Source organism: Streptomyces sp. NPDC048290 (assembly GCF_040652095.1).
Classification (GTDB): Bacteria; Actinomycetota; Actinomycetes; order Streptomycetales; family Streptomycetaceae; genus Streptomyces.
Map to the genome: position 1 here is coordinate 1 of NZ_JBEZLM010000027.1, position 57,671 is coordinate 57,671.

Genomic DNA, 57,671 nt, shown 5'->3' on the forward strand with positions numbered 1-57,671 from the left:
ACGCTGGTGCTGGCGTTCTTCAACCCGTTGGCCGCGCTGGTCCGTCAGACGTTTCTGAAGGCGTTGTACCAGGCGATTCTGTCGAGTCTGAAGTATCGGGTGCTGTTCGCGATCGTGGTGCAGCAGGTGATCAATGTCCCGATGGGGGTGATCCTGGACAAGCTGGTGCAGTGGCGGCTGGCGCAGGAGGGGAAGTTCACGACGCAGGGCTCGATGTACACCTCGCAGGCGGCTGGTTTCGGTGCGGTGCAGGGTCTGGTGGCGGTGCCGATGCAGTTCGCTGCGGGGTGGCTGGCCGGGCATGTGTCGAAGTGGATCAACAAGGGTGTGCGGGGGTCGTTGTTCGACGACCTGGTGAGTGCTTTCCGGGGGCGTCCGGGGTCGGGTCCTGATGTGCCGCCGGGGGGTGGCAGGCCGGGCGGGCGTCCGGCCGCGCGTCCGGACGCGGATGAGGAGCTGGGTGGTTCGGGTCCGGGTGTGCCGCGTCCGGGGCCCGCGCAGACGCTGGGGCAGGGGCCCGGTGGGGGATTGCCGGGGGATCTGCCGAAGGGGTGGCGTGGGGGTCCTGACGAGGTGTTCGCGCGGGGTTTCTCGGACCGGGTGGATCAGGTGCTGAAGGGTCTTTCGCGTCCTGGTGGTCTGGACGGGGCGGGCGGGGACACCTTCGTGACGAGTATGGGGAATCTGTTCGCGCGCCGGTTCGGTGAGGACATGGGTGTGGGGGCGGCGCGGGGTTTGGGGCGGGAGTGGGCTGACGCGTTTGTGAGGGGCGCGGGCCGGGAGGGTCTTGGGGGCGCGCTGGACGATGTGCTGGCGCGGGGACTGCCGGTGGGGATCGGGGACGATGTGCGGCGGGCGATGTCGTACGGGGTGGCGCGGCACATGGGGCCGGATTCCTGGGCGGGGAAGTTCGGTGCGTTCCTGGTGCAGGGGGTGGGTGAGGGCGCGACGGGTGTGGGCGCGGAGATGGCCTACAACGCGATGGCGTTCAGGACGTTCAGTGTGGGGGCGGCCGGGTTCTATTCGGCGTTCGCGAGTGAGCGGCTGAACGCGGTCCTGGAGACGAACGCCGATTACATGGGTGCGGGGTTGCGCGGGCGTTTCGATGATCTGACGTCGAAGATCGCCGCGTTCACGGATTTCTCGGGGATCAGGAATCTGTTCAACGGGTCCGACGTCCCGTCGACCGTGGCTCCGGATACCGCCGGATCGGATACGAATACGTCGAACGGGACATCCGGCGGGGCGGGTTCGCCGAGTACCGACGGGGTCGGCGCGAACGGCACGAACGGCACGAACGGATCGGGTGGCGGGGGGACGACGACACCGGTCACGGTGGGCGGCGGCAACGGCGTCACCAACATCGACGGCGGGATCAACGGCGGTATCGACAGCGGTGTCGGCGGGTTCGACGGTGTGGGCGGGGACGGGGTGCGGTTGCCGTCGGTGACGACGGTGACGGGCGGCCTGGACTCGGACGCGGTGTCGGTGTCCGTGCCGGGGCTGACGAATGGACCGGCGGACGAGGATCAGCCGGTCGGTCGGTCGGGCAACGATGTCCTGGCGGGGGGCGAGCCGACGTCCACGGCGCCGCCCGAATCGACATCAATGCCGACGCCTGCGTCGACGTCGACATCAATGCCAACGCCTGAGTCGACGTCGACATCAACGCCGACACCGACGCCGATACCGACGGCCACGCCCATATCCACCTCCACGCCGACACCCACGCCGACCCCTGTCATGCCGGTGTCGGGTGGTCAGGTGCCGGCGAACCCGGTGAGTACGCCGGGCTCCGACAACGGGGCCGCCCCCAGGCCGGGTGCGGACACCACCCGTCCGACGGGAGACCCGACCCGGCCGAACCAGCCCACCGCCAACCCGGCCGCCCCTACGCCCGGCAACCCGGCTGGTGTGCGGACGAGTACGAGTGACACGGCATTCCAGGTGCTGTCCGCCGTCACCGACCCGGTGACCTCCACGACGGACACGCCCTCCCCCCTTCCCCCCACGACCGGCAGCGACGTCCCGACCGTCACCACGACGGCTACCGACACCGCCACGGCCGACACGCCCACGCGCACGACGGACAGCCCCACCCCCACACCGGACACCCCGACCCCCGCGACGCCCACCCCCGCCACGGCTCCCGAGTCCGTCCCCTCCGAAGGGACCGCCTCCCCGGAGCGGGACACGACCGGGTCCCCTCTCCCGCCCCCGGTGTCCCGTTCGGCCCCGCACATCGTCGTCCCCGACAGCCAGGGCCTGCGGGACGCGGTCACCCGTGCCGCCGTGGCCGCCCTGCGCGAGGATGGGGCGACGCGGACGGGCGACCCCGATCCGGCGCACCAGGACCCCAACCCCCTCACCCGGATCAACGGCGTGACCCTCCTGGAGCACCTGGCCCGCCACCTCTACCCGGGCAACAGCCTCCACCTCCCCGGCTCCCCGAACACCCCCACCGAGCCCGGCGGTACGGGCGCCCGGCCCGCCGTGACCCTCGACGACACCGACCGGCGGCTGGTGGACGGACCCGGCTGGCGGACGGTCACCTCCTGGAACACCGTCCAGCAGGCCCTGGACGGGGCGGACCCCGGCTCCAGCGCCCTGATCCTCAGCGGAAGCCCCACCGGCGACGGACACGCCTTCGCCGCGTTCCGGACGACCACCGACGTCAACTGGGTCGAGATACAGGCCGACGACGGACCACTGATCGGCTCGGAACAGCCCGGGAACCTCCCCCCGGACACCCGGGCCGTGATCGTCGGCCCCGACGGCACCTTCCGCCCCGACGCGCTCCCCGAGCAGCCGCCCTCCACCGCCGCCCAGCACGCCGGTGTGGGCGTCGAACCGGAGGCGCTGTTCGTCCTGAAGGCCGACCAGGAACTGCCGCCCGCGGCGGAACTGGCCGTCCACTCGACGGGGACGAGACTCGTCGTGGAGTGGCGCACGGTCTTCCACGGCGCCGACGGCCGGCTCTACCCGTCCCGTGCGGCGGCGGTCCGGGGGACCGGACTGGAGCCCACGCCCGAGTACGGCATGACCGTCGAGATCGTCACCCGACCGCCGGCGGTGCTTCCGGGCGAGGCCAACACGTCCGCGGGGGAAGGGCTGCGCACGCTGTGGAACGCGCACCGGCTCCTCGACGGCGCCAACGAGGCGGGCGTGGCGGTGTCGCTGAGCAGCCTCCTGGAGTCGGACCCCGAGTGGACGGTCAAGGTGCCGTCCGTCCAGGTCCTGCCGTCGCCCGAGCAGGGTGGTCCCGGCACGTACAGCCAGTCGAGGGACTCCCTGGAGGTCGCCCTCCGTTCGCTGGACAGCCCGGCGACCACCCCCAGCATCCAGCAGGCGCCCGCCGCCCTCAGCCCCACCGTGGTCACAGCCGCCGACCCGGGCTTCGACGTCGAGCAGAGCGCGGTCGTCGAGGGCGACGACACCGCGGGCCCCTCCGGCTCCGGTGACGCGTACGACATGGGCCACCTGTTCGCCGACAGCGGCTTCGACTCGGACACCGACTCCGACACCGGTACCGACGCCGGTACGGACGACGGCTCCGACTCCGGTACGGATCCCGGTACCGACGCGGACTCCGACGCCGACTCCGACTCCGACGACATCCGGGCCCTGCGCGCCGCCGAGGTGCTCCTCCGCCTGGGCCTTCTCTTCCTGAGCGTCGAGAACCTGACCGTCGGCGACGGCGACGCCCCCCGCCCGATGCTCGCCGCCGCCGACCGGGAGCTGCTGTCCCATCAGGCCGCCCTCCTCGCCAACGGGCTCGACACCTCCGCCGCCCTGCTGGCCCAGCTCACGGACCTGCGCACCACCCTCGACGACGCCCTCACGGCGGTGTTCCACCAGGACGCGGACACGGACTTCGCCCAGCGGCCCATCAGCCCGCGGAGCGAACCCGCCTCACCCGACGGCGGCTCCGGCACCGCGACGCCGGACGGGACGGTCACGGCCGCCACGACACCGCCCACCACCGTCCCGGAGTTCCTCGCCGGCCGCCGCGGCGACCTCCTGAACGCGCTGGGCGCCGTGATCGCGACCATCCGGGCCGTGGAAGGCTGGCGGGGCGATCCGGAGGTGCGGGAGACCGGCGTCGCCCGCACGGTCGGGCTCCCGCGGCCCGGCTCCCCGCTCCCCCTGCCCGGCGCGGCCGAACTGCGCCGGTCCATCGCCGAGTTCGGCATCGACACCGACGAACTGACCGCCGACGCCCGCCGGTCGGGGGCGGACGGGCAGACCCTCGTGCGGACCGTGCACGCCGAGGTGGACACCCGGACGCGGCAGCTCGCCGCCCACGACAGCCGGATGCCGGGGCTGCTGAGCCGTGCGGCGCTGCTGTCCGGGGCGTACGAGGAGGGCTCCCCGGCCCGCCGCCCGTCCGCCCTGCCCGAGGAGACCCTCGGCGACGCCAGGGCCGCGCTGAGCATCCTGCGGGATCTGGCGGAGGGCGACTGGCACCGGACGGCGGCCCCGACGGCCGACAGCATCGCGACCCTGCTCGACGCCGGGGCGGTCGGCACGCTGGGCGCCGTGGGGGCGCTGCGTCCGGCGGACGGTCCGGACGCCGTGGCCGGGCTGACCGCGCGGCTGCTCGCGGCGGGCGGCGGGGCCCGTGCCCTGGTCGTCCCCGGACGGGACGGCTACGAAGGCCGGGCCTGGCTCGCGGAGCACGACACCGACACCGGCACCGTCCGCTGGAGCGGCGGCGGCACCGGGCCCGGACGCGAACCGTCGGCCCGGGTGCCGGACGAGGTCGCCGACGGCCCGTTCCGGTCGCTGGAGACCGACCAGGACGGGGCCCTGCTCGACCCGCCGCGCGATCCGGTCACCGCCGGGGACGACACCTGGCGGTTCCCCGCGCTGACCCGGGCCGCGACCCCGGACGACTTCTTCACCTCCACCCTCCTCACCGACCCGCCCCGGAACACCGACGCCGACGCCTATTCCGACATCGAAGACTTGTACGCCTCCGATGACGACACCCCGGGCCCCTCGCAGCGCCGCCCCGACGACGGGCCGTCCATCGAGGAGGTGCCGGTCGCCCCGCCCGACCGCCACAGCCCGCCCCCCGCCTCCCCCGCCGACGAGGACCCGCTCCCCGCCGACCAGCCCCCCACCCCCGACCCCACCCCCGACCCGGCACCGGGACCGGGCCGCCCAGCCCCCCGCGGTCTCGGCGCCCCCGTCGACGTCCCCCCGGCCGCCCGCACGATCGGCATCCCCCGGGCCGGACTGCCCCATCTGCCCGCCGTGCTCGCCCAGTTGCGGACCGTCCTGGACGGCGCCGGGGTGACCGTCTCCGAGGACACCCTCGGCGCGCTGCCGCAGCGGCTGCTGAGCAACTACCGCTATCTCGTGCCGCGCGCCGCGGACCTCGGCGACGGCGGTCTCATGGTGCCCCTGGGCCGCGGCGCCGAACTGCTGATCACGCTGAACCCGACGGACCCCCGCGAGAACCTCGACCCGGAGTCGTCGTACGACCGCCCGGCGGTGCACGACGTCACCGCCCCGTACGACGGCCCGGCGGCCACGGACGCCCCGGCGACCGTCTCCGCGCTCGCCCTCCCCGCCCACCGGCTCGCCACCGCCTGGAAGCCGGCCCTGGACACCGTCTCCGAGCAGGGGGAGCCGGACCCGCGGCCCGGCGCGGTGCCGAACGTCACGTCGACCGTGTCCGCCCGCGCCGCCCGGCGGGCGGTGTTCGAGAGCGGCGAAGGCATCAACGGTGTGTTCCACATCGGCGCGCACAGCGTCAGCCACAGCGGGCCGACCGGCGCGCTGCGCGCCAATATGGCCTTCTCGGTGGGTGTCGGCCTGGGCGTGGGACCGCTGAACGCGCTCCGGGTCGGCACCGGGATCTCCGGGACGGCCAATGCCTCGTCCCGGTCCACCCAGCAGATCGGCGACGCCGAGGCCGGTCATGTGGAGGACACCCGGGCCCCGTCCCGGCTGGTGTCGTTCGCCGCGGACTGGTCGCTGCGGGTGCGCACCGACCCCGGGCAGCGCTGGAGCGCCGTCACCTCGGTGGACGTGGACACCACCGGGTCGCCGGAGCGGCTCCAGCTGTGGGTGCCCGAGCACTATCTCGGCACCGCGCCCGACCAGGTCAGGGCCACCGGGCCCATCCTCGGCGCGCGGTTGCCGGCGTACTACTACGCCTCCGGGCTCACCGGGCTGCCCGCGCTGTTCGACGCGGTGGTGCGGGAGCTGGGCCGGCAGGGCGTCACCCTGGAGATCGGCAGCACCGGCCGCAACGAGCTGCTCCAGAAGCTGTGGAACCTTGACGCCCGGCTCGACAAGGCCGTCAACGACGGCGGGTACGTCTTCAGCATCACCGAGGACCGGGGCCATGTCGCCGCCGTGATCCGGCTGACCGCCGTGCGGATGCCGGGGGACGCCCGGGTCGGCGAGACCTCCGACACGGCGCACATCGAGAATGTGCGGACCGCGATCGACGGCACCGGCGGCAGCCACACCGTCTCCCACTCCAGCTCGCTCACCCTCGCCAGTGTCACCGCCGACCTGGTGCCGCTGCCCTTCACCCAGCCGCTGCTGCACGCCTTCGCCGGGGCCTCGCTCGGCATGTCCTGGTCGAACTCCGACACGGTCAGCGCGAGCCGGGCCGGGCTGTGGGTGGACGTACCGCGCTACACCGGGCCCACCAGCGGGCACGACATGCGGTTCTGGCTGGTCGCGGACGTGCTCGTGCCGGGCAGGCCGATGGCCACCACCGCGGGGACACTGAGCCGCGGGCTGGTCCGGGTGCCGCAGCACGCGGCCCTGCTGACCGGGCTCCAGGTCGACGCCGACGCGCTCAAGGACCCCACCGCCGTCCAGCCCGCCCCGCCCGGCACCGGCACCGCCGGGACCGTCCCGTACCGGTCCGGTCTGCTGCTGACCTCCGACGAGCGGGACCCGGACTCGCCGCACGCCCATCTGCCCCCGCATGTGGCGGACGGCCGGGGCATCGGCATGGGCCTGGTCGACGTGGACGAGGGCACGGTCCACTATCTGCACACCCGGACCGCCGTGGAGCTGGCCCGGTACGGCTTCGTCCCGCCGGTGGAGCGGGCCCCGGCGGGACGACCGCTGCCCGGCACCCCCTGGTACGGCAACCGCACCACCCTGGACCGGCAGATCCAGAACGCCGAGATCGTCGCCAAGTACTTCTCCCTGCAAGGGCTGGAGTCGCACTACGACCAGATCCGGCAGTCCGGGCTGGTGTTCACCCTCACCAAGCCGCGCGGGATGTTCGGGGTGAACCTGGACGTCGACGCGGTCCGGGTCACCATCAGGGCCGAGCGCGCCACGGGCCCCTCGCTCTACCTGGGCAGCACCGACGACTACCACGCCGTCAACCTGGCCATGGGCATGGGCTCGGCCGGGCACTCCAGCGGCGGCGGCACCCGTATGTCGCTGGGGCTGCGGCTCAGCTTCGGCATCCGGCAGCTGCTCGGCGGCGGCTTCGGCGTGGAGGCGTTCCGGCAGACCGGCGCCGGACAGGGCGCCTCCCACCTCCAGAACCGGCCCGAACTCCTGGAGTACCCGGGCGTCCTGCACAAGCACCAGTTGCTCGACGACTACACGGTGACCCTGGAGTTCCAGCACAGCGGCCTCCAGGGCCAGGTCAGGCCCGGCGTCCGCGACCCCGAGCCGATCCGGATGCACCAGCAGCCGTCGACGGTCTACCTGCCGCCGCTGGGCAGCGCCGACGACCCCGGCACGAGCCTCGGCGGCCCCGTCCCGCCCACCGTCCTCGACCAAGCCGTCATCTACTACCTGGACGCCTCCGGGGTGCGCGAGGCGGCCACCCGCGTCCTCGCCCCGCTGACCGGGCCCCAGGGCAACGCCGACGCGGAGCTGTCCACGTTCACCGGCACCACCATGCTCCGCGCCTTCCTCACCGAGATCGCCCACCACGCCTATACGTCCGACCAGTTCTTCGACCCCGGGTTCGTCCGCGACACCCTCGCCGGGGTCGACGTCCGGGCCGCGCTGGGCCCCGCCCGGTTCGCGGGCGCCACCCCCGACAAGTTCGTCGTCGGCAAGATCAACCTCAGCCTCGATCAGACGAACACCTCCGCCTCCACCTCCCACGGCGTGCGGATCGCGCCCTTCGACGTCACCGCGGGCGGTGCCACCGACGGCGCCGCCGTGGGCCATATCCAGGGCGGCGCCGACGCGGGCCGCACCCTTGCCTGGAACACCTCCACCGGCAACGGCCGTACCGGCGGCAAGGAGCTGATCCAGCTCGACTTCAACCGGGCCTACGCCTTCGAGACCACCGTCGACTTCACCGTGCACAGCAGGCTGGAGGAGCGCTCCCGGTTCCTGCCCGACTCCCACCGCGCCGACGAACAGCGGGTCGCCCCGCGCCGGATGCTGTTCCTGCTGCCCGAACCGGTCGCGCTGGAGGAGTACGGCAAGGGCCATGTGCCGCTGCCCGACACGCAGCTCGCCGACGTCATGAACCGCTGGCTGGCCGGGGACCTCCAGCTCACCGGCACCACCGTCGCCGCCGTCCTCAACCGCTGGAGCGCCGACACCACCGACGCCGGACAGGCACGGGACCGCCGCGCCATGGAGCGGCTCCTCGCCGGGCTGCACCGGGTCGGCGCGCTGCCCGTCCTCGACCCGGCGACCCGGGAGGCGTTCGCCGACCGCACCGGCCGCGCCCTGCGCGACCCCGGCACCGACGCCGTCCCCGTCAGCCTCCCCGAGTACCTCACCCGCGACGACCCCGGCGGCCGGATGCTCGGCCACAGCGGCATCACCCGGGTCACCTACGACGGCCCCAGCACCACGTACGACATGGTCCGGGAACTCGTCGACCGGGCCGCCCCCGGGCTGCTCTCGCGCGAACCGGACATCTGGACCGGCGACGGCGAGCGGGTCGTCGGACGGCTCCAGGGCGGGGTCAACGCCCTCCAGGCGCTGTTCGCCCCGGGCCGGGACATCGCGTTCTGGGAGAACTTCCTGTCCACCAACGGCCAGACGTTCTACCTGGTGAACCCGATGGAGTGGGGGCTCACCGACATCGTGGAGATCCGGCTCAGCGATGTGCTGCGGGGCGCCCCCGAGGTGCTGGGCTTCCGCCCGGACACCGGCACCGAGGACTACAGCCACGGCTACATCGGCCGGTCCGTCACCGAGTCCGCCGATGTCACCAACTCCGTCACCGCCCGCGTCGGCGGCGGCATCGCCCAGAACCACGACCAGCTCAACCTCTCCACCGGCGAGGGACGCCACCGCGCGGTCACCCACTCCGAGAACGCTGTCACCGAGATGACCGCCTACGCCTGGGACGGCCGCTACGACGTCCGCTTCCAGCACGAGATGACGGTCCAGGTGCGCCGCCTCGACATGGGCGGACGGCCGCTGAACAACCTGCTGCTCGGCTGGTACCGCAACCTCGACGCCGACCGGTCCGCCACCCACACCCTGACCGGCACCGGGCACCTCGACCTCCAGATCCCGCGCGGCATCGCCGAGTTCAAGCACTGGCAGGGCCCCCGGCTGCCGTTCTCCCGCGATCTGCGCGAGGTCCCGGCCCTGCCCGGCGACACCTATGTCACCGGCGTCGTCATGGACGAGGCGCTGCCGGTCGCCCGCCGCTTCATGAACGAGCTGTTCGGCCCCGGCGCCGACGGCTCCGAGATCCGCAACAGCCCCGTCTTCGAGCAGTTGTTCACCCGCGGCCAGCTCACCAACCACCTCCTGGAGGCGTCCGCGGGCAAGACCTATGTGATGGCGGACAACCTGCACATCTCCGGCCGGGAGAGCGCCCTCGCCACCGTCACCCTGACCGGTCGGCTGACCGGCCTCGATGTGCTCGGCGCCGTCGAGGGCAGCGGCATCGGCCGCTACGCCAAGCACCAGAGCGGTACGTCCCACAGCGCGAGCACCGACCGCTGGCGGCCCGGCGCCTCCTTCAGCGCCAACGGCTCCGGCACCCTCGCCGCCCACGACCCCGCCACCACCGGCGACGGCCGGGCCATCGCGCCCTACTCCGCGACCGGCGACACCAGCCAGTCCCGCGCCACCGGCAGCAACCTCGGGGCGTCCGCCCCCGAGAACTACCGCCGCGAACAGCACGCCAAGCAGGTCGGCGAGATCCTCCTGGTCCGCCTCACCGGCCAGTACCACCTGGACGGCCAGCGCTCCGACACCCCGGCCCCGGGCGGCGCCCACCGCAGCGACCGCTTCACCGGTGATGTCTACGTCCATCTCTTCGAGGGCGAGGTCGCCGAACTCCGGGCCCGCATGGACGTCCAGCAGCGGACCGTGCCGCACACCGAGTGGGGGGCCCTGCGCCGCGCCCCCTCGTTCGACCTGCCGGGCCTCCTCGCCCAGTACGCCGCCACCCCGGGCGTCACCCCCGGCCAGGCCGCCCGGGGCGTCGCCCAGGCCATCCGCGCCCAGGCCGACGCACGGGTCGAGGCGGCCGTACTGCGCTTCGATCCCCGGCAGGTGGTCCGCGCCCAGGCCGGATGGGCGCTCGGCACCCTCCGCGAGACCCTCCGGGAGCAGGGCGAGTCCACCCCCGCCACCTTCCGCGCGGTGCACCGCCAGATCCGCGGCTACGAGGGGCTCCTGCGGGCACCGGAAGAACTGCTCGCCCGCCCCGGCAGCCTCGACCAGCGGCTCGACACGCTCGCCGACGAGGTCCGCGCGACCCACGCGCTGCTCACCGACGACGACCCCGCCGCCCGCCCCGTCACCCCGCCGTCCCGGTTCCTCACCCTCTCCCCGTACGGGTTGGTCCGGGAGATCGCCCATGAACTCGGCGTCCCCGTCCGCCTGGACGTCACCCTCCCCGACGGCGGAGCCCACCGGCAGTGGGCCCAGGGCGACGGATATGTGTACGCCACCGACCCGGACCCCCGCCTGGACCCGCTCCCCATGACCACCCCGGACGGCGTCCGGCAGCACTGGCCCCTGCCGTCCGAACTGCGCCAGTACGCGCGGGAGACCGGTGTGGACGACGGGCAGCTCCACACCTGGTACCACACCGCCTGGCAGCACGGACAGACCTTCGAACAGGCGGTACGGGCCGAGGTCGAAGCCCGGATCGCGGCCGAGGACCGGGCGCGGGCCGACACCGACGCGCTGCTCGCCGCAGTGCACCCGGACCTGCCCCACCTCGTCCACCAGGCCGACTTCCTGGCCGGCGGTTCCGCCCGCGGCGACGCCCTCCCCGACCCGGACACCGTGCCGCGGCAGGCCGTGGCGGACGCCCGGCAGGCGCTGGACCTGGTGCGGCAGTTGATGTCCGGCGACGAACTGGCGGACGGCGACCTGGCCGGGGCCGTGGACGAGGTGCGGGCGCTGATCGACACCGGGGCGCTGGGCTCGCTGCTCGCCCAGCGCGCCGCCCGGGTCGCCGAGGGCCCCGACGCCGTGCCCGCGCTCGTCGACCGGCTCACCCGGGCCGGTGACCGCGCCCGCGCCGCCGTCGTCACCGATGAACCGGACCAGCCCCTGGTGTGGGTCGAGCACCGCGGCGGCGAGGTGCGCTGGAGCGACCCCGACGGGAACCGGCTTCCGGATTCGTTCGCGTGGTTCCTGAACTCGATCCGCAGCCTGGAGACGGACGGACGGGGCGGGCTGCTCCACCCGCCGCTGGCGCTGCGCGGCCTGGAGGCCGAGGTCCAGCAGTTCGCCGACCTCGCCTTCGGCCCAGGACGGGACGCCCTGTGGGGCCCGATCCTCGGCCGGGACGCCCAGGACACCGGGGATACCGGGGACGCGAGGGACACTGGTGACGCCCAGGACACCGGGGACGCCGGTGACACCGGTGACGTCAGGGGCGCCGGTGACGCCGGAATCGCCGGGGACCCGGCCCGTACCCGCACGGACGCCCCCGCCCCGCAGCCGGTCCCCGCCCCCTCCCAGCTCCCGCCCGCCCAGGACACCGCGCAGAACACCGCCCACGACACCGCGCAGAACACCGCTGTCCCCGCCCCCCAGCCCGCCCCCGCTCCCCAGCCCGTCCCGCACACCGTCCTCGGCGCCCCCGTCGCCCTGCACCCCGCCGCCCGTCCCATCGGCGTCCCCCGCGCCGGGCTGCCGCACATGACCGAGGTGATGGCGGAGATCCGGACCCTGCTGGACGGCGCCGGGGTGACCGTCTCCGAGGACACCCTCGGCGCGCTGCCGCAGCGGCTGCTGAGCAACTACCGCTATCTGCTCGCCGGTCACGGCGTCTTCAGCGACGGGGGACTGCTGGTCCCGCTCGGCGAGGGGGCCGAACTCCTGGTCTCGCTCGACCCGTCCGACCCCTACCTCCTGTCGGACCCGGAAGGCTCCTACGACCGCCCCTCCGGCGCCGGAGCCCGGGGCTTCGTGCCGAGGCTGGACGCCATCCCCGAGGACACCGAACTCACCACCTTCACCCCGGCCCGCCCCGATACCGGCGACGGCGACGGCACCGGACCGAAGCCCCTCACCGACCCCCGTGACCCGGCCCGCGCCCGGTTCCACTCCAACGAGACCATCCAAGGCGCCTTCGGCATCGGCGCCGAGAACCGCAGCCACAGCGGCCCGACCAGCGCCCTGCGCGGCAACGCGGCCGTGTCCTTCGGCATCGGTATGGGCGTCGGCCCGCTCAACGCGCTCCGGGTGGGCACCGGGATCTCCGGCACCGCGAACGCCTCCGGCCGCTCCACCAACCGCATCGGGGACGCCGAGGCGGGTCATGTCGAGGACACCCGCGCCGAGTCCCGACTACTCGCCTTCGAGCCGAACTGGTCGCTGCGGCTGCGCACCGACGGCGCCCGGCCCTGGAGCGCGGTCGCCCCGGTCGTGCCGGACACCAGCCGGTCCGCCGAACGGCTGCTGCTGTGGGTGCCCGAGCACTATCTCGCCACCGCGCCCGCCCAGGTCAGGGCCACCGGCACCGGGGTGCGCGCGGACGGGCTCCCGGCGTACTTCTTCGCCTCCGGGCTGTCCGGGCTGCCCGTCCTGTTCGACGCGGTGCTCGGCGCGCTGCGGCGGCAGGGCGTCGACCTGCCGATCGGCAGCCCCGGCCGGGACGAACTCCTCCAGAAGCTGTGGACCCTGGACGCCCAGCTCGACAAGGCGGTCAACGACGACGACGGCCATGTCTTCAGCGTCAAGGGCGGCGATCTGCACGCGGGCGCGGTGATCCGGGTGCACGCCGACCGGCTCGCGGGGGACGTCCGGGTCGGCGAGACCTCCGACCAGGCGCATGTGGAGAACGTCCGGACGGCCATCGACGGCACCGGCGGCAGCCACACCCTGTCCCAGTCCAGCGCCGTCACCGTCGCCGCCGTCACCGCCGATCTGCTGCCGCTGCCGGTGCCCGACTCCCTGCTCCATCTGAACCTGTCCGCGTCCGCCGCCGTGAGCTGGTCCAGCTCGCACACGCTCAGCGCGAGCCGCGCCGGGCTCTGGGTGGACGTACCGCGCTACACGGGCCGGACCAGTGGGCATCAGATCGACTTCCGGCTGACCGCGGACGTCCTGGTGCCCGGTCGGCGGGCGATCGTCACCGAGGCGGTGACCAGCCGCGCCCTGGTGCGGGTGCCGGAGAAGGACGCGGCCGGGTTCGGGCTGCTGGTGGACGAGAGCGCGCTGGAGGACCCCACCGCCGTCGTCCCCGACCCCCTCGGCGGCGGGCGCCCCGGGACCGTCCCGCACGGCCCCGGTCTGCTCCAGACCGCCGACGTCCTCGACCCGAACTCCCCGTTCCGGGTGCCGCCGCCGCATGTGCTGGACGGCCGGGGCATCGGCATGGGGCTGGTCGACGTGGACCAGGACACCGTCCGCACCCTGCGCGGGCAGGTCGTCGGACAGCTCGTCGCCCAGGGCTTCCTGGCCCCGCCGCCCGGCGCCGACGCCACCGGCCACCGGATGGCCCCGACGCCCTGGAACGCCAACCGGGACACCCTGGACCAGCAGGTCGCCAACGCCGAGATCGTCGCCAAGTACTTCTCGATGCAGGGCTTCGAGTCGTTCTACGACCAGATCCGCCAGTCCGGCATGGTCTTCACGCTCTCCAAGCCGCAGGGCCTGCTGGGCGTGAACCTGGACACCGACACCGTACGGATCACCGTCCGCGCCGAGCGCACCCGGCAGGCGCCGGGCTACGAGGGCAGCACCGACGACTACCACGCCGTCAACCTGGCCATGGGCATGGGCTCGGCCGGGAACAGCAGCAGCGGCTCCACCCGGGCCACCCTCGGACTGAACTGGAGCTTCAGTTTCCAGCGGCTGGTCGGCGGCGGCGGGGGGATCAGTGCCTTCCGCCAGATCGGCGCGAGCCAGAGCGCCTCCCATCTGCACAACCGGCCCGAACTCCTGGAGTACCCCGGCACCCTGCACACCTACCGGCTGACCGACGACTACACGGTCACCCTGGAGTTCCAGCACAGCGGGGTGCAGGGCCTGGTCCGGCCCGGCGCCCGCGACCCGCAGCCCATCCAGCTGGCCGACCAGCCGTCACGGGTGTACCTGCCGCCGCTCGGCTACACCGACGACCCCGGCCGCCCGAACGGACGCGCCCTGCCGCCGGCGGTCCTGGACCGGGCGGTCATCCACTACCTGGACGCCACCGGCCTGCGGGACGCCGCCACCCGCGTCCTCGGTCCGCTCACCGGCCCGCAGGGCACCGCGGACGCCGAACTGTCCACGTTCACCGGCACCATCATGGTCCGCTCCTTCCTCACGGAGATGGCGCACGGCGGCTACACCTCCGACCAGTTCTTCGACCCCGGCTTCTTCCGGGACACCCTGGCCGGGGTCGGTATCCGCGCGGTGCCGGGCGTGGCCCGGTTCGCCGGGGCCACCGCCGACAAGTTCGTCATCGGCAAGATCAATCTGACCCTGGACCAGACGAACACCTCGGACAACAACTCCCGGGGTGTGCGCCTCACCCCGTTCGACGTCACCGCGGGCGGACCCGCCGACGACGCCGGGTTCAGCCATCTCCAGGGCGGTCTGGACGCGGGCCGCACCCTCCAGCGCAACACCACCACGGGCGACGGCCGCACCGGCGGCCTGGAACGCATCCAGCTCGACTTCAACCGGGCCTACGCCTTCGAGACCACCGTCGACTTCACCGTGCACAGCAGGCTGGAGCGGCAGGGCAAGTTCCTGCCCGACGCGCACGCCCACGACCGCCGTGCCGTCACCGGCCGCAAGATGGTGTTCCTGCTGCCCGAACCGCTCGCCCTGGAGGAGTACGGCCGGGGCAACGTACCGGTCTCCGACACCCAGCTCGTCGATGTCATGAACCGCTGGGCGGCCGGCGAGGTCCGGCTCAGCGGCGACATCGTGGCCGCCGTCCTGACCCGCTGGAGCCAGGATGTCACCGACGCCGGACTCGCCGACCTGACCGCTCAACTCGACTACAGCCGCGCCGAGTTGGCCGACCAGCTCGCGCAACTGCACGGCGCTGGCGCGCTGACCGTCCTCGACCCGGACATCCGGCAGGCCCTCGCGGACGGCTTCGGACTGACCCTCCCCGCCCCCGGCGCGAAGGTCACCACCCTCAGCCTCCCGGACTACCTCACCAGCGACGACCCCGGCGGCAAGATCCTCGGCCACAGCGGCATCACCCGCGTCACCTACGACCAGGGCCGCACCACCTACGACCTGGTCCGCGAACAGGTCGAGGCCGCCGCGCCCGGACTGCTGGCGCGCGACCCCGAGCTGTGGGCGGGCGACGGCCGCCGCATCGGCCGTCTCCAGGGCGGGGTCAACGCCCTCCAGGCGCTGTTCGCACCCGGCCGGGACATCGCCTTCTGGGACAACTTCCTCGCCACCCACGGGCAGACCTTCTACCTGGTCAACCCGGTGGGCTGGGCGCTCGCCGACATCGTGGAGATCCGGCTGTCCGACGTCCTGCACGGCGCGCCCACGCTGCTCGCCTTCCGCCCCGACACCGGCATCGAGGACTACAGCCACAACTACACCGGCCGCTCCACCGGCCGGTCCGCCGACAGCGGCCAGTCCTTCACCGCCAAGCTCGGCGGCGGCATCCCCAACAACCACGACCAGACCAACCTGACCGTCAGCGAGGGACGGCACCGGGGGATCACCCGCTCCGAGAACGCCGTCACCGAGATGACCACCTACGCCTGGGACGGCCACTACGAGGTCGAGTACCGGCACACCATGACCGTCACCGCCCGCCGCCTCGACATGGCCGGACGGCCCCTGAACAACCTGCTGATGGGCTGGTACCGCAACCTCGACGCCCCGCACCGGGTCACCCCGCAGACCGGCACCGCCACCGGCCGTATCGAGGTGCAGATCCCGCGCGGACTGGGCGAGTTCCGGCCCGACGAGACCGCCCGGCCGAACGTGCCCGATCTGCGCGAGGTGCCCGCACTGCCCGGCGACGCCTATGTGGCCGGGGTGGTCATGGACGAGGCGCTGACCGCCGCCCGGCGGTTCTACAACGGACTGTTCCGGCCCGGCGCCGACGGCACCCGGGTCCACAACGGCCCCGTCTTCGAGCAGCTCTTCAGCCGCAACCAGCTCGCCAACCACCTCCTGGAGGCATCGGCCGGCCAGAGCTATGTCATGGCCCGCGACCTCCATGTCTCCGGCCGCTCCGGCAACCGCGCCACCGTCTCCATGGCCGGACGCCTCACCGCCCTCAAGATCCTCGGCACCATGGACGGCAGCGGCACCGGCCGCTACGCCAAACACCAGAGCGGTACGTCCCACAGCGCCAGCACCGACGCCTGGCGGGCCGGTGCCTCGCTCGGCGTGAGCGGCTCCGGCGTGCTGGCCCCCCACGACCCGGCCACCACTCCCGGCGGACGGCCCGTCCCCGCCTACTCGGGCTCCGGCGACACCGGCCAGTCCCGGGGCACCGGCAGCAACACCGGCGCCACCGGCACCGAGAACTACCGGCGCGAGCAGCACGCCAAACAGCAGGGCGAGATCCAGCTCGTGGAGCTGACCGGCCAATACCAGCTGACCGGCGAACGCACCAGGCACCGCATCTACAGCCTCTTCCCCCGGGAGGCCGGGCAGCACCTCAGCGAGCGCTTCACGGGACGGGTCTACGTCCATATGTTCAGCGACCAGGTCGCCGAACTCCAGGCCCGCATGGCGAGCGACGGCCGCCCCGTCCTGCCCGGCGCCGACTGGCGGGCCCTGGACAGCGCCCGCACCTTCCCGGTGTCCCGGCTGGTCGCCGAGTACGCGGCCACGCCGGGCGCGTCCGTGGAGCGGGTCGCCGAGAGCGTCGCGCGGGCCGTCCGCGCCCAGGGCGACGGCACCCCGCTGCGGGCGGCGGTCCTGCGGTTCGACACCGCCGACATCGAGGCGGCGGCCGTCCGCGCCGCCCTGCGCTGGGCGCTGCGCGCCACGGGCACCGACCTCCTCCAGGCCCGTGCCACCCGGGCCGACGAGGACGAACCGACCCAGCGGGACGCCCAGCGCTTCCTGAACCGCGTCGCCCGGTTCGTCCGGGACCCGTCCCCGCTGACCGGCGGCTTCGACCGGGTCGCGACGGCCGTCGAGGAACTCCACGACCGTGTCTCCGCGTTCCGTACCGCCCTCACCGGCGACCCCACCCCCATCGACCCGCCGGACTTCCCGGAGCCCCTCACCCTGCCGCCGGACGACCTCGCCCGTGGCCTCGCCCACCATCTCGGCGTCCCGGTCCGCATGGACGTCACCCTGTCGAACGGCACCACGGACCGGCACTGGGCCGAGTCCGACGGCTATGTCTACGCCTCCGACCCCCTCGACGCGGGCTCGGTGCCGGTGCTGACCCCCGACGGCGTCCAGCGGATCTGGACCATGCCGCCCGCCCTGCACCAGCTCGCGGGCGACCTGGACCTCGGCCCCGACCTGATCGAGGGCGTCCGCCGCAGCGCCTGGCGGCACGGGCTGACCTTCGAGGACGGCGTGCGCACCGAGATCGACGGTGAGCTGGCGGCCATCCACCCGGACCTGCCCGAGCTGTTCGCCCAGGCGGTCTTCGTCTCCGGCGTCCAGCAGCAGGGCGACCCTGCCTGGGGCCGCGCCGGGCTCCCTGCCCGGACGGTCTCCGACGCCATGGAGGCCCTCGACCTGATCCGGGCCCTCGCCCGGGGCGAGAACCCCGGCGGCGACCTGAGCGAGACCGTCCTCGACATCGAGGACCTCATCGATCCCGGCGCGATCCCCCGGCTGGTCGCCGCCCACGCCGTACAGCCCTCCGAGGGCCCGCCGCGGCGCGCGCTGATCGAGCTGGTCAACCGGCTCACCGACGCCGGTCCCGGCGCCCGCGCCCTGGTCCTCACCGGCCACCGGGGCTACGACGGACGCCCGCTGTTCGCCGAGAACACCGGCAACGGCATCCGCTGGACCGATGTCGCCGGGACCCGGGAACACGCGTCCACGGTCCGCCGCATGGGCCCGTTCCGCACCATGGAGGTCGACGCCGCCGGTGTCCTCCTCGACCCGTCGGACGATCTGCGGCTGCTCGGCGACAGCGGTCTGCGCTTCCCCGAACTGACCGCCGGGGGCCGCCACGGCAACTTCCTGGACCTGGCGATCGGCCCGGACCGCACCCACCTCGACCCGCTGCCCCCGGCGCCCACGCCCACCCCGCGCCCTGCGCTCATGACCGTCCCGGACACCGGCCGCGACGACGGCGACGACGGCGACGGCGACGACGGTGACGGTGGCTACGGGGACAGCCGTGACCCCGGCCCCAGCACGGACCGCCGCGGGCGGGGCCGCGGCGACGACGGCGGTGACGGCGGTGACGGCGGCGGCCACGACCCCGGACCCGGCACGGCCGACCACGCCCAGGACCCCGGCGCCCACGACACCCCTGACGACCCCGCGCAGGACGCCCACGACCAGGACGCCGACGACCAGGACGCCGACGACGAAGGCGACGACGCCCTGTACGCCGATGACCAAGACGCGTACGACCAAGGCGACGACGCCCAGTACGCCGCCGCCCAAGACGCCGCCGCCCAAGACGCCGCCCAAGGCGACGACGACGAGGACCCCGCCCCCACTCCCGCCCCCGCCCCCCGTCCCCGCCCCGTCCCCGGTCTCGGCGCTCCCGTCGACGCCCACCCCGCCGTCCGCTCCATCGGTATCCCCCGCGCCGGTCTGCCGGGCGTCCAGGACGTCGTGGCGCGCGTGCGGGCCATGGCCACCCATGAGGGAGTGACCGTCCCGGAGCGGAACTGGGCGCTGCTGGAACAGCGGCTGCTGAGCAACTACCGGTATCTGGTGGCCGGTCACGGCGCTCGGGCCGACGGCGGTCTGCTGGTCCCGCTCGGCCCGATCGAGGTCCTCGTCGCGCTCGACCCCGCCGACCCGCGCGAGGTGCGGGACCCGGAGGGCTCGTACGACCGTCCCTCGGCGCGGGGCCGGGGCACGCTGGCGACCATCCCCGAGGACGACGAGACCGGCGACGGCACGGCACCGGCCCCCCGGAACGCCCCCGGTCCCCGTCCGACCACCGACCCCCGCCCCGCCGGGCGGGCCCCGTACCTCAACAACCAGAACACCACCGGGGTGTTCGCGATCGGCGCCGAGAACCGCTCCCACAGCGGCCCGACCGGCGCGCTGCGGGCCAACGCGTCCCTGTCGTACGGCGTCGGGCTCGGTGTCGGACCGCTGAACGTGCTGCGGGTGGGCGCCGGGATCTCCGGCACGGCCAACGCCTCCAGCCGCTCCACCAACCGCATCGGGGACGCCGAGCGGGGCCATGTAGAGGACAACCGCACCGAGGGGCGGCTGCTCTCCTACGAGCCCCGCTGGACCCTGAAGGCCCGTACCGACCCCGACCGGCGGTGGGCGGACATCCCGCCGGTCCCGCTGCCCTCCACCGCGCCGGAGCGGCTGATGCTGTGGGTGCCCGAGCACTATCTCGGCACCGCGCCCGAACAGGTCGTGGCGACCGGCCCGCGGGTGCGTGCCGACCGGCTGCCGGCGTCGTACTTCGCCTCCGGGCTGACCGGGCTGCCCGCGCTGTTCGACTCGGTGGTCGCGACCCTGGGCAGCCAGGGCTTCCCGCAGGGGATCGGCAGCGCCTCCCGCGATGAACTGCTCCAGAAGCTGTGGACCACCGACGCCCAGCTCGACCGGGCCGTCGACGGCGGCTACACCTTCTCCCTCAAGGACGCCGACGGTCACACGGGCGCGGTGATCCGGGTGCACGCGGTGCGCGGGCCGGGGGACGTCCGGGTCGGCGAGACCTCCGACAAGGCGCACATCGAGAACGTCCGGACCGCGATCGACGGCACCGGCGGCAGTCACACCGTCGCCCACTCCAGCTCCGTCACCTTCGCCTCGGTCAGCGCCGGTCTGCTGCCGTCGCCGCTCGGGGAACCCGCCCTGAGCGTCAACGCGAGCGCCTCGCTGGCGATGACCTGGTCCCACAGCGACACCGTGAGCGCCTCCCGGGCCGGGCTGTGGGTGAGCGTGCCCCGGTTCGCGGGCCGTACCACGGGCCATGAGGCGGAGTTCGCGCTCGCGGCGGAGGTGTGGGTCCCCGGGCGGGCCCCGGCCGTCACCGGCTGGCTGCCGAGCCGGGGCCTGCTGCGGCTGGCCGAGGAGGACGCCCTCGCCGCCGGTTACCCGGTGGACCGGGACGCGCTGAACGACCCGGTGACCGGCGTCGTGCCGGACCCGGTGGACGCCACGGCACCTCACCAGGTCGCCTACCAGGACGGGCTGCTGATCACCACCGACACCTACGACCCCGCCTCCCCGGGCAGTGAACTGCCCCCGCACCTCAGGGAGGGCAAGGGCATCGGCATGGGTCTGGTCCGGGTCGGCGAGGCCACCGTCCAGGAGATGAAGGACCGGGTCACCGAGGTGCTCACCGAGCACGGGTTCCTCGTCCCGCAGCCCGGACAGCCCGGCCACGACCCGCGGCTGCCGCTGCCCGGCGTCCGCTGGTTCGCCCACCGGTCGGGCCTGGACAGCCAGGTCACCAACGCCGAACTCGTCGACAAGTACCTCTCCGCGCAGGGCCTGGAGTCCTTCCACGACCAGATCCGGCAGTCCGGGATGGTCTTCACCCTGACCCGGCCGCGCGGCGCCCTCGGTGTCCATCTGGACGTCGACGCCGTACGGATCACCGTCAAGGCCGTCCGCTCCCACCTGCCGTCCCGGTACGAGGGCAGCACCGACCAGTACCACGCGGTCAACCTCGCCATGGGCATGGGCGCCGCCGGACAGTCCAGCGGCGGCGGGCGGCGGATCTCGTTCTCCGCCCGGATCAGCGCCTCCTTCCGGCAGCTCCTCGGCGGCGGCTTCGGCCTCGACGTGTTCCGCCAGACCGGCGCCGGACAGACCGTCTCCCACCTGCACAACCGGCCCGAACTCCTGGAGTACCCGGGCGTCCTGCACAAGCACCGGGTCTTCGACCACTACACGGTCACCATGGAGTTCGAGCACAGCGGACTCCAGGGGTCCGTCCGCCCCGGCGCCCGCGACCCCGAGCCGATCCGCCTCCAGGACCAGCCGTCCACCCAGTACGTGCTGCCGCTCGGCGACCTCCGCGAACCCGGTGTGCCGGTCGCCGCCCCGCCGGTGTCCGTGCTGAACCAGGCCGGGATCTACTACCTCGACAGCGGCGGCCTGGAGAGCGCCGCCCGCGCGCTGCGCCCCCTCACCGGGGTGCAGGGGAACGCGGACGCCGAACTGTCCACGTTCACCGGCACCACCATGGTCCGCGCCCACTTCAAGGAGATCGCCCGCGGCGCCTACACCTCCGACCAGTTCTTCGAGAGCGGCCTGCTGCGGGACACCTTCGGCGGCCTCGACATCCGCGCCGACCTCGGCCGGACCGTGTTCGCCGGGGCCACCGACGACAAGTACGTCCTCGGCACCATCCAGCTCACCCTGGACCAGACGTCGACCTCCGACTCCACCTCCCGGGGCGTACGGTTCGCGCAGTACGACGTCACCGCGGGCGGCCCCCTGGACGGCGCGGGCGTGGGCAGCGCCTCCGGGTCCACCGACGCCGGACGCACCCTCCAGAGCAACGACTCCCGCGGCCATGGCCTGACCGGCGGCAAGGAGCTGATCCAGCTCGACTTCAACCGGGCGTACGCCTTCCGTACCGAGGTCGGCTTCGAGGTCACCAGCCGGCTGGAGAAACACGCCAAGCTGTTCCCGCACGCGCACGCCGAGGAGACCCGCCGGGTCGACGGCCGCACCATGCTGTTCGTGCTGTCCGAACCGCAGGCGCTGGACGAGTACGCGCAGGGTCATGTCCCGGTCTCCGACCGGCAGTTGGTGGATGTGACGACCCGCTGGGCGGCCGGGGACACCCGGCTCGGCGGCGATCTGGTGGCCGGGCTGCTGACCCGCTGGAAGCAGGACGCCACCGACGACGACCTCGCCGACACCCTCGCCCTGCTCGGCGTCACCCCCGTCCACAGCCGCCAGGAACTCGCCGAACTGCTCGCCGCGGCCCATGAGTCCGGCGCGCTGCCCGTGCTCAACCAGCAGACCAGGGCGGATCTCGCCGTCGCCTACGGCCTGGACGCCCTCAGCGACCCCGACGCCGACGCCACCACCCTCAGCCTGCCCGAGTACCTCACCCGCGACGACCCCGGCGGCCGGGTCCTCGGCCACAGCGGTATCTATGAGGCGGGCTACGACGACGGCCGCACCACCTACGACATGGTCCGTGAACTCGTCGACCGGGTCGCGCCCGGACTGCTCGCCGAGGGACGCGCCGACGGCGTCCAGCTCTGGGCGGGCGACGGACAGCGCCTCGGCCGTCTCCAGGGCGGTGTCAACACCCTCCAGGGGCTGCTGGCGCCCGGCCGTGACCTCGCGTTCTGGGAGAACTTCCTGTCCACCCACGGACAGACCTTCTACCTGGTCAACCCGGTGGGCTGGGGACTCACCGACATCGTGGAGATCCGACTTGCCGACGTCCTGCGGGGGGCGCCCGAAGTCCTCGGCTTCCGCCCCGACACCGGCATCGAGAACTACAAGCAGAGCTACACCGCCACCTCCACGTCCCACTCCGTCGACTCCACCCAGTCCTTCGGCGCCCGCTTCGGCGCCGGGGTCGCCAACAACCGCGAGACCCTCGGCGTGAGCGTCGGCGAAGGCCGCCACCGGGGGGTCAGCCGCTCCGAGAACGCCGTCTCCGAGGAGACCGCCTACGCCTGGGACGGCCACTACAAGGCCCGCTTCCAGCACACCATGACCGTCGAGGTGCGCCGTCTCGACATGGGCGGACGCCCCCTGAACAACCTGCTCCTCGGCCTGTACCGCAATCTCGACGCCACCCGCTCCACCCCGCAGACCCTCACCGCCTCCGGCCACCTCGACCTCCAGATCCCGCGCGGCCTCGGCGAGTTCCGACCCATGCAGGGCCCCCGCCCCGCCGCCCCCGACCTGCGCACCCTGCCCCCGCTGCCCCGCGACTCCTTCGTCGCCGGAGTGGTCATGGACGAGGGTCTGCGCGCCGCGTACCGGCTGGCCACCCGCATGTTCGGGCCGGCCGCCGACGGCGCTTCGGTGCGCACCAGCGCCGTCCTGCGGGAGCTGTTCGACCGCAGCATCCTCGCCGACCGGATGTGGGACCTGTCCTCCACCGGCCGGGTCACCCTGGCCGAGAACCTGTTCGTGCCCGGCCGCTCCAGCCGCCGCTCCGACCTCGCGCTGTCCGGCGCCTTCACCCGGCTCGACGTGCTCGGCGCCGTCGACGGCGCGGGCACCGGCCGCTACGCCAAGCACCAGTCCGGCACCACCCACACCGGCAGCGTCGACCGCTGGCGGACCGGCGGCAGCCTCGGCGCCTCCGGCTCCGGCGCGGTGAACGGGGCGACCACCGCCGCCGACGGCCGCGTCCAGCCCGGCGACTCCGCGTCCGGCGACACCGGCCAGTCCCGTGTCACCGGCAGCAACCTCGCCGCCTCCGCCACCGAGAACTACCGCCGCGAGTCCCATGTCAAGCAGCAGGGACCGGTCATGCTGGTCCGGCTCACCGGCCGTTTCACCCTGGACGCCCAGCTCCGCGACCACCATCTGTTCAGCAACCCCACCGACCGCGGCACCTTCCGCGGCGACCCCTTCACCGGGGACGTGTACGTCCATCTCTTCGCCGCCGAGGTGGACGAACTGCGGTCCCGGCTGGAACGGACCCCGCCGACCCCGGCCGCCACCGACTGGGACGCCCTCACCGGCGCCGCCGCCCACGACGCCCCGGCGCTGCTCGCCGCCTACGCCACCACACCGGGCGCCACCCCCGAACGCGCCCCCAGGGCCGTCGCCGAGGCCGTCCGGGCGCAGACCAGCGGTTCCGTGGACGCCGCGGTGCTCCGGTTCGACGCCGCCGGGCAGCACGCCCGTATGGTCCGCCACCACGTCCAGTGGGCGCTGACCGCCGTGCGGGACACCCTGGACCAGGAGGGCGTCCCCGGCAGCGGGGCCGACCGGGACGCCCGGCGCTTCCTCGACCACCACCGCGACTCCCTCCAGGACCCGGCCCGGCTCCTGGCGGGCGGACGCACCCCGGCCGAGGCGCTCGGCACGCTCACCGACGAGGTGGCCGCCCTGCACACCCGGCTCACCGGCGACCCCACCCTCCCGCCACCGCCCGTGCCCGACCTCCCGCCGCTCCTGACCCTGTCCCCCGAGGACCTGGTGCGGGGCGTCGCCCATGAACTCGGCTCGCCCGTCCGTATCGACGTCACCCTGCCCGACGGCACGACCTACCGGCGCTGGGCCGCCCCGGACGGCTCCGTGCACGCGGACCGCCCGACGGCGCCGGGCACCACCCCGCTGATCGACCCGGCCGGAGCCCACCGGTCCTGGCCGCTGCCCGACGCGCTACGCGACAGCGCCCGCGACCTGGGCATCGACGACGGCGCCCTGAGCACCCTGCTCCGGGACGCCTGGCGCGACGGACAGACCTTCGAGGACGCCGTACGCGGCGAGATCCAGACCCGCACGGACCGGCTGCACGGCCTGGACCCGCGCCTGCCCGACCTCCTCCTGCGGACGACGTTCGTGGTGGACACCGAGCAGGCGGGCGGCCCGGTCTGGGCACGCGTCCAACTGGACCCGGCGGACACGGCCGCCGCCCACCAGGCCCGGCACACCATCCTCGGACTCCTCGCGGCGCCCGGCGACGACCCCCAGGCGACCATCGACGCGCTGATCGCGGACGAGCCGCACTGGCTCCCGCGGCCCCTGGTACGGAGCCTGGCCGTGGCCCACGCCACCGACGAGGTCACCGGACCCCTCGCCGACGTGGCACGCCGGATCGCCGCGGCGGGCAACGGCGCTCAGGCGGTCGTCCTGCCGCGCGGCATCGACGGTGTGCCGGACCGGTACATGCTGGCCGTCAACGTCCGGGGCGGCGTCCGGTGGGCGGACCTCGTGACCGGCATCCTGCTGACCCCGCCCGCCGACGCCACGGGCCGCCATCTCGTCCTGGAACTGAGCCGCGACGGCCGACTGCTGAGGGTGCCGCCGCAGTGGAGCACGCTGGGCGACACGTGGTGGACCTTCCCGGAGTTCGCGCTGGGCGCCCAGGAGCATGGCGTGCTGGGCCTGTTCGGCGAGGCGACGGCACCTGCCACGGGCGCGTGACCTTGGAACGACGGAGCCCCGCCCGGCATCACGCGACCGGACGGGGCGCTACGGGAAGCGGTAGCCCGATCCGGCCATCGCCGGCAACGATCCACCGCGGATCGGGGGCGACTTATTCGAGGGCCGACGCTCGTTCGTCCAGTTCTTCGACTCCAGGTACGTCCCGCAGCCGGTACAGGCGGGTGCGCATGTCATGGACGGCGTCCTGGACCTTGATGGAGCGGATGCCGTCCGCACAGTCGAGGAAGTCGTTCCAGGAGGCGAGGGCGCCGTCCACGTCGTCCTGGCGGAGCCGGACGGTTCCGAGGTCGGCGAGGACGATGGCGCGGGTACGTCGGCGGTCGAGGCCGTGGACATCGAGCGCGTGGTGAAGGTGGTCCTGCGCGCTCGCGTAGTCGCCGAGCCGGGCCAGGATCATGCCGGCTTCGTGTGCCCACCGGCCGATGCTGTAGTGCGAGGCCCAGGAGTCGCTGGGGGCGCCGGTGGCGCGTTCGATGGACATCTGGGAGGACGCGAGGGAGCGGGTGGCGGTGGGTCGGTCACCGTCCAGGGCTGCGGCGTTGGCCAGGGTGGCCTGGTAGTAGGCCACCGCGCGGAGGTCGTCCAGGTTCTTGGCCTGGCTGACGCAGTCCTCGGCTATCCGGACGGCAGTCGCGCGGAAGCCGAGGTCGATGGCCTGGACGGCAAGTCCGCGCAAGGCTGTGGCGGCGAGTTCGGCGTCGCCGGCCTCGGAGGCCAGCCGGAAGGAGTGCGCGTAGTACTGCTGGGCGGCGCCCTGGCTGCCCTCGTCCTGGGCCATCCAGCCGGCCAGATGCACGAGTTGGGCGGTCGCGGCGAACAGCTCGCGGCCGATGGCCTCGGTCCAGGCGCCGTCCAGCCACGTGGAGACGTCCTCGTGGAGGTAGTGGACGGCGAGGTGCCGGGCATGTCCGCCGCCGAGTTCGGCCGCCGCGTCGCCGAGGGACTTGGTCATCTGGCGGACGGCTGCGACTTCGCCCCGACCGACCCGGACCTTCCCTCCGGCCTTCAGACGGACACGGCGGAGAAGGCTGTCCGGATCGGGCAGCCCCAGGGCAGCGAGCGCGTACGCGCTGGAGGCGGCCACGAATCCCCGGCGATCCACCACGTCCCTCCGGCTCAACTCGATGACGGAATCCACGGTATCGCCCGACAGCGGATCTTCCGGACCGGTCGGCGAACTGTCGCCTGCCTCTGGTAGCCGCAGCTCCAGGACCTTAATCAGGTACGGCAGCCAGTACGTGGGGACACGTCCACCGAGTTCCCAGCGCGACACCTGATCACGCCCCGGACCGGCGGCTCCCTTGCCCTCGGCGATGCCGAGTTCGCGGCCGAGGCGAGGCTGTGACATGCCTCTTTGCTTCCTGGCGGCTCTGATCAGCGTCCCGATCGGTGCGGTATCCGCTGACACGGCATCCCTCCCCTTGGCCGACACGGGCCGACAGGTGGCCGACGACTGGCCTACACCCTGGCAGCTTCTGCCCCTGTGTGCATGGTCGTTGACTGGCAGTCAGCCGCTCGCGGTCGGCGAGGACGTTCATTCCCCTCTCCGAACCGCCCACGCTCACGGGCATTGGTCCGTGTCCGGCGGCCCGAGCCCTACCCCCATCGAGGTTCAGGAGGCACGCCGTGCGCATCCTCGTCGACGGACTGGACATGTCGGGCAAGACCACCCTGGTCGCCACTTTGATCAAGGCTCTCGAAAGCCGGGGAGTCGCCGCAGTACGGCACCGCGGAATGCTCGCCGAGCACCACCCCGTCGAGCCGCTGCTGAAGAAGCTCCCCCTGGTCAGGCAGGCCCAGAGCAGTGCCATCACGGCGGCCTTCCTCGTCGGCGGGTACGCCCTCGACGGACTCCTCGCCCACATCGACCCGCCCCGGCCCGCCGACGCGGTGATCGTCCAGGACGGCTACGCGGACCGGACCATCGCCTTCGGCCTGGCGGGCGGCCCCTACCTCACGGCCGCCCTCGCGCTGTGGGCCAGCGGGGTGTTCGCCACGTTCGACGTGGCCGTGTACCTGCACGCCAGTCCGCAGGTGCGGCGCGAGCGGATGGATATGCGGGCGGACGTGGATGCCGCCGACCGCCGCAGCGTCGAGGACCCGCAGTTCGCGGCCCGCTTCAACGCGAGCCTGCTGAACTTCGTCGGCCGACGCCACCGCAACCTCCTGATCTTCGACACGGCCGAGCACTCGCCCGAGGAGATCACTGACCAGGTCCTCGCCGCCGCCGCCCTGTTCACCCTGCCGACCCCCGGGCCCGCATACAGGTGGACCGCATGACCTTGCCCATGCCCGGACACGACACCGGCCTGTGGCAGGCCGCCGAGCACGAGCTGGAGACCGCCCTCGGCGGGCGGTCGCTGGTCAGTGCCGAGCGGTTCGCCAGCAGTGGACGCACTTCGTACACCGGGCCGTCGCCGATCGCCGCTGCCCGCCCGGCGCTGGCCATCGGCTGCTACGAGCCGTGGGTGTCGGCCTCGCCCTTCGAAGCGCTGACGCTGGAGGGCCGGACCTCGCTTCGCGGCATCGCCCAGCGTCGGTCCTGGATGGCCGACCTGGACCGTAGTGCCCAGGCGGCTGTCCGCCGCCACAGGCGGCCGGTCATCGCGGCCTGGTACGCCACCGACCGGCTGCGGCGGTGGGCCGGGCCGCGCGGCACGGTGGCCGCCGTCGACGCTGTCCTGCGGGCGGAGGTCGAGGACAAGGCGAACTTCGGCGACATCCTCGACCACTCCGGCGTCCCGGCCGGCCTGCACCTGACCGGCGCCCGCATCGACGGCACCCTGCCCGGCCTGCGCGAGCTCCGTCGTCTCGTGCGCTCGAACCGGGTGGTGGTGCAGTGCGGCGCGGACTCCGGCGGCCGGGGGACCGTGTTCGTCAACGACGGAGCCGACCTGGCGCGGGCCGCCGAGATGACCGGCCCCTACCGGGTGACGGCCTTCGTCACCGGCTGGTCCTCGAACACCACCGTGCTGTCCGTCCCGGACCACGCCGGTCGCCTGCGGGTCTATGTCGACCGCCCGTCCCACAAGGCCGTCGGGGTGCCCGAGGCCGGGATCGCGGCGGGCAAGAGCGGCGGCAACACCTGGTGCCTGCCCTGGCCCGAGGACGCCGCCGCCCGCCTGGTCGACGCGGCCGTGCGGATCGCCACCTGGGCCTGGGACAAGCACCGGATGAAGGGCCTGTTCGGCATCGACGCCCTGCTGACCGCCGACGGCGAGGTGTTCCTCAACGAGATCAACTGCCGCAACCAGGGTACGACCGAGGTCTCGGCGGTCAACCAGCGACTGCGTGGCCTGCCCCCGTTCCTGATCGCCCACCTGACCACGATGCTCGACCACCCGGTCACCTGGCTGCCGGACCCCGACGACTTCAACTCGGCCACCGTCGGCGTCGCGACCGGGGCCGCCCCCGGGCCCTTCTACCTCAAGCTCCGCCACCGCGGTGAGGTGCCCGTCCACCTTGGCCCCCACCTCGCTCTGCCCGGTGTCTACCGCGTCCACGAAGGCCACCTTCGGTGGGTGCGAGCCGGCGCCCACCCGGCCGACGCCGGGCCCGGTGAAGTCCTGCTCGCCAACCTCCCCGCCCCTGGCGCCATCTGCGAGCCGGGCTCCGAACTCGGCACCGCCGAAGGCATCACCACGGCCGCCGACGCCCCCTTCGCCGACCCGCACACCCTCTCCAAGGCCAGCCGCGAACTCCTGGCCTCCTTCGACCAGCACCTCATTCCCGCCGACCACCAAGGAGGAACCGCCCCGTGACCACCGCAACGATGCCCAGCCTCCGCGACCAGCTCGCCGCCGTCCCCGACGACGCGCTCACCCGCCTGCAGTACCTCGCCGCCGAGGTCGGCTGTATCAACAAGTGCGCGATGTGCAGCCAGGCCGCCGGCAGCGACCTGTGGCGCTTCACCCCGCGCGGCCTCACCCAGCTGATGACCGCCCTCGCCGACGAGGCCGCCGCCCGGGGCGTGCGCATCGCCCAGGGCCGCATCCACCGCCCCGGCGTGGTCTTCCCCTACCTGGACAACGACATCAGCTCCTATCCCTACCTGGACACGTACGCCGAGCTCGCCCACGACGTCCTCGGGGTGAAGATCCGCACGTCGTCGGTCGGGTTCTCCGCCCAGAACGCCCGCCTGACCGAGATGCACCGACGCATCGTCGCCGGCCTCGGCGAGGTCTTCGACGGCATCCGCTTCTCCCTCACCCCGTACGCCACCGGCTACATCGGCAAGGCCCCCGGCACCTCACGCGACCAGTACACCGCCGACCTCGCCCACGCCCTGCGGATCTACCGGCCGCTGCTGGACCGCCTCGGCCACGGCGCCGCCACGGCCGCCGTCGAGATGCGCTTCGCGCCGCTGGTCGGCATCGCCGAGCTGACCGACACCCACATCGACGGCCACCACGTCCTGAAGGTCGGCCCGCACCTGCTGATCGCCGCCCAGCCCGACCAGGGCCAGCTGCCGGTCACCGTCATCGAGCGTCTGGACGAGCGCAACCAGCCGGTCCTCTCCACCCCCGGTCGGCCCTACCTCCACGTCACCGCCGACGCCGCCCAGCTGGACAGCGCCACCGTCCACGGCGCCCTCTCCGGCGTCCTGGCCGTGCAGCACCGGGCCACCCCCGTGGACCTGCACCGCTTCACCAACGCCGACGGCGACTACTACAGCGCCGACCCCGACTTCCACCCCGACGGCCGCTTCACCGCCCTGAACATCTACCCGGCCACCGAGACCCGGAAGAAGTCCGGCTACACCGATGCCACCCGCCACTTCCTGAACGCCCTGCTCGACCACAAGGCCGCCCGGGGCCTGGCCCGGCGCGAGGCGTTCCCGGATGCCACCGCGAGCGACATCGACGCCGTGCTGTCCGCCTTGCGCTTCAAGGCCCAAGCCCTCGACCCCGTCGACAAGGCAGCCGCCGCCCACCTGCGCGAGCGGGTGATCCCGATGGTCGGTGTCCACGCCCGCGCGCTCCTGACCGCTGGTTACCCGGCCGCCGAGTTCTTCTCCCGGGACTTCACCATCGACACCGGGCAGATCGTCAACCAGGGACGCGCCCTCCATCTCTTCCGGGGCCTGTCCGCCACGGACGGCGAGCCGATGACCCTGCGGGAGGAGCGCGGCTTCGGGCAGGCCGGCCTCTCCACCGTCCGCGGACCGATCTGGCGGATCACCCCGCTGCCCTGGACCGGCAGCCGCCTGCCGCTGGGCGTCACCGGCCGCAAGAACCCGCCGACCGAGCAGCCCACCGTCCTCATCGAGGAGATGGACCCCTGCCACCTCGCCCCGGTCATGCGCTCAACCGGCTGCCGGCTTCGCAGCTTCACTCTCACCGGCGTCGAGATCGAACACATCGCCCAGGCCGACGCGCGCTCGGCCCACGGCTTCCCCGGGGCAAGCTAGAGCTCACCACACCGAATCCACCCGGCTGTTGGGCCGGGAGGGCCCGCTGGAAACCTCCAGCGCAACCCCATCCCATCAAGGAGATCACCTCGATGAGCACCACCGAAGCGACGACGCCCAAGCCGTTCAGCAGGATCAAGGTCCGCGTCACCGGCCTGGTCTTCTGCGGCGACGACGTCGCGCTGCTGCGACGGGACCGGGCCGACTCCGTGCACTACACCACCATCGGCGGCAACGTGCAGGACGGCGAGGACTACCGCGAGGCCGTCCTGCGCGAGCTCGAAGAGGAGCTCGGCCTCGGGCGCGACCAGGCATCCGCCGAGCCGGAGCTGATCTGGATGGCGGACGCCCGGATCACCCGGCCCGGCCCGACCCCGCCGCCCCGCAAGTTCCACCTGATCTACCGGCTCCACGTCACCCCCGAGGTCCGTGCTCAGCTCGCCACCCAGGAGTTCGACGAGCTCCCCGACGGCAGCCACGAGGTCGGCACCATCGAGTGGCACGACTACCGCAAGGTCGATGGCCTGCCGCTCTTCCCGCCGATCGGCAAGCAGATCGCCGAACTCGACGGCCCCGGGGCCCCGGTGCGCAGGTTCGAGCTGGAGCCGATCACAGACCAGAACTACACCTGGATCTGACCTGTCCTGCGACCAGCACCGGCACGGCCGGGCAGCTCGGCCGGGTGCCCGACCGCGCCAGTCTCAGCGGGCATGCGGCAGGAAGCAGACATTTCCGCGGCCTTCGGCCGTTTGCTTGCGGAGCTGGTCGTTCTCGACCTCCAGGACCCGGAAGACGCGGGCCATCTGTGCGGCTTCCTGCTTGAGCTGCTGGTGTACGGCATCCCGGCCGCCGTCTTCGACCCCGACCCTTGGAACGACGGAGCCCCGTCCGGTATCACGCGACCGGACGGGGCTCTACGGGATCGGTCGGCGCTAGCCGACATCTGCGGTGCGCGCGAACGTCACCAGTCCCGCGAACGCTTCGAGGGAGAGCATGAGGACAGGTCCGTCAGGGTGCTTGCTGTCCCGGACGGGGACGACGCCGGTAGCGGACGCGTGAGAAGGGGCCCACTCAACGCACTGACCCCCGTTGGAGTCGCTGTAGCTGGACTTCACCCACAGGGGCGGAGAAGAAGTGTCGGTCATCGGGTGTACCTCTCATAGGCGGTTTGGTATCACGCGACCGGACGGGGCTCTACGGGATCGGTCGGCGCTAGCCGACATCTGCGGTGCGCGCGAACGTCACCAGTCCCGCGAACGCGTCGGGGGAGAGCATCAGGACCGGGCCGTCGGGGTGCTTGCTGTCCCGGACGGGGACGACGCCGGTAGCGGACGCGTGAGCGGGGGACCATTCAACGCAGTCACCCCCATTGGAATCGCTGTAGCTGGACTTGACCCACGTGTGTGCGGGCGGAGTTCGGGGGGTCATCGTGTGTACTCCTCAAGGGCTTTCCGAATGGTGCTGAGCGTGTCATCGCGGCCAAGGGCTTCTGCCCGTAGCCGATCGTAAGTGGCCATGGCAGCCGCCGTGATCTTGGGTGCGTCTTGCGGCCGTCCACCTTGCGGACCTTCAGCGTGAAGCACCATGGGCGCGCGCTCAAAGGTGAGTACCGTAAACGGGCGGCTTGTGACCGGCACGGCCGTGTTGGGTAGGAGCTGAAGAGACACGTTCCGCCGTTTCGCGTCATCCAGCAAGCGCTGGAGCTGGCTAGCCATTACGAGCCGACCGCCGACCGCGACCCGTAGGCACGCCTCGTGGAGAACCACCCAAATCTCTGGCGCGGGAGGGTCGGTGCGATCCATGATCTCCCGCCGTGCCATACGCGCAATTATCTTGGCTTCCACCTGCTCTTCCGAGAGGCGGGGAACGCTCATCCCGTACAGCGCACGCGCGTACTCCGGTGTCTGTAGAAGCCCGTTCGGGCACAGCGTCGAGTAGGCGAAGATCTGCCGCGCCTGACGCTCGTACTGGAGATACGGCACGAACCATGAGGGGTGGTCCCCCTCAAGCGCTCGAATGTACTGCCGAGCAAGCATCGTCCCGGTGCCGAAAACACCGTCGCACCCCACAGCGAACTTCTCACTCGGATGCAAGAGCGCTCGCTCAACCTTGGACACGTACGCCGCTGAGTAGCCGACCGCCTTCCCCAGTCCTGTTGTGGTGATCTTGCGTGCTGTCCTCAGCTCCCTTACATCGCGTCCGAAAACCTCAAAGGGACTCAAAATCTCGCCGGAACCGTCGAGATCCATGCTCTGACCTCCCATGCTTCTCTCGAAGCAGCCTCGAACGATGTTCGGGGCTGTGAGTAGACAGCCTCAACGCCCATCAGCATAGGGCTAGTTGTGCTCATCTGGTCACGCATTGAAACCGGCGGGTGACCGAGGGAGTAAGGCATGGCTGGCAAGCGCGACGCCGTGGCCGACGTGGACACCCGCCCAGGCCACCACTGGACGGGAGTTGAGGACGCGATGAAGCGGTTCGGTCTGTTCTTCGGGTGGCTGTTACAGGTGTTGCTGCCCCCTACCGGGCGTCGGCGGGCCGACCGGCCGGTAGGGGGCAGGCGGCACGGCGCGGGAGCGCCCGGGGACGCACCGGTGACCGTCGACATGCCGGTCAGGGAGCGTGCGTGGTCGCGTCCCGAGCGGGACCAGTTCGTGTTCGACGCCGGTACGGCGGTGCTGGTGCGGCCGTACTACCCGGCCGGTGAGGACGACCGTGCCCGGGAGCGGGAACGGGTCCGTGACTGGCAGGAGAGCGAGCGGGAACGGTGGCGTCGGCGCGCCCTCGCGTTCACGCTGCGGCGGGCCGCTGAAGACTCGGTGCGCGCTGTGTGCGCGGACGCGTCCACCCCGCAGACGATGCCAGGAGGTGGCCGGTGGTCTCGCTGACCAAGCCGGGCCGGTCCATGCCCCCGCCCCGGATGTGCGGCACGGAAACCGTGATGCCCGTCGACCTGATCGCGATCATGTTCGTGTCGGTCAAGGATTCCGCCCCGGACACCGTTGCCCGCTCGCTGCGCTGCTGTCTCCAGGAGCACTCCGGAGGCCGTCATCACGACCTGGTGTGGGAGTTGGACGATCCCAGCGACGGGGAGGTGTGGGCCCAGTGGGCGGACGGCTGCCCGCCCGACACGTTCCGGGTCGTGCCCGACTGCAACACGCCCTCCGGGCCGACGGCTGCCGATGAGGTGTGCACCCTGTTCGACGGTCATCCGGGCTGCCACACCTTCGAGTACACCGACCCCGTACAGGACGCACTCACCAGCGATCCGGAGTTCCAGCGCGAGGTGCGGCGGTTGCGGAAGCTGATCGACCGGCACATTCCCCGGCAGCCGTCCAGTGAGGGTGACGGCGGGGAGGTGGAGGCGCGGTGAACGCCGGTACTCCCCCCGCCCCGGGCGCCTCGCACCTGACCATCGAGACCTACCGGGTCCGTCCGGACGGCGAACGCCTCGACCGCACCCCCCTGATCGTGTACCGGCCCGGCGAGGTGCCCCCCCGGCATCGGCACCCGACGCTGGCCCCCGTGCCGTTGCCCGCGCTGCCGGATCGGTGAGGGTCCGCGCGGGGCCTGGTAGCGGCCCCGCGATCGCCCCTCCGCCGGACCACCTCCACGCGATCCTGACGGCTACCCCGGCACCGTGAACGTGACGGCCTCCAGATAGCGCTGGTTCTCCATCGAGCCGTTGAAGGCGAAGGCCGGGCGGGCGTCGGCACAGCCGTGCGTCCCCCAGTCGTAGCCCTTGACCTTGGCCGTGGCGCAGACCCTGCCGCTGCCGACGTTCAGAGCCATGCCCGATATGTACTTGATGGAGGTGTCACCGATGTAGATGTCCCGGCCGTCCCCGGTGACCGCGGTCCAACTCGGCTGCCAGTCGCCCTCGTTGTCGGTCGAATCGCTGTCGTACCGCACCGCGTTGGCGGCCGTGCCTCCGGTGTTGTACACCGCGAGGTTCAGCGCCTTGATCGCTCGGTTCTGCTTGGTGGTACCGGCGATCGTCCCGTCGCACACCGGCTTCTGCCAGCCGATCCCGGACACGAACGCCCGGTAGCAGATGTGCCGTCCGCCCGGATCGCTCTTGGCGAGCCGCTTGACCGCACTGGCCGCGGTGTCCGCCTTGGGCTTCGCCGTCACCGTCCGCACGCTCCCCGGCTCGGTCGCCGTCACCGTCACCTGCGGCGGCGGGGCCTTCTCGCCCTGCGGGTCGCGCTCGCTCGTCGACGGCGAGGGCTTCGGCGATGTGGAGGGCGACGGCGAGGCCGTGAGCGACGGCGGGGTCACCTCCACCTTGAACGTCGGCGCGGGCAAGTCCTTCTGCGCCGACGGGGACCCGGACTCCTGGACGCCGGTCCGCGCGGACGCCTGCTGGGGATCGTCCCCCGAGCCCCCGCTGCCGACGACCACCAGCGACACCACCACGATCCCGGCCACGGCGAGCGCCGCGGGCGCGACGATCAGAGGCCGCTGCAACAGCCCCGACGGCGTGTACTCGTCGTCCGACTGCCGGGCCCGCTCCTTGCGGTCGATCTTCCTGACCAGGGCCGGGGGCAGCGAGCGGTGCAGGGCGGAGACGGGGGCGGGTTCGGGGGCGGGTGCGGGGTCGTGGTCCCGGTCGTCCTCCGGGGCGTCGTCGTAGTGGTCGTCCTCGAAACGGTCGTCCGGGTCGTCGTACCCGTCGTCGTCGTCCTCGTCGTACCGTCCTTGGGAGGGGTCGTCGTCCTCGTCCGCGCTCAGGGGCGGGGGCTCGGGCAAGGTGTACGACGATTCGCCCGGATCGTCGTCGGCGGCGTCATCGTCGACGTCCCGCTTCGTCCAGTCGACCGCGAAATCGCCGTGACCGTCCGCTTCGTCGTCGTCGTCCTCGTCCTCCTCCTCGTACGCATCGTCGTCGTCCTCGTCGCCGTGCAGCTCGGGTACGTCCACGGGGACGATCACGGGTCCGAGGTCCGGTGTGGGCGCCTCGCGTTGTTCCAGTAGGCGGCTGGAGCCGTCCGGGGCGACCTCGATGTGCGCCACATACGCCGCGGACGGGTCCGAGATCGTGGCCGTCACGGTGCCGCCGCGTGCGTGGGCCCGGTCGTGCAGTGCGTCCAGGACCGCCGCGTCGGCTGTCTGACCGGCCTCGATCGTGACGGGACCGCCGTCGATCGTGGCGGAGCCGTCCCCGGCGATGACCACCGCGAAATGGTCGTCCCCCATGATGGGCTCGTCGAACTCCTCACCCCGGCTCATGCGCACTCCTCTCAGGCGTTGTCGGCGCTACCGCAACGGCCCCTGCTGGTCGAACGGTTCAATCGACGGGGGAAAACACGCGCTGTGTAGAGTGCGGCGCGTGAACCCCCGGGAAGAGTTGGTGTCCTTCGCCGTACTGGGGCCGGTCCGGGCCTGGCGGGGCGGACAGGAACTGGAGCTTGGCTCTCCGCAGCAGCGGGTGGTCCTCGCCACCCTGCTCCTGCGCCAGGGACGCCCCACCGGCCTGCATGAACTCCTGGACGCCGTATGGGGCTCCGCACCACCCCAGGCCGCCGTTTCGGTGCTGCGGACCTATGTGTCACGGCTGCGCAAGGTGCTGGAACCGGGCCGCGGTACGGCCGGGTCCCCGGTGATCGTCTCGGTCGGCGACGGCTACCGCGTACGGCTCGGCGAGGACGCCCTCGACCTCACCGTGTTCGAACGGCGGGTGGAGCGGGCGCACCGGCTGCGCTCCTCCGGCGAACCCACCGCCGCCGCCGCGCTGCTGCACACCGCCCTCGACGCCTGGCAGGGCGCGGCCCTCGCGGGCCTCCCCGGCGGCGCCGCCGAGACCGAGCGCTCCCGTCTCGGCGAGATGCGGCTCGGCGCGCTCGAAACGCGGCTGGCCGTCGACATCGAGCTGGGCCGGCACCGCGATGTGATCCCCGAACTGCTCTCGCTGACCGGTGCGCATCCGCTGCGCGAGGAGCTGAGCCGGCTGCTGATGCTCGCCCTGTACGGCTCCGGCCGCCGCGCCGAGGCGCTCGCCGTGTACCGGCGTACCTGGCACACCCTGAGGAGCGAGCTGGCCATCGAACCCGGCCCGGAACTGCGGCGGTTGCACGACCGGATACTCGTCGCCACCGACTCCGGGACGCCGGTCACCAGCGCAATGGAGCCGGTCGAGCCGAAGGCACCTCCCGAGGACCCGGACACCACCGGTCCCGCCTCCACGACGGACCCCGAATCCGGTCCCGAGTCCGGTCCCGACTCCGACCGGGCCGCCCCGCCGCCCCCCGCCCGTCCCGCCCAACTCCCCGGCGATCTGCTGACCTTCGTCGGCCGCCGACCCGAACTCGACAAGGTGCGGGCGCTGCTGCCCGCCCCCGGCAGCGCCCCGTCGACCGTGGTGATCAGCGCGATCGGCGGGATGGCCGGGGTCGGCAAGACCGCGCTGGCCGTGCACTGGGCGCACGAGATCGCCGACCGCTTCCCGGACGGGCAGCTCTATCTCAATCTGCGCGGCTTCGACCCGTCCGGCGCGGTCGTCGCGCCCGGCGAGGCCATCCGCACCTTCCTCGACGCGCTCGGCGTCCCGCCCAAGCAGATCCCCGCGGAACTGGCCGCCCAGGCCGCCCTGTACCGCACGCTCCTCGACCGGCGCCGGATGCTGATCCTGCTGGACAACGCCCGCGACGCCGAGCAGGTACGGCCGCTGCTGCCCGGCGCCCGCGGCTGTCTGGTGATCGTCACCAGCCGCAACCGGCTCACCGGCCTGGTGGTCGGCGAGGGCGCCCATCCGCTGACCCTGGAGGAACTCACCGTCGAGGAGGCGCACGACCTGCTGGCCCGGCGGCTGGGGGCGCGGCGGCTGGCGGCGGAGCCGGAGGCCACCGCGGAGATCATCGCCCGCTGCGCCCGGCTGCCGCTGGCGCTGGCCATCGTCGCCGCCCGCGCCGCCGCGCACCCCGCCTTCCCGCTCGCCGCGGTCGCCGCCGAACTGCGCGACAGCCATGGCAGCCTGGACGCCTTCGAGGCCGGGGACGACGATCTGACTACCGATGTACGGGCGGTGTTCTCCTGGTCGTACCAGGCGCTGTCGGCGCCCGCGGCGCGGCTGTTCCGGCTGCTGGCGCTGCACTGCGGCCCGGAGCTTTCGGCGCCCGCCGCGATCGGGCTGGCCGGGCTGACCCCGAAGGAGGCGCGGCGGCTGCTCGGCGAGCTGACCCGGGCGCATCTGCTGACCGAGCACTTCCCGGGCCGCTACACCCTGCACGACCTGCTGCGGGTGTACGCGGCCGAACGGGTCGCGGCGGAGGAGTCCACCGAGGAGCGGGACGGGGCGGTCGAGCGGCTGCTCGCCTGGTATCTGCACACCGCCGACGCCGCCTACCCGCTGCTCACCCCGAAGCGGCCCCGGATTCCGCTGGACCCGCCCCCCGAGGGCTGCCGGCCGCTGGAGTTCGCCGGGCACGAGCAGGCGTTGCAGTGGTGCGAGGACGAACGGGTCAATCTGGTCGGCGCGGTGCAGCAGGCCGCCGCCGCCGGACTGCACGGCATCGCCTGGCGGCTGCCCGCCGTGCTGTGGGGCTTCTTCTATCTGCGCAGTCACCACACCGACTGGCTGGACACCACCCGCACCGCGCTCGTCGCCGCCCGCGCCGCCGGTGACCGGGCGGGCGAGGCCCGCGCCCTCACGGACCAGGCCAACGCGCTGCGCGCGGCCACCCGCTACGACGAGGCCGTGGCCCATCTGCGGCAGGCGAAGGACCTCTTCCGGGAACTCGGTGACACCCAGGGCCGGATCTCCACCGTCAGCAATCTCGGTGACGCCTACCTCCAGGCGGGCCGCCTGCCCGAGGCCGTCGACCACATCCGCCGCGGACTGGCCCTGCACCGGCTCGCGGGCAATCCCTGGGGCGTCTCCATCACCCTGGCCAACCTCGGGGACGCCTATCAGCGCCAGGGCCGGTTCAGCGAGGCCGTCGACTGTCTGGAACAGGCACTGACCATGCTGCGGGAGCAGAGGAACCGCTGGGTGGAGGGCGTCGTCCTGGACCTGCTCGGCACGGTCCACGCCCGGCTGGAGCGGCCCACCGACGCCATCGCGTTCTACGAGGAGGCCCTCAAGACCCACCATGACGTGGGCAATCGCTGGGGCGAGGGCCACACCCTGGGCAATCTGGGCGATGTGGAGCTGGCCTCCGGCGACCCCTGGGCGGCCCGGGTCAGCTGGGAACGGGCGCTGGAGATCCTCGACGAGTTCGGCCACCCGGACGCCCGGGGGATACGCGAGCGGCTCGGTCGGCTCTGACATCCCGCCCCCCTTCCCGTCCCCGCGCTGCCGTTCTCATGGGCTGTCCCCACCCGCACAACGGCTCACGGGTGGGGACGGTTCAACGCAGGTGGGCACGGTTCACCACGGGGCAGCCGCTCAGCCCTCCACGCGGTACGCCTGACCGGAGACGTTCGGGACGGTCCCGTCGTAGAGCCCGGTCGGGCTGGTCTGGGTGGAGAGCGTGAACCACGCGTAGCGCTCCACGAAGTCCAGACCGTCGAGCATCTCGGTGGAGGACCGCACGAACGCGGCCTGCTCCTCAGCGTTCGGATAGCGGGCGGCGCCGGACGACCAGTCGATCAGCCCGTACTCGGTCAGCCAGACCGGCTTCCCGTAGCGGTCGGACACCTTCTGGAGGTAGTCCCGCAGATGGTTCACGGCGTCCGGCCCGAAGTCGGAGCCGTACCAGTGGACGGGGATGAAGTCGACGCGCAGCCCGCGCTCCGCGGCGCCCTTCATGAACCGGTCCAGCCAGCCGCCCTCCAGATCGGCGCCGGAGGCGACGGCCGGGGCGCCCATCCGCAGCCCCGTCGCCTGGAGCCGGGGCCACAGGTCGAGAGCCTGCTCCGGTGACATATTGGCCTGGTCCCGGTGGTCGGGCTCGTTGAAGGCGAGCAGGCTGGTGCCCTCCTGCTTGGCCGCGTTCAGCTCGGCGTCGGTGACCGAGCCGGGACCCCAGATCATCGGGACGTACTCGATGCCCGGGGGCTTGGCGAGCGGGCCGGTGGAGGACGCCCAGTTGTAGTACCAGGCGGCACCGGAGTTGGTCAGCGCCTCGGCGGCGCCGGGGACCGGGTTGAGGCTGACGCCCCGGGCGCCGCCGGTGACCTGCTTGTCGTCCGGCGCGGGCGCCGGGTCGGGGCCGGGCCGCTCCACCGGGTTCTGCGGGGAGGCGGCGGTGCCGGTGCCGAAGGCGACCGTCATGCCGGTGCACTCGGTGCACTGGCGGACCGTCTGGTTGCCGGGCTCGGTGTCCTGCTTCGACCAGGCGTACGCGGTCGGGCACTGTCCGCTGATCGCGTCGCTGTACGGCGTCTTGGCGTCCCGGTTGGGGTTGACGCAGACCAGCGCCCTGCCGGTCGCCGGGTCCTTGGTCAGGTTCTCCGGCGGACAGGCGGCGATCAGGTCCTTGGCACAGCCCATCGTCTGGCAGGGGCCCGACTCCGGCACCCGCACACCGTCCGGCGTGATGGTGACCGGCACGGACACCGCGTTGACATAGCTGACGTTGTACCAGGGCGCCAGCGCGTCCCTCGGATCGAAGTTGAACTCGGCGAGGCTGGTGGGCTGTTCACCGGTGACACAGCGGTCGGCGTACGGTCCGCAGTCCCCGACCACGCACTTGAACGTCGACCCGTCCTCCCCGCTGCATCCCTGGCGGGCGAAGAACTTCCCGCGCCAGTGCCCGGCCCCGGCGTGCTCCGGGACGGTGATGGTCGCGGACTGCCCGGGGTCCAGCTTGGGCAGCCCGGTCAGCGCGGCCGACCCGTCGGCGTTGACGGTCGCCCCGATCCACAGGGGTTCGTCCGTACGGTTCTGGAACGTCACGGTGTGATCCGCGCCGCCGACGTCGGCCGCGTTCTCGCTGTTGATGGACGTACCGCCGCGCTGCCACTGGATGACCGCGGTGGTGCCGCCGACCCCGGCGATCACCAGCAGCAGGGCCAACAGTAGTTGGGTACGTCTGCGCAGTTGGCGCATCGAACATGCCTTTCCGTGCGTCGTGTGGATGTGGGGGGGGTGACGCCGGGTGGGGCGGGCGGCCGGGAGGGCCCGGCTGGGTCAGCGCCCGCCCGGCCGGCGTGGAGTGCCCGCGCTCTTCCTGGCCCCGGTGGTGTTCCGGACCGGTTCGTGCGCGCGGGTACGGGCGGACGCGGTGTCCTGGCTCCGGGACTGCCGCGGGCTGCTCCTGAGGAACTCCCGCGCCTCGGGGGAGAGCGCGGCGGTGACATCGGCGCCGATGTCCGAGCGGTCGGGCGGGGGCACGTCCAGCCGAGGGGGGAGGGGCGACGTGGCTGTCACTGGAGACACGGGGGAGACGGGGGACACCGGGAAGGGCGTGGGGGGTTCGGAGAGCAGCGGGGACACCGGGGCGACGGGCTGGTGCTCGGGCTCCGCCTGGTGCGCGGGGCGCGAGGGCCGGGACAGTTCCTCCGCCGCGCGCCCCTGCGGCGCGTCCAGGGGCAGCTTCATCGGAAGCGGGGGAGGCGTGAACTCGTCGGCGGGTACGGCGTTCCGCCGCCCGTCGATCGGCTCCTTCGGCGGTCGCGGCGGCGGCACCTCGGACACGGGCCGTACGGCGCTCTCCTCCCCGCCCCGCCCGCCCCGCTCCCTGCGTTCCCGCTCGGTATGCCGGTTCATGTCCAGCGCGAAGAGATCCGGCTCCTGCCAGGCGCCGGGCTGCATGAAGGGCTGAGTAACGGGTTGCGCGGGAGGCTGCGTGTAGGGCTGAGCGAAAGGCTGTGCGGCGGGCCGCCCTACGGGGCCGGGGGCGCCTGCCTGGGCCGGGCGTGTCCAGCGCTCCTCGGCGGACCTGCGGTCGGAGGTGGTGGACCAGTGGTCGGCGTCCATGATCTCCTCTCTGGCCTCGTCCAGGGCGACGGCGGCCCGCCGCAGCGCGGGGTCGTCGGGCAGTTGCCGGCGTCCGTCCCGCTCGCGCGGACCGACGATGTGTCCCTGTGTGTCGTCGGGGCCGCGGTCGAGTCGCTCCTCCCTCCGCAGGGCCCGCAACAGGTCCCGGACCGCCACCAGCAGCCGGAACGTCATGTTCACGAGCTTGGTCAGGGTCCCCGGTGTGTAGAGGGAGTTGTCCTGTGCGGAGTGATCGTCGTCGTCGTCCGCCACGGTGTTCCCTCTCCGGTCGCAGGTGCTGACGGGGAGCGACAACGGCTGGGCCGGGGCGAGCGGTTCAATGCCGGGACCGCCGCCCCGTCCGGCTCGCGACGCCCCGGAGCGCACCGCCCGCCGCCCAGGGGGCGGCCGGGGAGACGCCGGGCGCCGCGAGCCCCGCCGGGGCGGACGGCGTCAGGCCGAGCGCTTCTTGCCGCCCGAGTTGTCCTTGCGCCGTTCGTACTTCTTGTCCGTGCCCGAGCGGCTGCTCTCCTTGCCCTTCTTGCTCCCGCGACTCGACCCCTGCTCCGACGTCTCCCCGCCGCGCTGGGACGACGACTGCGTCTGGGGCACGCGCGGCCGGTGCTGCCCGGCGTTGGTGGAGAACGCGGTGGTGTCGCCCCGGCCTTCCGAGCCCTGGTCGAGTTCGCCGCCGCGCTCGTTCCCGACGTCCTCCTTCTGCTTGCCCTTCTTGCGCTCCTGGTTCTCCTGGGCGACGTCGAGCCCGCCGGCGAAGGCGGACGCCGCGGTGCCCAGGGCTCCCGTCGCCCGGGAGGCCAACGGGTGGCTCTCCTTGATCCCGGCGCTCGTCGCGTTGAACACCGCGGCACTCATACGCGAGAGCGCGGCGGTGTTGTTCATGGTGAAGACCTCACCGGTCTGCTGGTAGTGCTGATAGCCGCGTATGCCGTCCCGGACGGCGACGCCCGCCCCGGTCACACCGGCCGCGACCTGAAGGGGCATCTCCTGCTCGGGAAAGGCGGTGGCGAAGGACGAGAACGCGTTGGGGGTGAAGTCGAGCAGGAGGTCCCTCATGAACTTCCGGTTCTCCCGCACCCACGACTGGGTCGCGTCCGACCAGCACTTGACCTTCTCCTTGGCGTGGTTGACGGAGAAGTACGTCCCCGTCGTCGCCTCGGGACCGGAGGCGAGGAACACACCCTCCGTGTTCTGGGGCAGTTCGGGCGCGCTCTCCGGGACCGGGACCGGCTCTATCTCGGTGTCGGTGATCCGGCGTTCACCGGTGGACCGGTCCTGCACCATGTAGGCGGAGTGGTAGCTGCTGGCGTTGGAGGCGTCACTGCCGTCGGAGCCGGACTGGGGTGATTCCGAACGTCGTGCCATGTGCCCTTCCTTCCACTGGGGATTGGACGGCAGGCACAACGTGACCCGCCGGGGCGGCGGTTCACCGTCGGCCGCGCGGCGGGCCGAACGGGTCCACCGCGTCGACCACGGGCGTGTCCTTCGGCCGGTGCGCGCCCGGCTTGCACCCGGCGAACGGGCCCTGCGGGTCGCGCAGGGCGTCCATGACCGCCGGAAGGTAGTCGCGGTGCCAGGCGGCCGGTCCGGTCAGGTCCGCGTCGGGCCCGGTCAGCTCCTCCCAGGCCAGCCACAGGCCGTGCAGCTGGGCGATCGCCTCCGCGTGCTCCCACCAGCGGGAACACCAAGGTGAGGAGGAGGTGACCTCCCGGCCGTACACCGGCAGCAGCACATGATGGGTCCACAGGGTCAGCCCGCGCAGGGCCTGGGCGTAGGCGGGACCCTCCATGTAGAGGATGAACGGCGACTCCTTGGGGGACTCGTCGGCGGGCGGATCGGGCGGACCGGCCGCTGGTGCGGGCGGGGTCGAGTCCCGGCCCGGGAGAGTCGGTTCACGCACCGGGCCGCACCACCCCGAGGATCGGCATCGACCCGGCCGGTGCGATCGACACCGTCCGGCCGGGCCGGGGCGCGTTGATCATCTGGCCGTCGCCGATGTAGAGCGCCACATGGCTGGCGTCGGCGTAGTAGATGATCAGGTCGCCGGGGCGCATCGAGCCGACCGGGACGCGGGTCAGGCCCTGCCACTGCTGCTGCGAGGTGCGCGGGATGGTCACCCCGGCCGCCAGCCACGCCTGGGAGGTGAGGCCCGAGCAGTCGTAGCCGCCGGGGCCCTCGGCGCCCCAGATGTACGGCTTGCCGAGCTGCCGCGCCGCGTACTCCACGGCCCGCTTCCCGGCGGCCGTGGTGGTGGTGCCGACCGTGTCCAGGACACCGGTGTCCACCCACGCGTCCTGCGCGGCGTTCGCCTCCCGGGTGTCCAGGTCGTCCAGCGCGCGCAGTTGCTCCGCTGCGAGGCTCGCCTCCAGCCGCTCGGCGGCGTCGATGCGCTGCTCGATCTTCTTGCGCTCGGTGTCCCGGGCCGTGCGGTTGGTCTTCAGGCGGCCCAGCACCTCGGCGGCCTCGCCGCTGCGGGCCCGCAGTTCCTCGCCGGTCTCGGTGAGTGCGGTGATCACGCCCAGCGTGCCCTGCTGGGCCTGGCGGGCCAGCGTGGCGTTGTCGAGGGCCCGCTCGGGGTCGTCCGCCAGCACGAACTGCACCTCGACCGGGAGACTGGCGCCGGTCCCGGACCGGTACTGGGAGCGGGCCGCCGCCCCGGCCCGCCCGGTCAGCCGGGACAGCTTGCCCTCGGCCTCCCGTACCTGCGTGCGCAGCGTGCCGACCCGCTTCTCCTGCGCGGTCACCTTCTCGTCGGCCGCGTTGTACTTGTCCGTGGCGACCGCCGCCTCCCGGTACAGGCGCTGGAGTTCGGCGCGCACCTCGGTGAGGGTGCCGGGCTCCGCCCAGGCCGGCTGCGCCGCCACCGCCGCCGTCAGGGCGAGGGTCAGTGCGGCGACCGTCGGCGTGCGGTGGCGCCGGGCGCGCGGCGTCCGTCTCATCGGGCCGGGGCTCCTCTCGTGGGGCGGGGCACGGATGTGGTCCGCCCACACAACGGGGCCGTGCGGCGGAGCGGTTCAAGGAGCCGGGAACCGTTCGGTGTCCGGGGCCCGTTGTGGAGTCGAGAGGGCCTGACGCGGGCCGGGGAGGGAGCCGTATGGGTGCCGGGTGGTCCGAGGCGGCGCTGCTCGCGGTGTGCACGGGCCTGGGGCTGTGCTGTCTGGCGCTCGCCCTGCGCGCCGCCGTGTTCGCCCTGCGCCTGCGGCTGCGCGGCACCCACGCGACGGGGACGGTACGGGCCAGACCGCGCCCCGACCCGCGCCCCGGCGGCCTGGTGGCGTTCCCGGACCACGGGGGCCGCCTCCAGATCGTGGACCCGGGGGCGTACGCCCCGCTGTGCGGGCTGCCCGGGGTCGGCGCCAGTGTGCCCGTGGTCTACCCGCGCACCCGGCCCTCGGCGGCCCGGCTGTGGAACACGGCCCATCTGCTGGCCCCGTCCCTCGGCTGGTTCGTCTCCGCGACCCTGGCCTTCGGGCTGGCCATCGCGGTGACACCATGACCGCCGGGGACCATGGCAGGCCGGTGGGGGGCGGGGGACCGGCGGCGGGCGGGCGGTCGTACGCGCGCAGCGGTGTCCGGGAGGCGCGCCCGGTCCGGCCGCCCGAGTCCGCCGGGGACGGCCGCCGGGTGGTGCCGCTCGACGCGCTCCGGGGCTTCGCGCTGCTGGGGATACTGCTCGTCAACGCCCTGATGTACGCCGGGCCGTACTACAGCTTCGGCGGCGGACCCGACGCGAGCGGGCTCGACCGGGTGGTCGCCTGGCTGGTCGCGGCGCTGGTGTCGGGCAAGTTCTATCTGCTGTTCGCCTTCCTCTTCGGCTACAGCTTCGTCCTCCAGGAACGTTCCGCGCTCCGCGCGGGCAGCCCGTTCGGGCCCCGGCATCTGCGCCGCGTCCTCGCCCTGTTCGCCCTCGGCCTGGCCCACGCCGTGCTGCTCTACCCCGGCGACATCCTCATGGCGTACGCGCTGCTCGCCCTGCCGCTGTACGCGCTGCGCGGCCTCGCGCCCCGGACGGCCGTGCGGCTCGCGGTGGTGCTGGTGGTGCTGCTGGGCGCGCTGCTGACGCTGGAGGGCCTGCTGGCCGTCGCCGTCGGGACGCCGGTCACGCCCGCCGAGTACGCCCCCACGGTCGCCGACACGATCGCCGCCCACCGCGGCGACTTCGGCGCGGTCCTCGGCGCCCACCAGGACCATCTGCCGCCCGCCATCGCCGCCAACGTGCTGTACGCGCCGGACGTGTTCGCCGCGTTCCTCGCCGGGCTGGCGGCGGCCCGGGTACGGCTCGTGGAGCGGCGCGCCGGGGACCGGGAGTGGCTGCGCCGCACCGCGCTGCGCTGGCTGCCGCTCGGCCTGGCCGGGGGCGTGGTCGGCGCGCTGTGCACCGCCGGGCCGCTGGACAGCCGCTGGTTCGACCTGGGCCAGGCGGTGTCCGTGCTGACGGCCCCCGCCCTGACCGCCGTCTACGTCTGCGGGCTGCTGCTGTTCCTCGGCGCCGCCCGCCGCCGGGCCGCCGTCCGCGTGGCGGGCGCGCTCGCCGCCTCCGGCCGACTGGCCCTGACCCACTACCTGACCCAGTCCCTCGTCCTCGCCCTGGTCTTCACCGGCTACGGCGCCGGGCTCTACGACCGGGTGGGCGCCGCCGCCGTCGTCGCGGGCTGCCTCGTCCTGTACGCCGCCCAGCTCACCGCGGGAGCGTTGCTGACCCGGCGCTTTCGGTACGGCCCGGTGGAGCTGGTGCTGCGTGCGGTCACGCTCGCGCGGCGTCCTGGGGGTCGTCCCGCCGAGGGTCGTTCTGCCGAGGGTCGTCCTGCCGGGACCCGTTCTGCGGGGGATCGTTCCGGGACCCGTTCCGCCGGGACCCGTCCTGAGGGGGCCCGTTCTGCCGGGACCCATCCTGTGGGGACCCGTTCTGCCGGGACCCGTCGGCACGGCGACCGCCCTGACGGGGATTTCCCTGCCGGGGGTCCGCTTGACGGGGCTCTCCCGGACGGGGTCCCCCCTGCGGGGAGCCCCCCTGGCGGGGACCGACTTGCCGGGGATTCCCTTGACGGGGTCCGACTTGCTGGGGATTTGCTTGACGGGGTCCGGCCTGACGGGAGTCTCCTTGGCGAGGGCCGACCTGCCGGGAGTCCCCCTGGCGGGGACCCTGCTGCCGGGAGTCCCCCTGCGGCGAGCTCCCCTGACGGGGTCTGACCTGCCCTGAGTTCCCCCGGCCGGGACCCTCCTGCCGGGAGTCCGGTTGACGGGGACCGCCTTGCCGGGGGTCCGCTTGACGGGGACCGCCTTGCAGGGAGTCCCCCCGGCGGCCAGGACCCTCCGGGCGAGGACCCCCCGAGCGAGGACCCCCCTGCCGAGAGTCCCCCTGACGAGGCTGTCCCGCCCTCGGCGCCCCGGGACGGTCGTGACGGCCCTTCGACAACGGCACCCCGGACGAGCCCCCCGATGAAACCCCCGACGGCACCGCCGTCGCCCCCGGCAGCCGACCCGCCGCCCGCTCCGTGATGGCCCGCGTCTCCGCCTTCGCCGCCGCCGAGATCGCGGCGGCCCCCGGCTCCTTGTACCAGGGCCGCAGCCGGATCAGCGCGGGCCGCACCCCCGTGGCCAGCAGCAGTGCCGACCCCTTGGGCAGGGCCCGGATCTGGTCCGGCGGCAGCACGGCCTCCTGCCGGTAGGAGTACGAGCGCGAGGAGCCGTCCTTGCTGTGCGAGACGCTCGGTGTGCGCACATCGTGCTGCCCCACCAGCGTGGAGATCTTCTGTACGAAGTCGGCGTCGTCAAGCCCCGCGCCCAGCAGCTTCACGGTGGCCGCGCTCCACAGCGCGTCCATGCCCAGCTCGCCCCAGACCCGGGCGCCCTGCCGGTAGCTCTGGAGCAGGGTCACCACATTGATGCCGCGCGAGCCGAAGTGCGAGTAGAGATCGGGCAGGTCGGAGATCCGGCAGACGTTCGCCGCCTCGTCCAGCACCGCCGTCAGCGGCGGGTCGAGCCGGCCGCCCATCCGCTCGGCGGCCACCACGCCCGCCCGCATCGTCGCGTCGGCCATGCCCGCGATCACCCCGGCCGCCGACCCACCGCCGTCCTTGGACAGCAGATACAGGGTGTCGGTGCCCAGCACATGCAGGTCCGGGCGGAACTCGGGCAGTTCCGGGTCCGGGGTGACCCAGGCGAGGATCTCCGGGTCGAGGAGACAGGACACGGTCTGCCGGGCGGTCTCGTAGATGCCGTCCCGGGTCTCCACCGCGCCCCGGATCGTGCCCTGCAACTGCTCCGCCATCGCCGGGAGCCCCACATCGCGCAGGAGGTCGATCGGCGTACGGTCGGCGGGGTCGGCGAGCCAGGTGAGCAGCTCGGAGACCGGCGCCCGGCCGCGCGCGGCGGCCAGGAACAGCGCGGTGAGGGTGTTCTGCGCGGCGGCGATCCAGAAGTCCTTCTTCGCGGTGTCGTCGTTGACGGACGCCACGAAGTGCCCGGCCAGCCTGCGCGCGCCCTCGATGGTGTGGCACTCGGCGAGCATGTCCCACCACATGGCGCGCGGCGAGTGCGCGATGCCCTGCGGGTCGAACGTCCACACCGTGCCCGCGTCCGCCCGCGCCGCGCGGGTCACCGCGAACACGTCGGACTTGTTGGAGGTGAGCAGCACCGCGCCCTGCGCGCGCAGCACCCGGGGGACCGCGATCCCGGTGGACTTCCCGGCGCGCGGCGCCATCAGGTCCAGCTCCACGTCCTCATAACTGCTGCGCAGCTCCGGGCCCCTGGGGGAGAGGTCGCCCAGCAGGTTGCCGGTCTCGTCCGGGTGCAGTTCCCCGCGCCCGGCCAGGGAGGGGCGCAGTTCGCGGGCGCGGGCCTCGACGCCCTTGGGGGCCAGCGCCGCCAGCTCCCGCGCCCCGGCCAGCCCGCCCGGCTTGGTGAACCGGCCCATCACGAACCGGACGGCGAGCACCACGGGCGCGCACACCAGCGCCGCCATCAGCAGCATCCCCCCGTACACGGCGGCGGGCGGGGTCCCGGGCCACAGCGTGCCCGTCCCCTCCGACGCCAGCCGTCCCGCGCTGGACAGGGTGAAGGGCGGCGCGGCCCAGCCGTGGCCGGTCAGCCCGGCGCCGAGCGTGCCGCCCGTCCAGGCCAGGGTGAACATGAGCAGGACCGCGCCCGCCATCGCGACGATCGCCCATTGGAGCTGGTCGGGCAGTGAGCCGCCGCCGCCCGGGGACCGCCCGCTCACCCCTCGGCCCCCGCGTTCGGCGTCCAGCGGGTGTTGGTGTTGTGCAGCCGGCGTTCGGCGTCCGTGATGGCGACCTTGATGGGGATGCCGGGACGGCCACCGACCTTGATCAGGAACCGGCCCCGGCCGGGCGGCTCCTCGTTCTCCCCGGTGACCCCCCAGCCGGGCGGCGACGACCAGGACGACACCAGGTCGATCTCCCGCCGGGACAGGCCCACCACCCGCCCCAGGTCCTCCATCTCCGCCTTGGGCAGCCCCGCGCACACCACCATCCCGGCCCGCTCCACGAAGCCGCGCGCCTTGGCCCGGTCCGCGTCGGTGCCGAGCGCCTCGGCGTCCTTCAGGGTGTGGGTGATCTTCGCGTCGCCGAGTCCGAGGGACCGGTTGAGACGGGTCAGCGCGTCGATCCGGTCGACGATGCCGGACGCGGCCCGCAGCGGACGCCACAGCTCGTCGAGGACCGTGAAGAACCAGCGCCGGGGCGCGAGTCCGGCGTCCGCGAGGGCGTGCGAGGCGGCCACCGTGCCCAGCCCGTCCGACCACGCGGCCAGCATCGCGGCGGCGGTCAGCTGGGTGTCCGCCTCGCCGATGCCGGAGATGTCGATGCACACGGCGGGCGCGTCCGGGTCGATGTGGGTGGAGGTCTCGGAGGCGAACGTGTCGCCGAGCGGTCCGTCCAGGATGCCCAGCAGCGAGCGGTGCAGCGGGTCCACGGCGTCCCGGTAGCGGGTCACGTCACCCCGGTCCAGGGTCACCGCCCGTACCCGGTCCGGTCCCTCGGCCAGCACCCGCAGCACATCGGGCAGCAGCACCGGCCGCCCCGCCGGGGGGTGTTCGCGCAACTGGTGCAGCACCGCCGACAGCACGGACTGCTCATGGTCGTCCATCGGCCGGCCGCGCACGATGGTGATCAGCGCGGCGACCATGTTCAGCACCCGGCCGTGCGCCTCCGCGAGCAGCACCTCGCCCGCCTTGCCGCCGATCCGCCGCGCGGCGGCCCCCATCGCGCCCGGATCCAGCACGTTGATGCCGCCCCGGCCGCGCCCGATGGAGATGACCTGTCCGCCCAGCGCCCGCACGGTGTCCGCGTAGTCCGGCTTGAGGTCGCCCAGCACCAGCGGCACCACCCCGGTCGCGGACAGCCCGATCAGCATCCGGTTGATCAGCGTCGACTTGCCCAGACCGGGCATCCCCAGCATGAACAGCGAGGGGTTGGAGATGTACCGGGCGCGGGTGAACCAGTTCAGCGGGTCACCGCAGACCGTGGCCCCGGTGAACAGATGCTGCCCGAGTGGCACCCCCGTCATCGGGGACCCCGACCCGGCGGAGAACGGCCACATGCCGCACGCCTGCACGGTGGTGGCCCGCCACATGGTCGGCGGATCGAGGTAGCCGACCCGGCCGCCACCCGCGCCCAGCCAGCCGCGCGGCGGCACATACAGCGGCCGGGACCGCGCGGGCGGCTTCCTCTCCACCGGCTCCCGCTCCGGCAGCAGCCCCGCCTGCCGTTCCTCCGCGACCCGGTCCGCCAGCTCCGCCTGCCTGCGCTCCCGCCGCCCGCTCATCGCGCGCCCTCCGGTCCCGTGCCGTCCGCGTCCCCGCCGAATCCTGTCCGCCCGCTCGCCGGTGTCCGCTGCCGACCCGTGCGGTCCGTGTCCCCGCCGGATCCTGTCCGCCCGCTCGCCGGTGTCCGCTCCCGGCCCGTGCGGTCCGTGTCCCCGCTGGATCTCGTCCGCCCGCTCGCCGGTGTCCGCTGCCGGCCCGTGCCGTCCGCCGTCCTGTCCGTCCCGGTCCGCCCGCTCACCCGCGTCCCCTCCCCGCCCGTGCCGTCCGCTGCCCCGCGTATCCCGGTCCGCTCGTTCACCCGCGTCCCCTCCCCGCCCGTGCCCGTCCGCCCGCTCACAGGGCCTCCTGCAACTCGTGGGGTACGAGGGTCTGCTCCCACGGGAGGATTCCGGCGGGCAAGGTGCAGCTGAACGCCGCTGCCTGCATCCGGTCCGCCGGGCGCATCAGGACCCGGGACGCCGCCGTCAGATTCCGCACGGCCACACTGGCGTCCGCGAGTTCGTCCAGCGTGTCGACGGTCACCGTCAGCATCAGCGAGAACTCCACCAGGCCCGCGCCCGACGCCTCCTCCGCCGCGGTCTGCTCGGCCGCCCGCACCTCGGTGGCCGCCCGCGCCTGCACCATGCCCTTGCCGGACGTGGCCATGAACTGGGCGCTGCGCCGGTCCGCCTCCACGATCCGCGCCGAGGTCGCCGGGTCGATCGGCCGGTAGACCAGCGCGACCCGCTTGCGCCGGGTGACGGGCGACGCCTCCAGCATCCCCCGCAGTACCGAGGAACGGACCGTGCCGCGCGGCGCCAGCGTCATCAGCCAGGTCCGGGACACCCCCGAGTCGTGCTGGTACGCGTTCACCGTCTCGACCGCCGCCGCCGGACCGGCGTCGTCCCACTCCAGCCCCGTACCGCCGTGCTGGGCGCGGGCGGTGAGGACGTCACCGGCCACCGCCGGGTCGTAGGCGACCCGTACGACCTCGGCGATCCGCTCCGCCGACAGCGGGTACGCGGCCCCGCCCCCGGCCGCGACCAGTCCGCTCAGCAGCCCCGGGATACGGATCGCGAGATCGGCGATGACCTCGTCCTTCTTACGGCGCTGGACGCCGGGGACGCTGTAGGTGAGCGTGATGTAGGTGTGCATCTCGGACGAGGCCATCGGATAACGCTCGACGACCTCCTCCATCACCGCGCGGGCGGCGGCGGGGGCGTCCGGATGGATACGGGGCAGCACCTCGTGGGCGAGCCGGGTACCGGAGTCCGGGGCGGTCTCCACGATCACCGACGCGCCGCGCAGCCCCGGTTCGTGCGCCAGCCGGGCCAGCCACTCGCCCCACAGCGCCACCCAGACGTCGACCTGGTCCGGGTCGATCAGCGAACCGCCGTCGGGTTCGCAGCCGAGGACGATGGTGTAGAGGTTGCGGGTCGGGTGGTGCAGGACGCCGAAGGGGCGGTCGTAGGCGTCCCGTCCCTCCGTCGCGGTCACCTTGTTGAGCAGCCCCGGCGGCCGGAACCGCCCGCCAGGCCGGGCCGACATCGGCCCCGACACATACAGATGGGCGCCCTTCGACTTCCGGCGCAGCCAGCCGATACGCAGGGTGACCAACTGGTAGACGTTGCGGCCGTCCTGGGTGCGGACCGTGAGCGGGGCCAGGACCAGCGCGATCGGGAGGGCCACGATCAGGGCGGCCGTGAGCGAGATCAGGGACGCCAGCAGGGTGAGGACCAGCCCGCCGAAGACCCCGAAGGTGCCGACCATGCCGAGCGGCCCGAGGCCCGGCCTGCGGGGCCTGCGCCAGTTGCCGTAGGTCGGATGGGTGGCGGCTTCGCTGGACATCGATGGGGGGCCTTTCTCGGAAGGGTCGGAAGGGGGGAGGGAACCGGCGCGGTCGCCCGCGTCGGCGGGGGACCGCCGGGCTCCCAGGGGGCGGTGGAGCCCGGCGGTCGTTCACAGGACGCGCAGGGGAGGCGGGGGCGGGGCGGGGCGGGCGAATCCGGCTCCTGGGAGTCCCGCGCCGCCCCTCATGAACTGCCCTGCTGGGGGTCGTTGCTCTCGACGCCCTGAGCGGCGCCCCTGGCGGCGGCCTGGGTCCCGGCCGCCACGACGCCCACCGTGGCGGCGGCTGCCACTCCGGCCGGTCCCGCGACCGCCGCGGCCCGACCGGCCCCGGAGGCCGCCCCGGCGCCCCCGCCACCGCTGCCGACACCAGCGCCGTTACCGCTGCCTCCGCCGCGGCCCGCGCCCGAGGGTCCGCCCTGCTCGCCCTTGGTGCCGGAGGAGCCTCCGCCGGCGGAGCCCCCGGCACCACTGGTGCCCGGTGAGCCCTTGCCGCCCGCCGCGCCGCTCACCCCGGCGCCGCCCCCGGACGAGGCCGCTCCGGACGGACCGCGGGTGCCCGCCCCACCGGAGCCACCACCACTGGAGGGGCTGCCCCGCCCGGCGAGCTGGATCGCGCCGGAGGCGATCCCCCCGGCGACACTCATCGCCTCGCCGCCCGGATTGCCCGTGCCCAGCGCGCCCACGGCGGGCACGATCAGCTTCAGCAGCGCGGGCAGCGCGACGGCGGACAGCAGCATCACGGCGACACCGGCGATCCGGGTGTGGATCGTGGCGTCGCCCTCGTCCTCCCCCTTGCCGGAGTTGAGCATCACCGAGCCCGCGTAGAGCACGAGTCCGACCGCGGGTTTGTAGAGCAGCCAGGCGATCAGCCAGGCCAGGTGCTTGCGCCACCAACTGGCGCCCCAGTCCGTCATGGACGCCGCGGCGGCCATCGGCAGCGTGCCGAGGAGCACGATCAGGACGCCCATCCGGACGTAGAGCAGGATCGTCTGGAGGATGGCGGAGAGCAGCAGCAGGAAGGCCAGGATCAGTTTGGCGAACGCCCCGATGCCGCCGAAGTCCGAGCAACTGCCGATCGAGTCGAGGTGCTTCTCGGCGCCCACCGTGAACAGATGGTCGGCGTAGGCGTCGGAGAGGACGACCGCGCTGCCGATGACCATGGTCGCGGCGCCCGAGACGAGCACCACCCGCATGATCCCCTTGAGCGCGGTGATCCCCGCGGTGCCCTTGCGCTCCAGGGCCATCTTGCCCGCGGCGAAGATCAGCGAGCCGACCGCCAGATAGACCACGAGCCACTGCGTCTGGCGGTTGATCTGCTGCGAGGGGTTCATCGACTCCAGGGTCGGGATCTCGGCGATGAGCGCCCCGAACACCATGTAGGCGGCCGACAGCACGAAGTTCGCGATCTGGTTGAGGACCTCGCCGATCGGGTTCGCCAGGAACTTGAAGAAGCCGAGGATGAACTTGACGACCGGGTTGCCGGAGTCACACATGTGTCACGCCCCCCACAGCACATAGCCGGTGGTGTTCGAGGCGGTCGTCGGCTCCGAGTACAGGGACCCGCTGCCCTGGGGGAGCACCTTCCAGTCGCCGCCGTCCCAGCGCAACTGGACCGAGGTCGCCGTGAACCCCTCGTCGCCCTTGATCAGCAGGGCCACGGTCGCCTTGGTGGAGGTGTACGACGTCAGGGAGAAGCCCATGTGCACGGAGGCGGGCGCGCCGTTGGGCGGGCGGACCGTGTCCTCGGACCGGGAGCGCAGGAACTCGAACATCCTCCGCGCGCCCCCGTCCACCAGTTGCTGGTCGGTGACGGTCCGCCAGCCCGGCTCGCTCATATGGCCGAGGATCACGGTGGCCGCCAGCGCCGCGCCGGTGGGCGTGTGCGCGTAGCACCACCAGACGTCCCCGTCGAAGCGGGTGGGTCCGGCCGTGGCCGAGACGGGCACCCGGGCGATCCCGAGAGTGCGCCAGGTCAGGTCTTCGGGCGGGCCCGTGGGCGCCGCCGCCCCGGCCCGGTCGTCGGTCGCGCAGCCGCCGGGGCGGGCGTCGCCCCGGTCGGCGGCGTCCGACAGCGGTCCCTCGGCGGCCGGTCGTGCCCCGGCGTCCGAGCCCGGCGCCAGCAGCGTGACCAGCCCGCCGACGGCGAACACGAGAAAGAGGAAGACGGCCGACCACTGCCAGCCGCGCTGTCTCCAGTACGGCTCGGTCTCCTCGGCGCGCCGCTCCCTGCGACCTCTGCGGAAGAACATCTGGCCCACCGTCTCCTTCGGCCCGGCTCGGCTTGCTTGACGAGGAACTCGGCTTATGTGAAGAGGAAGTTGACGACCGGTCCCGCGGTCGCGACCAGCACACAGCCGCCCAGCACCATGCCGAGCCGGCTCATGTGCTCGGAACTCTCGCCGCGCTTGACGGAGACGGCCATCATCGTGCCGGTGACCAGCACGCCGACCACTCCGGCGGCGGTACCGGCCCAGGCGACCAGGCTCAGCACGGTGTTGACCTTGGTCTGGAGCTGCTCGGGCGCCTTGGGCTGTATGTCCTGTGGCACGGGTGCGGCGGCGAGCAGGTTGGCGGCCTCGGTGAGCAGATGCGACATGAGGATCTCCGGAGAATCGATGCTGTCTGGGGACGGGGGTTCCGGACCGGGGGTGTGGACCGGAGGTGTGGACGGGGGCTGTGGGCGGGGGAGGGACGGAGGTGGGGACGGAGGTGGGGACGGGGAGGGACGGGCGGGGACGGGAAGCGCGGGCACGCATCTGCGGGACGGGCGGGGCGGCCCGCCGCGCGGGTCAGGGGGCGGGCTGGGGCATGGGCCAGGGCATGGGCGTGGGCCAGGACGCGGGTACGGGCATGAGCATGGGCATGGGCATGGGCACGGTCATGGGCTAGGGCTTCGACAACGGGGGCGGATCGCCCAGGAGCGACAGATCGCCCAGGAAGGCGACCAGCGGCCCCGCCGTGGTGGCGACGAGCGAGGCGAGACCTACGAGGAACAGGCCCCGGAAATGCTCGCCGCCCTCGCCCGGTTCGCCGCGCCGCAACTGGAGCGCCATGGTGAGGCCGACGGTCAGCAGCCCGATGATGCCCGCGATGGACGCGCTGTAGGCGAGGATGCCGAGCAGCCCGGTCCCCTTCGCGTCGCCCAGCCTCGCCGACTCCGGGTTGAACACCGCGGCGAGCGTGGTGGCCGAGAACGGTGTCATCGGCGTCCCCTCCTCTCCGTGTCCGCCCCGGCGCCCACCAGGGCACCGAGCCGGTCGAGTTGTGCGGGCAGCCGCCGGGGCTGGCCGCCCTCCCGCCAGGCGGGTATCCAGGGCAGCCGGTGCACCCGGGCGACCGACCGGACGATCCTGATCCGGCGCAGCAGGGCGAGCGGCAGCAGACCCGGGGCGTCGGCCACCAGGACCACGCACACCAGGTCGAGGCCGCGCGGGGCGTGCCCCTCCTCCAGCGCCCGCAGCGCCTGCGACACCGACCGCAGCCCGTTGGCGCTGGTCCGTCCGACCAGTACGACCCGGCGTGGCTCGCCCCGCCCGGGGTCGGGCCAGCGGACCCCGACGTCCACTCCGCCGAGCACCTCCACCAGCGAGGTGACCCCGGCTCCGCCGTGTGCCTTGACCCAGCCGACCTCGTCCCGCGTCCGCCCGCGCACCGGCCCCGGACGCTCGGGCCGGTGCCCCCAGGTGCCGTCGGGGACGGCGGGGACGGCGGGGCGGGCGGCGCCGGTGGCACGGGGGCGGGGGGTGCGGGTGGTGGCGGGGGAGGGGGCGGGCGAGGGGGCGGGCGCCGGACGCGGGGCTTTCCGTCCCGGCTGCCGTCCGGGCGCTTCTCGTCCGGGCGCTTCCCGTCCCGGTGCCGGGCGGCTGGGCGCGCGTACGGGGGCCGCCGCGGCCGTGGGCGAACCGTCCCTGGCCGTCGTACGGCCACCGCGCCCGTTCCCGTTCGCATTCCCGCGCCCGTGATCGGTGTCGGGCTCGGGTGGCCGGGGCGTCCGGTCGGCGGGCCGGGGCGTCCGTGACGCGGGCGCGGACCGATCGGCGCGAGGAGCCTGCGGAGCCTGGGGAGTCTGGGGATTCTGTGGCGCGGGGCGTGCCGGGGCGGCCGGGGACGCGGAGTTGGGTCCCCGTTCCCAGGACGGTGGGCCGGCGGCCCTGGCCGGGCGCGTACTCATCCGCGTTCCGCCCCTTCGTCGCTCTCCGCGCTCTTGACGCCCTCGACGCCCGTGACGCCTTTGACGTCCTCGACGCCCTCGTCGTGCTCGGCGCTCGTGCGCTTGCCGTGGTCTCTCATCTGTTTTCCACCGGTTTGAACTTCTTTGCCTCGGGGCCCGTTGGTGTGTCGAGCCCGGCGGACAGCACAACGGGTGGCCGGCCATGGCGGTTCAAGGCGAGCGGAAGAAGGCGGTGCGCATGGGAGGGAGCGAGGAGGAGGAGCCGTCCCACGCGGTCCGCAACGCCCTGATCGCCGGGGGCAGTTGCGGCTGTCTGATGATGCCGCTGGTCGCGGCGGGCGCGGCGGTGGTCATCGTCATCTTCGGCGGGTTCGGCGTCCTGCTGGCGCCGATCATCGCGCTGATCCTGCTCTTCACCGGCGGTGGCGGCGGCGGTGACGACGTGGGCTCCTACGAGGACAAGGGGCAGGAGGCCATCGACATCTTCGAGGGCGACGGCAAGGGCGCCCTCGACGCCGGCACCGTCCCCGACGACCTGCTGGAGCACATCGAGGAGGCGGGCGAGCTGTGCGGCGCGATCGGCCCTATCGTGATCGCCTCGCAACTGGAGGCCGAGTCCGGCTTCAACGCGGCGATGGTCGGCCCGAAGGGCGAGGAGGGCATCGCGCAACTGCCGCCCGAGATCTTCGAGAAGCACGGCAAGGACGACGACGACAACGGCAAGACCTCCGCCTTCGACAAGGCGGACTCGATCATGGCTCAGGGCCGGTACATGTGCGAGCTGGCCGGCGAGGCCGAGCAGCTGATCAACTCCAAGCAGGCCGAGGGGACCGTCCTGGACCTGACCCTGGCGGCCTACGAGGTCGGCATGGACGCGGTCCGCGCGGCACGCGGTGTGCCCACCTCCCAGGAGGTGCAGGGCTATATCGCCCGTATCCGGGCCCAGTTCTCCAAGTACAGCGGGTTGGCGCCGCCGCCCTCAGGGGCCACTCCGGGCGTCACCCCG

At 73.3% G+C, this 57,671-nt stretch carries 31 protein-coding genes and 1 pseudogene (1 of these 32 running past the window's edge); 13 read left to right on the forward strand and 19 right to left on the reverse strand.

Features of this window, described 5'->3' with window-relative positions; all coding sequences use genetic code 11:
• Positions 1-27 precede the first annotated feature (27 nt).
• Entirely contained in the window at positions 28-25,569 is a 25,542-nt protein-coding gene (locus AB0D49_RS34200; protein WP_362765406.1) for a hypothetical protein, read from the forward strand.
• Between the two features lie 112 nt (positions 25,570-25,681).
• Here AB0D49_RS34200 and AB0D49_RS34205 read toward each other — a convergent pair whose 3' ends face one another.
• On the reverse strand, positions 25,682-26,938 hold the full coding sequence (locus tag AB0D49_RS34205) for a tetratricopeptide repeat protein (protein ID WP_362765409.1): 1,257 nt from the start codon (positions 26,936-26,938) through the stop codon (positions 25,682-25,684).
• 278 nt (positions 26,939-27,216) lie between these two features.
• Between AB0D49_RS34205 and AB0D49_RS34210 the strand changes: the two genes are divergently transcribed.
• From AB0D49_RS34210 to AB0D49_RS34225, 4 genes are all read left to right on the forward strand, one after another.
• Positions 27,217-27,870, forward strand: a complete 654-nt coding sequence (locus AB0D49_RS34210) for a hypothetical protein (RefSeq protein ID WP_362765411.1) — start codon at positions 27,217-27,219, stop codon at positions 27,868-27,870.
• Positions 27,867-29,351, forward strand: a complete 1,485-nt coding sequence (locus AB0D49_RS34215; protein ID WP_362765413.1) for a hypothetical protein — start codon at positions 27,867-27,869, stop codon at positions 29,349-29,351. Before AB0D49_RS34210 ends, AB0D49_RS34215 begins: the two co-directional genes overlap by 4 nt.
• Complete coding sequence (locus AB0D49_RS34220) at positions 29,348-31,000, forward strand: hypothetical protein (RefSeq protein WP_362765416.1); 1,653 nt, start codon at positions 29,348-29,350, stop codon at positions 30,998-31,000. Before AB0D49_RS34215 ends, AB0D49_RS34220 begins: the two co-directional genes overlap by 4 nt.
• A gap of 92 nt (positions 31,001-31,092) precedes the next feature.
• Complete coding sequence (locus AB0D49_RS34225) at positions 31,093-31,638, forward strand: NUDIX domain-containing protein (RefSeq protein ID WP_362765419.1); 546 nt, start codon at positions 31,093-31,095, stop codon at positions 31,636-31,638.
• A gap of 294 nt (positions 31,639-31,932) precedes the next feature.
• On the opposite strand, the gene AB0D49_RS34230 is transcribed toward AB0D49_RS34225, so the two are convergent.
• The 3 genes from AB0D49_RS34230 to AB0D49_RS34240 form a co-directional block, all read right to left on the reverse strand.
• Complete coding sequence (locus tag AB0D49_RS34230; RefSeq protein ID WP_362765422.1) at positions 31,933-32,145, reverse strand: DUF397 domain-containing protein; 213 nt, start codon at positions 32,143-32,145, stop codon at positions 31,933-31,935.
• 67 nt (positions 32,146-32,212) lie between these two features.
• Positions 32,213-32,428 (reverse strand): DUF397 domain-containing protein, encoded by a 216-nt coding sequence (locus AB0D49_RS34235; RefSeq protein ID WP_362765425.1) that lies wholly within the window; start codon positions 32,426-32,428, stop codon positions 32,213-32,215.
• A complete protein-coding gene (locus tag AB0D49_RS34240; RefSeq protein WP_362765428.1) occupies positions 32,425-33,249 on the reverse strand; it encodes a helix-turn-helix transcriptional regulator in 825 nt (274 codons plus the stop codon). The genes AB0D49_RS34235 and AB0D49_RS34240 overlap by 4 nt, the downstream gene beginning before the upstream one ends.
• 144 nt (positions 33,250-33,393) lie before the next feature.
• On the opposite strand from AB0D49_RS34240, the gene AB0D49_RS34245 reads away from it, so the two are divergent.
• The 3 genes from AB0D49_RS34245 to AB0D49_RS34255 are packed head-to-tail and all read left to right on the forward strand — an operon-like array spanning position 33,394 to position 34,555.
• Complete coding sequence (locus AB0D49_RS34245; RefSeq protein WP_362765431.1) at positions 33,394-33,888, forward strand: hypothetical protein; 495 nt, start codon at positions 33,394-33,396, stop codon at positions 33,886-33,888.
• Positions 33,876-34,373, forward strand: coding sequence for a hypothetical protein (locus AB0D49_RS34250; RefSeq protein ID WP_362765433.1), 498 nt, complete (start codon positions 33,876-33,878; stop codon positions 34,371-34,373). Before AB0D49_RS34245 ends, AB0D49_RS34250 begins: the two co-directional genes overlap by 13 nt.
• Positions 34,370-34,555, forward strand: coding sequence for a hypothetical protein (locus AB0D49_RS34255; protein ID WP_362765436.1), 186 nt, complete (start codon positions 34,370-34,372; stop codon positions 34,553-34,555). Before AB0D49_RS34250 ends, AB0D49_RS34255 begins: the two co-directional genes overlap by 4 nt.
• A 72-nt stretch (positions 34,556-34,627) precedes the next feature.
• Here the strand turns inward: AB0D49_RS34255 and AB0D49_RS34260 are convergent, their stop codons facing one another.
• Complete coding sequence (locus AB0D49_RS34260) at positions 34,628-36,232, reverse strand: hypothetical protein (protein WP_362765439.1); 1,605 nt, start codon at positions 36,230-36,232, stop codon at positions 34,628-34,630.
• A 100-nt stretch (positions 36,233-36,332) separates the two neighbouring features.
• On the opposite strand from AB0D49_RS34260, the gene AB0D49_RS34265 reads away from it, so the two are divergent.
• Positions 36,333-39,266 carry a BTAD domain-containing putative transcriptional regulator gene (locus AB0D49_RS34265; protein WP_362765442.1) on the forward strand — a complete coding sequence of 978 codons (2,934 nt, stop codon included), beginning with the start codon at positions 36,333-36,335 and terminating at the stop codon, positions 39,264-39,266.
• Between the two features lie 120 nt (positions 39,267-39,386).
• On the opposite strand, the gene AB0D49_RS34270 is transcribed toward AB0D49_RS34265, so the two are convergent.
• The 5 genes from AB0D49_RS34270 to AB0D49_RS34290 form a co-directional block, all read right to left on the reverse strand.
• Complete coding sequence (locus tag AB0D49_RS34270) at positions 39,387-40,958, reverse strand: glycosyl hydrolase (RefSeq protein WP_362765444.1); 1,572 nt, start codon at positions 40,956-40,958, stop codon at positions 39,387-39,389.
• A gap of 114 nt (positions 40,959-41,072) precedes the next feature.
• Positions 41,073-42,134, reverse strand: coding sequence for a hypothetical protein (locus AB0D49_RS34275; protein ID WP_362765446.1), 1,062 nt, complete (start codon positions 42,132-42,134; stop codon positions 41,073-41,075).
• A 180-nt stretch (positions 42,135-42,314) separates the two neighbouring features.
• Complete coding sequence (locus AB0D49_RS34280; RefSeq protein ID WP_362765448.1) at positions 42,315-43,244, reverse strand: hypothetical protein; 930 nt, start codon at positions 43,242-43,244, stop codon at positions 42,315-42,317.
• Between the two features lie 61 nt (positions 43,245-43,305).
• Positions 43,306-43,668: a DUF4913 domain-containing protein gene (locus AB0D49_RS34285; protein ID WP_362765661.1), complete on the reverse strand. Its 363-nt coding sequence runs from the start codon at positions 43,666-43,668 to the stop codon at positions 43,306-43,308.
• A 103-nt stretch (positions 43,669-43,771) separates the two neighbouring features.
• Positions 43,772-44,818, reverse strand: a complete 1,047-nt coding sequence (locus tag AB0D49_RS34290) for an NlpC/P60 family protein (protein WP_362765451.1) — start codon at positions 44,816-44,818, stop codon at positions 43,772-43,774.
• 155 nt (positions 44,819-44,973) lie between these two features.
• Here AB0D49_RS34290 and AB0D49_RS34295 point away from each other — a divergent pair, with 155 nt between their 5' ends.
• Positions 44,974-45,375 (forward strand): hypothetical protein, encoded by a 402-nt coding sequence (locus AB0D49_RS34295; protein WP_362765454.1) that lies wholly within the window; start codon positions 44,974-44,976, stop codon positions 45,373-45,375.
• Positions 45,376-45,830: 455 nt separating this feature from the next.
• A pseudogene (locus AB0D49_RS34300) lies at positions 45,831-46,574 on the forward strand (DUF418 domain-containing protein); the annotation flags it as partial.
• A gap of 49 nt (positions 46,575-46,623) precedes the next feature.
• Here the strand turns inward: AB0D49_RS34300 and AB0D49_RS34305 are convergent.
• From AB0D49_RS34305 to AB0D49_RS34330, 6 genes are all read right to left on the reverse strand, one after another.
• A complete protein-coding gene (locus AB0D49_RS34305) occupies positions 46,624-49,011 on the reverse strand; it encodes a TraM recognition domain-containing protein (RefSeq protein WP_362765663.1) in 2,388 nt (795 codons plus the stop codon).
• Positions 49,012-49,094: 83 nt separating this feature from the next.
• Positions 49,095-50,663 (reverse strand): ATP/GTP-binding protein, encoded by a 1,569-nt coding sequence (locus AB0D49_RS34310; protein ID WP_362765456.1) that lies wholly within the window; start codon positions 50,661-50,663, stop codon positions 49,095-49,097.
• 334 nt (positions 50,664-50,997) lie between these two features.
• A complete protein-coding gene (locus AB0D49_RS34315) occupies positions 50,998-52,491 on the reverse strand; it encodes an SCO6880 family protein (protein WP_362765459.1) in 1,494 nt (497 codons plus the stop codon).
• A gap of 185 nt (positions 52,492-52,676) precedes the next feature.
• Positions 52,677-53,987, reverse strand: a complete 1,311-nt coding sequence (locus AB0D49_RS34320; RefSeq protein ID WP_362765462.1) for a hypothetical protein — start codon at positions 53,985-53,987, stop codon at positions 52,677-52,679.
• 3 nt (positions 53,988-53,990) lie between these two features.
• Entirely contained in the window at positions 53,991-54,743 is a 753-nt protein-coding gene (locus AB0D49_RS34325) for a hypothetical protein (protein WP_362765465.1), read from the reverse strand.
• Between the two features lie 53 nt (positions 54,744-54,796).
• Positions 54,797-55,090, reverse strand: a complete 294-nt coding sequence (locus AB0D49_RS34330) for a hypothetical protein (RefSeq protein WP_362765468.1) — start codon at positions 55,088-55,090, stop codon at positions 54,797-54,799.
• Between the two features lie 101 nt (positions 55,091-55,191).
• On the opposite strand from AB0D49_RS34330, the gene AB0D49_RS34335 reads away from it, so the two are divergent.
• Positions 55,192-55,383, forward strand: a complete 192-nt coding sequence (locus AB0D49_RS34335; protein WP_362765471.1) for a hypothetical protein — start codon at positions 55,192-55,194, stop codon at positions 55,381-55,383.
• On the opposite strand, the gene AB0D49_RS34340 is transcribed toward AB0D49_RS34335, so the two are convergent.
• From AB0D49_RS34340 to AB0D49_RS34350, 3 genes are all read right to left on the reverse strand, one after another.
• Positions 55,380-55,697, reverse strand: coding sequence for a hypothetical protein (locus AB0D49_RS34340; RefSeq protein ID WP_362765474.1), 318 nt, complete (start codon positions 55,695-55,697; stop codon positions 55,380-55,382). The genes AB0D49_RS34335 and AB0D49_RS34340 overlap by 4 nt on opposite strands.
• Positions 55,694-56,146, reverse strand: coding sequence for a DUF6668 family protein (locus tag AB0D49_RS34345; RefSeq protein WP_362765477.1), 453 nt, complete (start codon positions 56,144-56,146; stop codon positions 55,694-55,696). Before AB0D49_RS34345 ends, AB0D49_RS34340 begins: the two co-directional genes overlap by 4 nt.
• 515 nt (positions 56,147-56,661) lie before the next feature.
• A complete protein-coding gene (locus AB0D49_RS34350) occupies positions 56,662-56,784 on the reverse strand; it encodes a hypothetical protein (RefSeq protein WP_362765480.1) in 123 nt (40 codons plus the stop codon).
• Positions 56,785-56,867: 83 nt separating this feature from the next.
• Between AB0D49_RS34350 and AB0D49_RS34355 the strand changes: the two genes are divergently transcribed.
• Positions 56,868-57,671, forward strand: the 5' portion of a protein-coding gene (locus tag AB0D49_RS34355) for a transglycosylase SLT domain-containing protein (RefSeq protein ID WP_362765483.1). The gene runs 18 nt beyond the window's last position; 804 of the gene's 822 nt are visible here — the first part of the coding sequence; its start codon is at positions 56,868-56,870; the stop codon falls past the right edge of the window.

Bases quoted from the DNA above. Each gene is read 5' to 3' on its own strand.
- AB0D49_RS34235 (WP_362765425.1), bottom strand. From the start codon at position 32,428: ATGACCCCCCGAACTCCGCCCGCACACACGTGGGTCAAGTCCAGCTAC.
- AB0D49_RS34215 (WP_362765413.1), top strand. From the start codon at position 27,867: ATGACCTTGCCCATGCCCGGACACGACACCGGCCTGTGGCAGGCCGCC.
- AB0D49_RS34290 (WP_362765451.1), bottom strand. From the start codon at position 44,818: ATGAGACGGACGCCGCGCGCCCGGCGCCACCGCACGCCGACGGTCGCC.
- AB0D49_RS34325 (WP_362765465.1), bottom strand. From the start codon at position 54,743: ATGTTCTTCCGCAGAGGTCGCAGGGAGCGGCGCGCCGAGGAGACCGAG.
- AB0D49_RS34340 (WP_362765474.1), bottom strand. From the start codon at position 55,697: ATGACACCGTTCTCGGCCACCACGCTCGCCGCGGTGTTCAACCCGGAG.
- AB0D49_RS34330 (WP_362765468.1), bottom strand. From the start codon at position 55,090: ATGTCGCATCTGCTCACCGAGGCCGCCAACCTGCTCGCCGCCGCACCC.
- AB0D49_RS34245 (WP_362765431.1), top strand. From the start codon at position 33,394: ATGGCTGGCAAGCGCGACGCCGTGGCCGACGTGGACACCCGCCCAGGC.
- AB0D49_RS34295 (WP_362765454.1), top strand. From the start codon at position 44,974: ATGGGTGCCGGGTGGTCCGAGGCGGCGCTGCTCGCGGTGTGCACGGGC.
- AB0D49_RS34350 (WP_362765480.1), bottom strand. From the start codon at position 56,784: ATGAGAGACCACGGCAAGCGCACGAGCGCCGAGCACGACGAGGGCGTC.
- AB0D49_RS34280 (WP_362765448.1), bottom strand. From the start codon at position 43,244: ATGGCACGACGTTCGGAATCACCCCAGTCCGGCTCCGACGGCAGTGAC.
- AB0D49_RS34240 (WP_362765428.1), bottom strand. From the start codon at position 33,249: ATGGATCTCGACGGTTCCGGCGAGATTTTGAGTCCCTTTGAGGTTTTC.
- AB0D49_RS34320 (WP_362765462.1), bottom strand. From the start codon at position 53,987: ATGTGTGACTCCGGCAACCCGGTCGTCAAGTTCATCCTCGGCTTCTTC.
- AB0D49_RS34310 (WP_362765456.1), bottom strand. From the start codon at position 50,663: ATGAGCGGGCGGCGGGAGCGCAGGCAGGCGGAGCTGGCGGACCGGGTC.
- AB0D49_RS34305 (WP_362765663.1), bottom strand. From the start codon at position 49,011: ATGTTCACCCTGGCCTGGACGGGCGGCACGCTCGGCGCCGGGCTGACC.
- AB0D49_RS34225 (WP_362765419.1), top strand. From the start codon at position 31,093: ATGAGCACCACCGAAGCGACGACGCCCAAGCCGTTCAGCAGGATCAAG.
- AB0D49_RS34205 (WP_362765409.1), bottom strand. From the start codon at position 26,938: ATGTCACAGCCTCGCCTCGGCCGCGAACTCGGCATCGCCGAGGGCAAG.
- AB0D49_RS34260 (WP_362765439.1), bottom strand. From the start codon at position 36,232: ATGAGCCGGGGTGAGGAGTTCGACGAGCCCATCATGGGGGACGACCAT.
- AB0D49_RS34315 (WP_362765459.1), bottom strand. From the start codon at position 52,491: ATGTCCAGCGAAGCCGCCACCCATCCGACCTACGGCAACTGGCGCAGG.
- AB0D49_RS34230 (WP_362765422.1), bottom strand. From the start codon at position 32,145: ATGACCGACACTTCTTCTCCGCCCCTGTGGGTGAAGTCCAGCTACAGC.
- AB0D49_RS34285 (WP_362765661.1), bottom strand. From the start codon at position 43,668: ATGGAGGGTCCCGCCTACGCCCAGGCCCTGCGCGGGCTGACCCTGTGG.